Annotated in this window: 51 protein-coding genes, 1 tRNA gene and 2 pseudogenes (1 of these 54 cut by a window edge); 30 read left to right on the forward strand and 24 right to left on the reverse strand. The window is 71.5% G+C overall.

Annotated features, from left to right (window positions below; genetic code table 11):
• Positions 1–93: pseudogene (locus tag ACFW48_RS25020) on the forward strand (hydrolase); the annotation flags it as partial.
• Between the two features lie 126 nt (positions 94–219).
• Positions 220–564, forward strand: a complete 345-nt coding sequence (locus ACFW48_RS25025; RefSeq protein WP_386318383.1) for a hypothetical protein — start codon at positions 220–222, stop codon at positions 562–564.
• Here the strand turns inward: ACFW48_RS25025 and ACFW48_RS25030 are convergent.
• On the reverse strand, positions 561–1,532 hold the full coding sequence (locus tag ACFW48_RS25030; RefSeq protein ID WP_386318040.1) for a formylglycine-generating enzyme family protein: 972 nt from the start codon (positions 1,530–1,532) through the stop codon (positions 561–563). The genes ACFW48_RS25025 and ACFW48_RS25030 overlap by 4 nt on opposite strands.
• 109 nt (positions 1,533–1,641) lie before the next feature.
• On the opposite strand from ACFW48_RS25030, the gene ACFW48_RS25035 reads away from it, so the two are divergent.
• The gene (locus ACFW48_RS25035) at positions 1,642–2,982 is read left to right on the forward strand and encodes a family 43 glycosylhydrolase (RefSeq protein ID WP_386318042.1); all 1,341 of its coding nucleotides are present in this window, start codon (positions 1,642–1,644) and stop codon (positions 2,980–2,982) included.
• A gap of 133 nt (positions 2,983–3,115) precedes the next feature.
• Here ACFW48_RS25035 and ACFW48_RS25040 read toward each other — a convergent pair whose 3' ends face one another.
• Positions 3,116–4,084, reverse strand: a complete 969-nt coding sequence (locus ACFW48_RS25040) for a Ku protein (protein WP_386318044.1) — start codon at positions 4,082–4,084, stop codon at positions 3,116–3,118.
• A 218-nt stretch (positions 4,085–4,302) separates the two neighbouring features.
• Between ACFW48_RS25040 and ACFW48_RS25045 the strand changes: the two genes are divergently transcribed.
• The 3 genes from ACFW48_RS25045 (at position 4,303) to ACFW48_RS25055 (ending at position 7,788) form a co-directional block, all read left to right on the forward strand.
• Complete coding sequence (locus ACFW48_RS25045) at positions 4,303–6,366, forward strand: SpoIIE family protein phosphatase (protein WP_386318046.1); 2,064 nt, start codon at positions 4,303–4,305, stop codon at positions 6,364–6,366.
• A gap of 95 nt (positions 6,367–6,461) precedes the next feature.
• A complete protein-coding gene (locus tag ACFW48_RS25050) occupies positions 6,462–7,133 on the forward strand; it encodes a CBS domain-containing protein (RefSeq protein WP_386318048.1) in 672 nt (223 codons plus the stop codon).
• A complete protein-coding gene (locus ACFW48_RS25055) occupies positions 7,063–7,788 on the forward strand; it encodes a WHG domain-containing protein (protein WP_386318050.1) in 726 nt (241 codons plus the stop codon). Before ACFW48_RS25050 ends, ACFW48_RS25055 begins: the two co-directional genes overlap by 71 nt.
• Positions 7,789–7,844: 56 nt before the next feature.
• Here the strand turns inward: ACFW48_RS25055 and ACFW48_RS25060 are convergent, their stop codons facing one another.
• Entirely contained in the window at positions 7,845–8,774 is a 930-nt protein-coding gene (locus tag ACFW48_RS25060; protein WP_386318052.1) for a LysR substrate-binding domain-containing protein, read from the reverse strand.
• Between the two features lie 96 nt (positions 8,775–8,870).
• On the opposite strand from ACFW48_RS25060, the gene ACFW48_RS25065 reads away from it, so the two are divergent.
• Positions 8,871–10,184 carry an aspartate aminotransferase family protein gene (locus ACFW48_RS25065; protein ID WP_386318054.1) on the forward strand — a complete coding sequence of 438 codons (1,314 nt, stop codon included), beginning with the start codon at positions 8,871–8,873 and terminating at the stop codon, positions 10,182–10,184.
• A gap of 68 nt (positions 10,185–10,252) precedes the next feature.
• On the opposite strand, the gene ACFW48_RS25070 is transcribed toward ACFW48_RS25065, so the two are convergent.
• Positions 10,253–12,472, reverse strand: a complete 2,220-nt coding sequence (locus tag ACFW48_RS25070; protein WP_386318056.1) for an MMPL family transporter — start codon at positions 12,470–12,472, stop codon at positions 10,253–10,255.
• A 379-nt stretch (positions 12,473–12,851) separates the two neighbouring features.
• Here ACFW48_RS25070 and ACFW48_RS25075 point away from each other — a divergent pair, with 379 nt between their 5' ends.
• Positions 12,852–13,928, forward strand: coding sequence for a protein phosphatase 2C domain-containing protein (locus ACFW48_RS25075; RefSeq protein ID WP_386318058.1), 1,077 nt, complete (start codon positions 12,852–12,854; stop codon positions 13,926–13,928).
• Between the two features lie 129 nt (positions 13,929–14,057).
• Here the strand turns inward: ACFW48_RS25075 and ACFW48_RS25080 are convergent, their stop codons facing one another.
• Positions 14,058–15,158, reverse strand: a complete 1,101-nt coding sequence (locus ACFW48_RS25080; RefSeq protein ID WP_386318060.1) for a winged helix DNA-binding domain-containing protein — start codon at positions 15,156–15,158, stop codon at positions 14,058–14,060.
• 158 nt (positions 15,159–15,316) lie between these two features.
• Positions 15,317–15,742, reverse strand: a complete 426-nt coding sequence (locus ACFW48_RS25085) for a VOC family protein (protein WP_386318062.1) — start codon at positions 15,740–15,742, stop codon at positions 15,317–15,319.
• A gap of 139 nt (positions 15,743–15,881) precedes the next feature.
• Between ACFW48_RS25085 and ACFW48_RS25090 the strand changes: the two genes are divergently transcribed.
• Positions 15,882–16,913, forward strand: coding sequence for a helix-turn-helix transcriptional regulator (locus ACFW48_RS25090; RefSeq protein WP_386318064.1), 1,032 nt, complete (start codon positions 15,882–15,884; stop codon positions 16,911–16,913).
• A 16-nt stretch (positions 16,914–16,929) separates the two neighbouring features.
• Here the strand turns inward: ACFW48_RS25090 and ACFW48_RS25095 are convergent, their stop codons facing one another.
• Entirely contained in the window at positions 16,930–17,499 is a 570-nt protein-coding gene (locus ACFW48_RS25095) for a TetR/AcrR family transcriptional regulator (RefSeq protein ID WP_386318066.1), read from the reverse strand.
• A gap of 97 nt (positions 17,500–17,596) precedes the next feature.
• Between ACFW48_RS25095 and ACFW48_RS25100 the strand changes: the two genes are divergently transcribed.
• Positions 17,597–18,463: a hypothetical protein gene (locus ACFW48_RS25100; protein WP_386318068.1), complete on the forward strand. Its 867-nt coding sequence runs from the start codon at positions 17,597–17,599 to the stop codon at positions 18,461–18,463.
• 153 nt (positions 18,464–18,616) lie between these two features.
• Here ACFW48_RS25100 and ACFW48_RS25105 read toward each other — a convergent pair.
• Together ACFW48_RS25105 and ACFW48_RS25110 are read right to left on the reverse strand one after the other, a co-directional pair.
• Positions 18,617–18,691, reverse strand: a tRNA-Leu gene (locus tag ACFW48_RS25105).
• A 43-nt stretch (positions 18,692–18,734) separates the two neighbouring features.
• A complete protein-coding gene (locus ACFW48_RS25110; RefSeq protein ID WP_386318385.1) occupies positions 18,735–19,943 on the reverse strand; it encodes a Cmx/CmrA family chloramphenicol efflux MFS transporter in 1,209 nt (402 codons plus the stop codon).
• 153 nt (positions 19,944–20,096) lie between these two features.
• Here ACFW48_RS25110 and ligA point away from each other — a divergent pair, with 153 nt between their 5' ends.
• From ligA to ACFW48_RS25130, 4 genes are all read left to right on the forward strand, one after another.
• The gene (gene ligA, locus ACFW48_RS25115; RefSeq protein WP_386318069.1) at positions 20,097–22,202 is read left to right on the forward strand and encodes an NAD-dependent DNA ligase LigA; all 2,106 of its coding nucleotides are present in this window, start codon (positions 20,097–20,099) and stop codon (positions 22,200–22,202) included.
• Positions 22,203–22,359: 157 nt separating this feature from the next.
• Positions 22,360–23,706 (forward strand): enolase C-terminal domain-like protein, encoded by a 1,347-nt coding sequence (locus tag ACFW48_RS25120; protein WP_386318070.1) that lies wholly within the window; start codon positions 22,360–22,362, stop codon positions 23,704–23,706.
• Positions 23,703–24,458: an SDR family NAD(P)-dependent oxidoreductase gene (locus ACFW48_RS25125; protein ID WP_386318071.1), complete on the forward strand. Its 756-nt coding sequence runs from the start codon at positions 23,703–23,705 to the stop codon at positions 24,456–24,458. The genes ACFW48_RS25120 and ACFW48_RS25125 overlap by 4 nt, the downstream gene beginning before the upstream one ends.
• Positions 24,459–24,490: 32 nt before the next feature.
• A complete protein-coding gene (locus tag ACFW48_RS25130; RefSeq protein WP_386318387.1) occupies positions 24,491–25,483 on the forward strand; it encodes an aldo/keto reductase in 993 nt (330 codons plus the stop codon).
• A gap of 106 nt (positions 25,484–25,589) precedes the next feature.
• Here the strand turns inward: ACFW48_RS25130 and ACFW48_RS25135 are convergent, their stop codons facing one another.
• Positions 25,590–26,306 carry a GntR family transcriptional regulator gene (locus tag ACFW48_RS25135; RefSeq protein WP_386318073.1) on the reverse strand — a complete coding sequence of 239 codons (717 nt, stop codon included), beginning with the start codon at positions 26,304–26,306 and terminating at the stop codon, positions 25,590–25,592.
• Positions 26,307–26,347: 41 nt separating this feature from the next.
• Positions 26,348–26,989 (reverse strand): CatB-related O-acetyltransferase, encoded by a 642-nt coding sequence (locus ACFW48_RS25140; protein ID WP_386318074.1) that lies wholly within the window; start codon positions 26,987–26,989, stop codon positions 26,348–26,350.
• 121 nt (positions 26,990–27,110) lie between these two features.
• Between ACFW48_RS25140 and ACFW48_RS25145 the strand changes: the two genes are divergently transcribed.
• From ACFW48_RS25145 to ACFW48_RS25155, 3 genes are read left to right on the forward strand one after another with little or no spacing between them, the layout of a single operon-like run.
• Entirely contained in the window at positions 27,111–28,319 is a 1,209-nt protein-coding gene (locus tag ACFW48_RS25145) for an MFS transporter (RefSeq protein WP_386318075.1), read from the forward strand.
• Between the two features lie 36 nt (positions 28,320–28,355).
• On the forward strand, positions 28,356–28,937 hold the full coding sequence (locus tag ACFW48_RS25150; protein WP_386318077.1) for a sugar O-acetyltransferase: 582 nt from the start codon (positions 28,356–28,358) through the stop codon (positions 28,935–28,937).
• A 10-nt stretch (positions 28,938–28,947) separates the two neighbouring features.
• A complete protein-coding gene (locus ACFW48_RS25155) occupies positions 28,948–29,505 on the forward strand; it encodes a TetR/AcrR family transcriptional regulator (RefSeq protein WP_386318079.1) in 558 nt (185 codons plus the stop codon).
• Between the two features lie 234 nt (positions 29,506–29,739).
• Here the strand turns inward: ACFW48_RS25155 and ACFW48_RS25160 are convergent, their stop codons facing one another.
• The 4 genes from ACFW48_RS25160 to ACFW48_RS25175 form a co-directional block, all read right to left on the reverse strand.
• Positions 29,740–31,038, reverse strand: a complete 1,299-nt coding sequence (locus tag ACFW48_RS25160) for a YeeE/YedE family protein (RefSeq protein WP_386318080.1) — start codon at positions 31,036–31,038, stop codon at positions 29,740–29,742.
• 357 nt (positions 31,039–31,395) lie between these two features.
• On the reverse strand, positions 31,396–33,297 hold the full coding sequence (gene htpG, locus ACFW48_RS25165; protein ID WP_386318081.1) for a molecular chaperone HtpG: 1,902 nt from the start codon (positions 33,295–33,297) through the stop codon (positions 31,396–31,398).
• 83 nt (positions 33,298–33,380) lie between these two features.
• On the reverse strand, positions 33,381–33,575 hold the full coding sequence (locus ACFW48_RS25170; protein WP_386318388.1) for a hypothetical protein: 195 nt from the start codon (positions 33,573–33,575) through the stop codon (positions 33,381–33,383).
• Positions 33,576–33,691: 116 nt separating this feature from the next.
• Entirely contained in the window at positions 33,692–34,291 is a 600-nt protein-coding gene (locus ACFW48_RS25175; RefSeq protein WP_386318083.1) for a GNAT family N-acetyltransferase, read from the reverse strand.
• A 440-nt stretch (positions 34,292–34,731) separates the two neighbouring features.
• Here ACFW48_RS25175 and ACFW48_RS25180 point away from each other — a divergent pair, with 440 nt between their 5' ends.
• From ACFW48_RS25180 to ACFW48_RS25210, 7 genes are all read left to right on the forward strand, one after another.
• Complete coding sequence (locus ACFW48_RS25180) at positions 34,732–35,604, forward strand: SGNH/GDSL hydrolase family protein (protein WP_386318085.1); 873 nt, start codon at positions 34,732–34,734, stop codon at positions 35,602–35,604.
• Between the two features lie 27 nt (positions 35,605–35,631).
• Entirely contained in the window at positions 35,632–36,588 is a 957-nt protein-coding gene (locus ACFW48_RS25185; RefSeq protein ID WP_386318087.1) for a GlxA family transcriptional regulator, read from the forward strand.
• Between the two features lie 128 nt (positions 36,589–36,716).
• Entirely contained in the window at positions 36,717–37,715 is a 999-nt protein-coding gene (gene gap, locus ACFW48_RS25190; protein WP_386318089.1) for a type I glyceraldehyde-3-phosphate dehydrogenase, read from the forward strand.
• Between the two features lie 49 nt (positions 37,716–37,764).
• Positions 37,765–38,262 (forward strand): peptidylprolyl isomerase, encoded by a 498-nt coding sequence (locus tag ACFW48_RS25195; protein ID WP_386318091.1) that lies wholly within the window; start codon positions 37,765–37,767, stop codon positions 38,260–38,262.
• 147 nt (positions 38,263–38,409) lie between these two features.
• Positions 38,410–39,888, forward strand: coding sequence for a glutamate-cysteine ligase family protein (locus tag ACFW48_RS25200; protein WP_386318093.1), 1,479 nt, complete (start codon positions 38,410–38,412; stop codon positions 39,886–39,888).
• 50 nt (positions 39,889–39,938) lie between these two features.
• The gene (locus ACFW48_RS25205) at positions 39,939–40,781 is read left to right on the forward strand and encodes a class II glutamine amidotransferase (protein ID WP_386318095.1); all 843 of its coding nucleotides are present in this window, start codon (positions 39,939–39,941) and stop codon (positions 40,779–40,781) included.
• A gap of 302 nt (positions 40,782–41,083) precedes the next feature.
• Positions 41,084–42,022 (forward strand): TauD/TfdA dioxygenase family protein, encoded by a 939-nt coding sequence (locus tag ACFW48_RS25210; protein WP_386318097.1) that lies wholly within the window; start codon positions 41,084–41,086, stop codon positions 42,020–42,022.
• A gap of 56 nt (positions 42,023–42,078) precedes the next feature.
• Here ACFW48_RS25210 and ACFW48_RS25215 read toward each other — a convergent pair whose 3' ends face one another.
• The 4 genes from ACFW48_RS25215 to ACFW48_RS25230 form a co-directional block, all read right to left on the reverse strand.
• Positions 42,079–43,911, reverse strand: a complete 1,833-nt coding sequence (locus ACFW48_RS25215) for a glycoside hydrolase family 2 protein (protein WP_386318099.1) — start codon at positions 43,909–43,911, stop codon at positions 42,079–42,081.
• Between the two features lie 71 nt (positions 43,912–43,982).
• Positions 43,983–44,882 carry a carbohydrate ABC transporter permease gene (locus tag ACFW48_RS25220; RefSeq protein ID WP_386318101.1) on the reverse strand — a complete coding sequence of 300 codons (900 nt, stop codon included), beginning with the start codon at positions 44,880–44,882 and terminating at the stop codon, positions 43,983–43,985.
• Positions 44,883–44,884: 2 nt separating this feature from the next.
• Entirely contained in the window at positions 44,885–45,835 is a 951-nt protein-coding gene (locus tag ACFW48_RS25225; protein ID WP_386318102.1) for a carbohydrate ABC transporter permease, read from the reverse strand.
• A 21-nt stretch (positions 45,836–45,856) separates the two neighbouring features.
• Entirely contained in the window at positions 45,857–47,221 is a 1,365-nt protein-coding gene (locus ACFW48_RS25230; RefSeq protein ID WP_386318104.1) for an extracellular solute-binding protein, read from the reverse strand.
• Between the two features lie 203 nt (positions 47,222–47,424).
• Here ACFW48_RS25230 and ACFW48_RS25235 point away from each other — a divergent pair, with 203 nt between their 5' ends.
• Positions 47,425–48,480: a LacI family DNA-binding transcriptional regulator gene (locus ACFW48_RS25235; protein ID WP_386318106.1), complete on the forward strand. Its 1,056-nt coding sequence runs from the start codon at positions 47,425–47,427 to the stop codon at positions 48,478–48,480.
• 24 nt (positions 48,481–48,504) lie between these two features.
• Here the strand turns inward: ACFW48_RS25235 and ACFW48_RS25240 are convergent.
• Positions 48,505–49,180 (reverse strand): annotated as a pseudogene (locus ACFW48_RS25240) (family 43 glycosylhydrolase); the annotation flags it as partial.
• A gap of 291 nt (positions 49,181–49,471) precedes the next feature.
• Between ACFW48_RS25240 and ACFW48_RS25245 the strand changes: the two are divergent.
• The 4 genes from ACFW48_RS25245 to ACFW48_RS25260 all read left to right on the forward strand — a co-directional run bounded on the left by ACFW48_RS25245 (position 49,472) and on the right by ACFW48_RS25260 (position 53,374).
• Positions 49,472–50,959 (forward strand): NCS1 family nucleobase:cation symporter-1, encoded by a 1,488-nt coding sequence (locus ACFW48_RS25245; RefSeq protein WP_386318108.1) that lies wholly within the window; start codon positions 49,472–49,474, stop codon positions 50,957–50,959.
• Positions 50,960–51,002: 43 nt separating this feature from the next.
• Positions 51,003–51,728 carry an aspartate/glutamate racemase family protein gene (locus tag ACFW48_RS25250; RefSeq protein ID WP_386318110.1) on the forward strand — a complete coding sequence of 242 codons (726 nt, stop codon included), beginning with the start codon at positions 51,003–51,005 and terminating at the stop codon, positions 51,726–51,728.
• 149 nt (positions 51,729–51,877) lie between these two features.
• Complete coding sequence (locus tag ACFW48_RS25255; RefSeq protein ID WP_386318112.1) at positions 51,878–52,546, forward strand: GntR family transcriptional regulator; 669 nt, start codon at positions 51,878–51,880, stop codon at positions 52,544–52,546.
• 387 nt (positions 52,547–52,933) lie between these two features.
• The gene (locus tag ACFW48_RS25260; protein ID WP_386318114.1) at positions 52,934–53,374 is read left to right on the forward strand and encodes a hypothetical protein; all 441 of its coding nucleotides are present in this window, start codon (positions 52,934–52,936) and stop codon (positions 53,372–53,374) included.
• A 4-nt stretch (positions 53,375–53,378) separates the two neighbouring features.
• Here the strand turns inward: ACFW48_RS25260 and ACFW48_RS25265 are convergent, their stop codons facing one another.
• From ACFW48_RS25265 to ACFW48_RS25275, 3 genes are all read right to left on the reverse strand, one after another.
• Positions 53,379–53,741, reverse strand: coding sequence for a hypothetical protein (locus ACFW48_RS25265; RefSeq protein WP_386318116.1), 363 nt, complete (start codon positions 53,739–53,741; stop codon positions 53,379–53,381).
• Positions 53,742–54,042: 301 nt separating this feature from the next.
• Complete coding sequence (locus tag ACFW48_RS25270; protein ID WP_386318390.1) at positions 54,043–54,924, reverse strand: SDR family oxidoreductase; 882 nt, start codon at positions 54,922–54,924, stop codon at positions 54,043–54,045.
• Between the two features lie 151 nt (positions 54,925–55,075).
• Positions 55,076–55,483, reverse strand: a complete 408-nt coding sequence (locus ACFW48_RS25275) for a RidA family protein (RefSeq protein ID WP_386318118.1) — start codon at positions 55,481–55,483, stop codon at positions 55,076–55,078.
• A gap of 127 nt (positions 55,484–55,610) precedes the next feature.
• Between ACFW48_RS25275 and ACFW48_RS25280 the strand changes: the two genes are divergently transcribed.
• Positions 55,611–55,991, forward strand: a complete 381-nt coding sequence (locus ACFW48_RS25280) for a winged helix-turn-helix transcriptional regulator (protein WP_386318120.1) — start codon at positions 55,611–55,613, stop codon at positions 55,989–55,991.
• Between the two features lie 15 nt (positions 55,992–56,006).
• Here the strand turns inward: ACFW48_RS25280 and ACFW48_RS25285 are convergent, their stop codons facing one another.
• Positions 56,007–56,035 carry the 3' portion of a GtrA family protein gene (locus tag ACFW48_RS25285; protein ID WP_386318122.1) on the reverse strand. The gene runs 448 nt beyond the window's last position, so 29 of the gene's 477 nt are visible here — the last part of the coding sequence; the start codon falls outside the window, past its right edge — the gene reads right to left on this strand; its stop codon occupies positions 56,007–56,009.

Genomic DNA, 56,035 nt, shown 5'->3' on the forward strand with positions numbered 1-56,035 from the left:
ACCGTCGACGAACCCGGCGCCATACGCAAAATGACCACCCTCGGCGTCGACGGAATCATCACCGACTACCCCCAAACCCTCACCCAGCGCTGACCGGGGCGTCCGGAAGTCAACGCGTTGACACACACCGCCATCGGGCGTTGACTACCACCACGGCGCAGAGCCAGGCCGCTCCGGGGAACCGGTGATCCAAGCAACCCAGGAAAGCGGCACTCGATGATGTACGACCAGACGCGCGCACAGCAGCCGTCAGACCAGCCCCCGCGCCACCCCGAGCACCGGTCCGCGGCACCGGACGCGCTCCTGCCGTCGGACCAGCGGGACGCGGTCCTTCAGCGCCTCCGCCAGGCCATGAACACCTTCGCCGACACTCCGCTTCAAGCGCTCGAAGAAGCGGAGAGCGCCTTCGACGACGCCGCCGCCCACCTCGCGAACGCCCTCGCGGAACGACGCCGTGCCCTCCATGAGAGCTGGCGGGACCACGACCCCGAGACGCAGGCCGAAGAACTCCGACTCGCGCTGCGGCAGTACCGGGAGATCACTCAACGACTGCTGCGCACCTAGGGCTGTCGCCGAAGCCGGGCGGGGTCGTTGGCGCAGCGGAAGCCGAGGTTTCCGGAGGAGGAGTCCGGGGTGTTGGAGGAGCGGGCGGCGACCCGGTAGCGGTTGCAGTAGGAGTCGTGGCACAGATAGGAGCCGCCGCGCAGGACGCGTGCGGCCCCGGTCTCCGGGCCGCGCGGGTCCGTCCGGGGCGCCTGGGCGTAGTAGGAGGGCGAGAACCAGTCGGAGCACCATTCCCACACGTTGCCGGCGGTGTTCCACAGGCCGAAGCCGTTTGGGCGGTAGGACTTGACCGGTGCGGTGGTCAGGTGTCCGTCCTCGGCCGTGTTGACGTGCGGAAAACGTCCCTGCCAGATGTTGCAGCGCCACCGGCCGTCGGGGGTGAGGTCGTCGCCCCAGGCGTAGCGGCGGCCGGCCAGGCCGCCGCGTGCGGCGTACTCCCACTCGGCCTCGGTGGGCAGGCGCTTGCCGGCCCACCGTGCGTATGCGGTGGCGTCGTTCCAGGAGACGTGGACGACGGGATGGTTCTGCCGGTCGGTGATGTCGGAGCGGGCGCCCTCGGGGCGGCGCCAGTGGGCGCCCCTGACGCTGATCCACCACGGGGCTCCGGCGGCGTTGCCGAGGACGTCGGCGGACGGGGCGGCGACCACGAGGTGGAACACCGCCGAGGAGCCGAAGCGTTCGGCGTCGGTCACGTGGCCGGTGGCCTTGACGAAGGCGGCGAACCGGGCGTTGGTGACGGCGGTCTCGTCGATGTGGAAGGGGGCCAGGCGCACCGGGTGGACGGGCGTCTCGCCGTCGGCCGGATATCCCTCGCCGAAGGCGTCTCCCATCGCGAACTCACCGCCCGGCAGGCGTACCTGGCCTCGGGTGGAGTGCGCGCCGACGCCACGTCCCGCTGTCGGCGGGGGCACCGCGACGGCGGCGGGTGTCGCGGTCGGGGTGCAGCACGGGCGGTGGTCGTGGGTCATGGATCCTCGGAATGTCAGGCCTGTGGAGCACGGACCTGGCAGGTGGACTCGTCGAGCCCGCTCAGGGTCGGGTCGTGGCCCACCTCGCCGACGTCGTACAACGCGACCGATGACCAATGCCGAGAACGGGCCGCACCGACGGTCTCTGCTGGCCGGTGCCGCCGGCCTGGGGGCGGCGTTCGTCCTCCCCCCGGCCGCCGCGCAGGCCGCCCCCGCGACGGCGCAGAGCGCGCCGGGGCGGCGGTATCCGCCCAACTGGCCCGATCCCGCGCCCTACGGGCTCGCGGACACCCGGGCGGACCTGTGGCCGCGCGAGGACAACTCGTTCGTCCTCGCGCTGGAACCGCGCCCCCGTGACGAGGAGCGCGGCACGGTCTGGATGCGGGACACCTACGTCAACTGCTTCGTCGTCGACGGCCGTCCGCTCTACGTCGCCACGGGCACCACCCGGGTCCCGGGACTGGAGGCGGCCGACCCGTGGAACGACGGCATCTTCGTGTGGGTGTCCCCGTCGCTCAAGGGGCCGTGGAGACTGGTCGACACGACCGGCATCCGGCCGGGGGCCGAGAAGGGCAAGGTGTGGTCACCCGAGTTCGTCGGGGAGAACCGGCCCGGGCGCACGGTCGTCGCTCCCTGGCAGGAGTACTGGCACGACGACCGGTTCGGCAAGCGCGGCCAGGCCTGGGCCCCGGAACTGCACTACTTCCGGGACACCTGGTACATCGTCGCGTGCATGGGCGACCACTCCCGCAAGGTCGGCTCGTTCATGCTGGTGAGCGAGGGCGGTGTCGAGGGCCCTTACCGGCTCGTCGAGGGCAATCTGGAGAAGCCCTTCGGTGACTCGTTCATCGGGGGGCCGCGGTTCATCGAGCCCGGCGCCTGCCACCACATCGACGGCAGCCTGTACTCCGAGGGCGACGACGCGTGGCTCGTGCTGCACAACGACCTGTACGCCAGGTTCCGGGACGACATGGAGGACATCGTCCCGACGACGAACCTTCCCGAGTTCCGCCAGACGCCCTACTCCCCCGAGCCGTACCTCGAAGGCGCGTACGTGTTCAAGTACCGCGGCAAGTACTATCTCGTCCACGCCGCGTGGGACCGGACGTCGGTCAACCCGGACGGCAGCACACGGCACGCCTACGACCCGCCCGGTGCGGGCCGTGTGCAGTACCAGTACGACGCGGTCGTGGCCGTCTCCGACCGCTTCGAGGGCCCGTACTCCGAGCGGTGGACCGCCGGGGTCGGCGCCGGCCACAACAACTTCTTCGTGGATCACCGCGGCCAACTGTGGGGCACGTTCTTCCGCAACCCCGACTTCGGTCACTGGGGGGACCCGTCACGCGTCGCCGACGCCGCCGTGCCCGGTGTCGTACGGCTGGAGTGGACCGGCCCCGCAGACAGTCGTCTGTACGTGAAGCGCAGGCGTGGGGGTTCGTCCGGTCATTGACGGGCTCGCGCCGGACGGCCCTCCGCATGAGGGAGGAACATCCCGGCGCCGTCGATGACGTCCTCGGCGTCCTCGGCGCGTCGGCCCTTCGCACACCAGGACTTCTCACACTCCTCGCTTCTCACGGCGAAGGCTAGGCACTCCTCGGTTTGCGGGCCGCCGGTTTGCGGGCCGTCGCCTTCTTCGCGGTCGTCGCCTTCGCGGTCGTCGCCTTCGACGCGGTCTTCTTCGCCCCTGTCTTCCTGGCGGGTGCCTTCCCCGCTGTGGGCTTCTTCTTCGGCCCGGGCAGCTCGTGCACCTCGGCGTGCCCGTCCTCGCCCCGGGACTCCTTCGCCTGGGACACGGACTCCTGCAGGGCGGCCATCAGGTCCAGCACCCGCCCCGGCCGCTCCTCCTCCTCGGGCGCCGCCGGCGGCGCCCTGTGCTCGCGCTTCGCCTCGATCAGGTCCGCGACGGCGTCCGTGTAGGTGTCCCGGAACTCGTCGCCCTCCAGGCCGTCGCGGGTCATCGTGTCCATCAGCGCGAGCGCTCCGTCGATCTCCTCCTCGGACACCTCGACCGGAGGCGGGGTGAGCGAGGAGGGGTCGCGGATCTCGTCGGGCCAGCGCATGGCGTGCAGCACGATCGCCTCGTCCCGCACCCGCAGCAGGCCCAGCCGCTCCCGGCCCGACCACGCGTACTTCGCCACCGCCACCTTCGACGACCGTGCCAGGGCCTGACGCAGCAGCTCGTACGGCTTCGCCGCGACCTGTCCGTCCGGTTGCAGGTAGTAGCCGTCGCCGATCCTGATCGGGTCCACGGACCCCAGCGGTACGAACGCCACGATCTCGATGGCCTTCGCGGTCGGCAGCGGCAGCTCCCGCAGGTCCTCGTCGGTGACCGGAACGATCTGCGTCCTGGTCAGCTCGTACCCCTTGCCGATCTCGTCGGAGCCGACCTCCCGGCCCTCCAGCTCGCAGACCTTCCGGGTCCGGATCCTTCCCTGGTCCGCCAGGTGGTACCGGTGGAAGCGGATGCTGTGGTCCTCGGTCGCGCCGACCACATGGATGGGCACGGTGACCAAGCCGAACGAGATGGCACCGCTCCAGATCGACCGGGGCATGGACAGGCCTCTCCACGAAACGTCCCCGAGCAGCACCAGACTAGGAGGGACCCGGTGGGCCCGCACGTGCGCCACCGGCGCCGACTGCGAGCCCGGCCCTGTCCCTGGCCCTGGCCCGAGGCATCACATGCCATCGCGGCAGGACGGGCGTAGTGTCCTCATATGCGTGATGCTCGGTGTGGTCGGCGTCGAGCAGCCCTGCCGGAGCCGGACTTCTGATGGACACCGCGATGGCCTCCGTGGTGCGGGAGAGCGGCGCGTTCGGAGGGCTGTTGTACGTGCTGCCGCCGGGCGACAACGCCCTGTGGCAGATCCTGGTGGCGGGCGTCCCCCAGGAGATCGCCGCTCCGTGGCGGCGCGTCGCGCTGACCGATCCGATGCCGGTGGCGGACGCCGTCCGCGAGCGGCGCCTGGTGTGGGTCGGCGGCCGGGAGGAGATGGCGCGCCGGTATCCGCGGCCGGCGCTGGTCCTGCCGTACGACTTCGCACTGGCGGCCACCCCGCTCGCTTCGGGCACCATCGTCCGGGGCGGACTGGTGCTGCTGTGGTCCGGGGTCCATCCGGAGCGGCTGAGCCCCGAGGAGCGCGAGGCCATCCAGGAGGGCTGTCGCCACCTGGGCGGGCTCCTGCAGCAGGCGGCGGACCGCAGCGACCCGCTGCTGCCCGCGGATCGGGTACGGACCCTTCCGCCGCCGACCGGGCGCACTCCCTCCCCCGCCGAGGCGACCGCGGTGTCCGCCTTCGTCGACCGCCTGCCGGGCGGGTCCTGCGCACTGGACCTGCACGGACGCATCACCTTCATCACCCCGGCCGGGGCCGACCTGGTCGGTGCCGATCGAGCCGACCTGGTGGGTGCCCTGCCGTGGGAGGCGCTGCCGTGGATGGACGTACCCCATGTCGAGGACCGTTACCGGGCCGCGCTGGTCAGCCGCAGGCCGCAGAACTTCAGCGTCCTGCGTCCCCCGGAGACATGGCTGGCCTTCGAGCTGTACCCGGACGCCACCGGTATCAGCGTCCGCATCACCCCCGGCGGCCCGGCCGAGGACGTTCCCCCGTCGCCGTCCGTGCCGACCGCCGGACCCAGCCGCGCCACCGTTCTGTACCACCTGATGCACCTGGCCTCCACCCTGACCGAGGCCGTCGGTGTGCAGGACGTGGTCGAGCAGACCGCCGACCAGTTGCTGCCCGCTCTGGGTGCGCAGGCCATGGTGCTGATGACCGCCGAGGGCGGCCGCCTCAAGATCCTCGGCTACCGCGGCTACCGCGCCGCGCTCATGGACCGCTTCGACGCCGTTCCCCTGACCTCGGACATCCCCGGCGCCAACGTCCTGGCCCGCGGTGTCCCGGACTTCTTCGCGTCCTTCGCCGAACTGCGGCACGCCTACCCCACCACCGTGCACGAGGACGGTATGGCCGCGTGGGCGGTCCTGCCGTTGATCGCGTCCGGTCGGCCGATCGGCTCCCTCCTCCTCGCCTACAAACGGCCCCACGTCTTCCCGCCCGGCGAACGAGCCGCTCTCACCTCACTGGCCGGCCTGGTCGGGCAGGCCCTGGACCGTGCCCGCCTCTACGACGCCAAGCACCACCTCGCACACCGCCTGCAGTCCGCCCTGCTCCCGCACACCCTCCCCCACGTGCCCGGCCTGCGGGTCGCCGCCCGCTACCTTCCGGCGGCCCGGGGCCTGGGTATCGGCGGTGACTTCTACGACCTCATCCGCCTCGACGAGCACACGGCCAGCGCCACCATCGGCGACGTACAGGGCCACAACGTGGACGCCGCCGCGCTGATGGGGCAGGTCCGCACCGCCGTGCACGCCCACGCCACCGTGGGGGCGACCCCCGACGACGTCCTGGCCCGCACCAATCGCCTGCTCACCGACCTGGACCCCGGCCTGTTCACCAGCTGTGTCTACGTCCACCTCGACCTCGCCACGCACCGCGTCTGTCTGGCCTCCGCCGGCCACCCGCCGCCGCTCGTGCGCCATGCAGACGGACGCATCGAAGTCCTCCAGGTGCCGCCCGGCCTCCTGCTCGGCATCGAGCCGGACGCCCGCTACTCGGTGCTGGAATGCGACCTGCCGCCCGGCAGCGTGCTCGCCCTCTACACCGACGGACTCGTCGAAGCCCCCGGAGTCGACCTCGACGACGCCACCACGGCCCTCGCCGGGCTTCTCGAACAGGCCGATCCCACCGACCTCGACGCGATGGCCGACACCCTCATCCGGCACGCGCCCAGCCCCGGCGACGACATCGCCCTGCTCCTCCTCAGCACCCGTGCATGACGCATGGGGCACTCCCGTGACCGGCAGATCGTTTACCCAGGCAAGTACGACTGACGCCGGTCGACACAGGCCGGCAGCGGAGGAGAAGAACCTCGATGAAGCACCAGAAGGTGTGCGATCTGATGAGCGACGCCGTGGTCCGCGTCCAGCGCGGCACACCGTTCAAGGAGATCGCCCACCTGCTGCAGGAGTACGACATCACAGCGGTGCCCGTCGTGGACGAGGAGAACCGTCCCGTGGGAGTGGTGTCCGAGGCGGACCTCCTGCAGAAGATGTGGGGTGGAGACCACGGCCGTTCCCCGGAGGACGGGGAGCGGTCCCGGTCGGCCGGAGGCAAGGCGTCCGCCACGGACGCCGCCGGGCTCATGACCTCTCCCGCGGTCTGCGCGCGGGAGAGCTGGAGCGTCGTGGACGCCGCCCGGGTCATGGCCCGGCACGGCATCAAGCGTCTCCTGGTCGTCGACGAGGAAGGGCGGCTGATCGGAGTCGTCAGCAGAAGCGACCTGCTGCGGATCTTCCTCCGCGAGGACCGGGCGATCCGCACCGAGATCATCGAGGAGGCACTGGTCGGGACCCTCGGTCTGGCTCCCTCGTCGATGCAGGTGGATGTGACACACGGCCATGTCGTCCTCAGCGGCCGGCTCCCGGGCGACGTGTCCGTCTCCGTGCTGGAAGAGCTCTGCCGGCGCGTCGACGGTGTCGTCGCCGTGGAGTTCAGACCGGCGGGAGAGACCGGCGCCGAGGGCTCGGCCTCCGTCGGCCCCTGACCGGTCGCGCGGCTCCCTCCGCGGCCGCCGACCCGCCCGCCCGTGCCCGACTGCCCGCGGTCTCGGCATGACCGTGCAGGCGCTCTACCACTACTTCCCGAACCGCGACGCCCTCGTCACGGCCCTCATCACCAAGGCCTACGAGGACTTGGCCGACGCGTTGCAGGCAGCCGTCGACACCGCGGTGGACGACCCGTCCACACCGCGCCTGGTGATGGTGGCGGAGGCCTACCGCAGCTGGGGCATCGCACACCCCGAGCGCTTCCAGCTCCTCTACGGCACACCACTGCGGTACTACACGGCGCCCGCCGAGGGCCCGACCACCCAGGCGGTCCGCCGGATGGGCGCGATCTTCCAGCGTGAGCTGTTCCGTGGGTTCACCACGGCGCAACTCGTCGCGGCCGACATACCCGCGCTCTCGTCCCCGCTCCGGGAGCATCTGGAACGCCTGCCCGCGAATGGGCAGGGAGATCTACCGCCGCCCGCGGTCTCCCTCTTCATGAGCGCGTGGGGGCACCTGCACGGCCTCGTCGTCCTTGAAGTGTTCGGGTACACCTCTTTCCTGGGCGACCATCAGGCCGAGATCTTCCGCGCGTCGGTTCAGATCATGCTCGAGGACATCCACCGCCGGGTTTCCGGGCCTGCCGCAGACTGAGACAGCGGACTCCTGGACAGCCCCTTCGACGACCGGTCCGCTCATGCCGACAGGCTTCACGGTTGTCGGGCGTCGTCACGGGGCTCGGCCAGTGCCGGGATCTCCGGGTGCTCGCGCAGCGCGGCGATGACCGCGTTCACCGCGGCGCGCTGCGTGGTGCCGCGCCGTACCACGACGGCGACGTTGCGGTGCACCGGTGGGCTGAGCTCCCGGGTGACGACGGCGTGGTCCGGCGTGACGGCCAGGGCGGGCAGCAGGGCGATCGTCCCGGCCGACTCCACGTGTCGCAGCAGCATCAGGTAGTTGCTGAACCGGCAGGCCACCCGGGGTTCGAATCCCGACTCGCGGCACAGCCGCACGGTCAGGTCCGCCATGTACGACTGCGGTCGATCACAGGCCCAGGTCTCTTCCTTGCAGGCCGTGAGGTTGACCGCCGTGCGGGAGGCGAGCGGATGGCCACGCGGCAGCACCAACACGACCGAGTCGGTCCCCAATGACATGATCTCGAGGTCCGCGCCCCATGAGAGGCCGGAGTAGTCGGTGGTGGTGACGATGACGTCCGCCTCCCCCGAGCGCAGGGCGGGACCGCTCTCGTGCGGCTCCATCTCGACCAGTTCGACGTGCAGGTGCGGGTGGGTGGTGGCCAGGCGCGTCGCCGCCGGGACCGCGAGGGTGTAGATCGCGCTCTGGAACACCCCGAGCCGGACGGTGCCGATGGGCTCGTCGTTCAGCGCGCGCAGTTCGGCCTCGGCCTCGGCCATCCGGTCCAGGATCTCCCGGCCCCGACGGGCCAGCACGAGACCGGCCGGGGTCAGCCGCACCCGCCGTCCGGTCCGCTCGATCAGTCGGGACCGGGTCTCCGTCTCCAGCACCGCCAGTTGCTGGGAGACCGTCGACGCGCTCAGATGCAGCGTTTCGGCGACCGCGCGGACCGTACCGAGAGTGTCCAGCAGGCTGAGCAGTTGCAGCCGTCCCGAGTTGAGCACTCCTCCATGGTAACGATCCCTGTACGGTTTCTCCGAACAGTACCGTCGAAACTGTGCGATGGACACGCGCAGCCGCGCGTCCCTAACGTCGGTCGCATGCCTTCCGAGACAGCCTTCGCCGACCCAGAGCGCCACCTCGTCCGCTACTCCGGCCACGCCCCCTTCTCGCCGGAGGTCGTCGTCCGCGCCGCGGGCACGTCGGTGTTCACCGAGAGCGGCCGTGAGCTGCTCGACTTCACCTCCGGTCAGATGAGCGCGATCCTCGGGCACTCCCACCCGGCGATCGTCTCGACGGTGCGGGAGCAGGTCGCGCACCTCGATCACCTCCACAGCGGCATGCTGAGCCGTCCGGTCGTCGAGCTGGCGCGCCGGCTGTCCGGCACCCTGCCCGACCCTCTGGACAAGGCGCTGCTCCTGACCACCGGGGCGGAGGCGAACGAGGCCGCGGTGAGGATGGCGAAGCTCGTCACCGGCCGCCACGAGATAGTCTCCTTCGCCCGGTCCTGGCACGGCATGACCCAGGCCGCCGCGAACGCCACCTACAGCGCGGGCCGCAAGGGCTACGGCCCCGCCGCGCCGGGCAACTTCGCGCTTCCGGTGCCCGACCGTTTCCGCCCGGCCGTCGTCGACTCCGACGGCGCACTCGACTGGCGTCGCCAGCTGGACATGGGCTTCGAGCTGATCGACGCCCAGTCGGTCGGCAGCCTGGCCGCGTGCCTGGTCGAGCCGATCCTCAGCTCGGGCGGAGTCGTCGAGCTGCCGCCGGGCTATCTCGCGGCCCTGGCGCAGAAGTGCCGGGAGCGCGGCATGCTGCTGATCCTCGACGAGGCCCAGACCGGGTTGTGCCGCACCGGCGACTGGTACGCCTTCCAGCACGAAGGGGTCGTCCCGGACATCCTCACGCTGTCCAAGACGCTCGGCGCGGGGCTGCCGCTGGCCGCCGTACTGACCAGTGCGGAGATCGAGCAGCAGGCCCACGACCGGGGGTTCCTCTTCTTCACCACCCACGTCAACGACCCGCTGCCGGCCGCCGTGGGCAACACCGTCCTCGACGTCCTGGTCCGCGACCGTCTCGACGAGCGTGCGCGCCGGCTCGGCACGGCACTGCGCGCTCACCTGGACAAGCTCGCCACCCGCCACGACGTCGTCGGAGACGTCCGCGGCCGCGGGCTGCTCCTGGGTGTGGAGCTGGTCGGGGACCAGGTCCTGGGTGACGGCGGCGCCGACCGGCTCGGCGCCGCCGTCACCCGGCGCTGCTTCGAGCTCGGGCTGCACATGAACATCGTCCAGCTGCCCGGGATGGGGGGCATCTTCCGCATCGCGCCCCCGCTGACCGCGAGCGACGACGAGATCGCCCGGGGCGCCGCCATCCTCGACGAAGCGCTCACCGACGCGGCTCGGGTCCTCTGAGCCCGTCCCGGCACGCGAAGGCCCCGGTGGTCTGGAGGTCCAGGTCACCGGGGCCGTGCGCGTGGGTGTCAGACTCCGGCCGTCTCCGGCTCGCGGGCAGACTCCGGCGGCGCGGTGGTGTCACCGAGCTCCTTGTGGAGCTTCTCGCCCTCCACGTCGACGTTCGGCAGCAGGCGGTCCAGCCACTTGGGCAGCCACCACGCCTTGGTGCCGAGCAGGGCCAGCACGGCGGGCACGATGGCCATGCGGACCACGAAGGCGTCGAAGAGGACGGCGATCGCGAGGCCGAAGCCCATCATCTTGATCATGTCGTCGTTCTCCATGATGAAGCCGGAGAAGACGCTGATCATGATGATCGCGGCCGCCGCCACGACCCGGCCGCCGTGGGTGAAGCCCGTGGTGACGGACTCGGCGGCGGACGACCCGTGGACGTAGGCCTCACGCATGCGCGTCACGAGGAAGACCTCGTAGTCCATGGCCAGGCCGAAGACCACGCCGATCATGAAGATGGGCATCATCGACATGATCGGGCCCGGCTGGGCCACACCGAAGAGGTCGGCGAGCCAGCCCCACTGGAAGACCGCGACCACCGCGCCGAGCGCCGCGGTCACCGAGAGCAGGAAGCCCAGGGCCGCCTTCAGCGGGACGAGGATCGAGCGGAAGACCAGCATCAGGAGCAGGAAGGCGAGGCCGACGACCAGGGCCAGGTACGGGATGAGCGCGTCGTCCAGGGTCTGCGAGAAGTCGATGGTCATCGCGGTCGCGCCGGTGACCAGCATGGTCGCACCGGTCTCGGCCTCGATGTCGCCGGACAGCGCGCGGATGTCCTTCACCAGCGACTCGGTGTCCGCCTCGCTCGGCCCCGTCTTGGGCACGACCGTGAGGAGGGCGGTGTCGCCCGCCTCGTTGAAGTTGGCCGGGGTGACGGCGGCGGCCTCGCCCAGGCCGGTGATCTCCTTGCCGACGGTGTCGGCGGCGGCCTTCGCGTCGTCCGCGTCCCGGGTGTCGATGGTGACCATCAGCGGGCCGTTGAACCCGGCGCCGAAGGACTCGGACAGCATGTCGTAGGCCTTGCGCTGCGTGGTGTCGGGCGCGGAGCTGCCCTCGTCGGGCAGGCCCAGTTCCATGCTCGCGGCCGGCACGGCGACGGCGCCGAGGCCGAGCACCGCGGTCAGCAGCACGGTCACCGGACGCCGCAGCACGAATTGTGCCCAGCGGGTGCCGAGCTTCGGCTTGGCGGACGCGTTCCGCTGTCCGGCGGGCGCCTTGCGGTCCTTGCGGCTGAGCGCCTTCTTGCCGGCGAAGCCGAGCAGCGCGGGGGTGAGGGTGAGCGCGATCAGCACGGCGACGCCGACCGTGCCGGCGGCGGCCAGGCCCATCTTGGTGAGGATCGGGATGTTGACCACCGCGAGGCCCGCCAGGGCCACGATGACGGTGAGTCCCGCGAAGACGACCGCGGATCCCGCGGTGCCGACCGCGCGTCCGGCGGCGTCCTCGGGGGTGCGTCCCTCGGCGATCTCCGCGCGGTAGCGGGAGACGATGAACAGGGCGTAGTCGATGGCGACCGCGAGGCCGATCATCATGGCGAGGGTGGAGGTCGTGGCGGAGAGTTCGAGCGTGCTGCCGAGCGCCCCGATGGCGGAGATGCCGATGCCGACGCCGATGATCGCCGAGAGCAGCGGCATGCCGGCCGCGACGAGTGAACCGAAGGTCAGCAGGAGGACGATCGCGGCGACACCGATGCCGATCAACTCGGCGGTGCCGCCCATCTCCTGCTCGGCCATGACCGCGTCGCCGCCGGTCTCGACGGTGAAGCCGTCGCTGCGCGCGTCGTCGGTGGCGGCGGTGAGCGAGTCACGGGCCTGGTCGGTCAGCTCCATGGCGTTGACCTTGTACGTCACGGAGGCGTACGCGGTCGTGCCGTCCTCGCTGACGGCGTCCGCCTTGAACGGGTCGGCGACCGAGGCGACCTGCGGGCCGTCACCGAGGGCCGTGACCAGTTCCTCGACCTTGGCCTTGCCGGCCGGGTCGGAGATCTTCCCGCCGTCGGGGGCGCGGATCACGACGCGCGCGGTGGCGCCCTCGGCACTGGCGGCCGGGAAGCGCTCGTCGAGGAGGTCGAATGCCTTCTGGGACTCGGTGCCGGGCATCGAGAAGGAGTCTTCGGGCGGGGCGGGCGCCGTGGACGCGGCGACGCCGGCGCCCACGAGTATGGCCACCCAGAGCAGGGCGACGAGGCCGCGGCGCCGGAACGCGCGTCGGCCGAGTCGGTAGAGGAACGTAGCCACCTGGGACCAATCCGTCGGATTTCGGGCAGGACGAAGACCCGGCACATGGGGGGAAGGCTGACGCGCTGACCGGGGTACCTTTCCATACTCACCCGGCGTCTCCCGCATTTGATCCGACCCTGGGGCTGGACCGGCGTACTGCATTGGGTGTAGTGCGACCTCCTGCTCCTCTCCCCCGGGTGTAGATCGCGGCGATGGGTGTACGCCGCACTTCGTTGCCGCGGGCAGCCGACGCCGCGCGCACCGGGGGAGGGTTCCGTCGATGTCACGCGACTCGTTCGGCCGGCGAGTGACGACGCGGTGGCGTTGACCTTCACCTTGGGGGAGGCCACAACATCGGTGGGGCCGGGCGAAGCGCCCGGCATGAGGAGGAGCGGACATGGGGCTGCTGACCATCGGGGCGTTCGCGAAGGCGTCCAGGCTCTCGCCGAAGGCGTTGCGCCTCTACGACGAGCTGGGCCTGCTGACGCCCGCCCGCGTCGATCCGGTGACCGGCTATCGCCTCTACGCACCGGAACAGACGGACGGGGCCCGCCTCGTGGCCTGGCTCCGGCGCCTGGGGATGCCCCTGGTCCGCATCCAGTACGTCTGCTCGCTGGGGGATGCCGCGGCGGCGCGGGAGATCCGCGCCTTCTGGGCGCAGGCCGAAGCCGACACCGCCGCACGGCGGGACCTGGCCGCCTTCCTCATCGACCACCTCGCCCGAAAGGACCCTGCCATGTCCCCGACCGCGAAGCCCCTGGGCATCCGTTACGCCGCCCGTTCCGACCCGGGCCTGGTCCGCGAGACCAACCAGGTCACCGCCTACGCCGGATCCCGGCTCCTCGCCGTCGCCGACGGATACGGCAGCGGCGGCGCCCCCGCGAGCGCGGCGGCCGTCGACGCGCTCAAGCACCTGGAGAGCGACGGCCTCCCGGCGGGCGGTCTCCTCAACGTCCTGGAGGACGCCGTCGAACAGGCCGGGCGGGCCGTGCGCGACGCGGTCCCGACCGGCTCCGCGCCCTCGGACGCCGGTACGACCCTGACCGCGATGCTCTGGACCGGGTCGCAGCTGGCCCTGGTCCACATCGGCGACTCTCGTGTCTATCTCCTGCGCGGGGAAGATCTGTTCCAGATCACGCACGACCACACCGTGGTCCAGTCGATGGTCGACGAAGGACGCATCACCCCGGAGGAGGCCACCTCCCACCCCCAGCGATCGCTGTTGGTACGGGCCCTGGGCGGAGGAGCCGACGCCACCCCGGACATGCGCCTGCGCGACGCCCAGCGGGAGGACCGGTATCTGCTCTGCTCCGACGGCCTGTCGACCGTTGTGCCGACCGCGGAGATCCGCCGGGTACTCACCGACGCCGGGGAACCCGAGCATGCCGTCCGTGAACTCGTCACCCTCGCCAACGGCTCCGGCGGTCCCGACAACGTCAGCTGCGTGGTCGCCGACGTCACGGGAGGCGAGTGACACCGCTGCGTACGCTGATCCAAGCGGTGCGACGTGCGCCCTCCTGCCCCGCGATCGCGGGGAGAGGAAGGGGCCGGCGCGGTGGCGGTGCGTCCGCCGTCGTGGCCGGGCCGCCGTCCGGTGCGACACTCAGCCGGTCGACGCGGCGACCCGGACCCGGTCGCTGTCCCGGTCGGAGAGGAAGGACGCCAGCGCCCGCCCCTCCTCGGCGACGGCGGTGCGGTCGGCCCGGGAGAGGCGGCGCAGCGGCGTGACGGTCACCGTGCCGGCCTCGACGCTCCAGGTCGCGGCGACCCGGCCGTCGACCAGGACGACACGAGCGCCGGCGACCGACAGGCCCCGGTGGGCGTCGTCGATGATCCGGCTCCGGTCGTGGTAGCCGAGGATCGCGTTGTCGAACGCCGGCAGGAACCGCACCGGGGCGGGGCTGTCGGGATCGGGGCGCGGCGCGTCCGCCAGGTCCAGCAGTTCCCGGCCGCGCTCGTCCCGGAAGGCGACCAGTTCCCCGCGTACCGCGGCGACCGCGGCGGGCAGTCCGGCGAGGCCGCACCAGGCGCGCAGGTCCGCCGAGGCGGCGGGTCCGAACGCGGCGAGATAGCGCCGTACCAGGGCTTCGCCGACCGGATCGGAACCGTGCGGGGCCGGCGGGTCGATCTCGCGGCCCAGCCATGAGGAGAGCGGGGCGTTGCGCACACCGGCCCTGGTGCGCCACAGCCCGCGCGGTGGCAGCTGCACCATCGGGATCAGTGCGGCGACCAGCATCTCCCCCAGCGCGCGCGGTCCCGGCGCCGGCCAGCGATCGGCGAGCGCCCGCGCCAGCTCACTCATCGAGCGGGGCTCGCCGTCGGCCATGACCGCCCGGCCCGCCGCGGCGAGTTCGTCGAGGTCCACTCCTTCGAGTTCGCGGCGGTAGGTGCCGAGGACCCGCCCGCGCAGCATGGCGTCGTGACGGGCCCGCCAGGCCAGGACGTCGTCGGCGGTGACGAGATGGACGGTCCGGCGCATGAGGTGGGTACGCACCACGCGCCGCCCCGTCAGCAGTTCCGAAAGCGCGGACGGCTCGAAGGCACACAGCCGCGACCAGAGGCCGACGAACGGTTCCTGGGGCTCCTGTGCCTGCATGCCGCCGAGGTGCGCGACGGCGTCGAGGACCGGGACGCCGGAGCGGTCGAGCAGCAACTGCCGGGCCAGGGTCGCGCGATTGAGTGCCCGGGCGTCGAGAACGGTCATCGGTCCGAGACCTCGGGGCCGGCCGGCGGGGCGGGGTGATGGTTTCGGTACGGGTGGGTGTGGCCGCTCACTGTGGGTCCTGCCTTCGTTCGGGTGGTGGTCGGTGGCGGGCGGTCGCCGGATGGCGGGCGGTCGCCCGCCACCCGGCGCTTCGACGGTCAGGACGCGTTGTACTCGCTCACGACGTCCAGGACCCAGGTGACGCCGAACCGGTCCCGCAGCATCCCGTAGAGCGGCGCCCACCCCGCGGCCGCCAGCGGCTGCAGGACGGTCGCGCCGTCGGACAGCTTCTCCCAGTACGCGGTGATCTCCTCGGCACTGTCACCGCGGACCGAGACGAAGAACGCGTTCTCGCCCTGGTGCCACGGCATGCGCGAGGGCACGTCGTAGGCCATCACGGACAGACCGCTGCCGGCGGACACCTGGCCCCACGTCACCTGGTCGGACTCGGAGGCGTCCTGGACGTTTCCGGCGTCCTTGTACGTCACCACGGCCACGTCCCCGCCGAACACGGACTGGTAGAACGTGAGTGCCGCGCGGGCGTCTCCGCGGAAGTTCAGGTGGGTCACGGCTTTGACGGACACGATGGGCTCCTCGCCTCTGGAAACGACCGGACCGCCCCGGACGGAAGAGGCCGGCCGCGGGGACCGCTCGGCCCCGCGGTTCCCACGGTGCCCGAGGTAGCGGTCAGGTTGTGGCCGCTTCTCGGGGCAGCATGGGCTCATGCAGAAGACCTCAGCACGCCTGCTGTCGCTGCTCTCGCTGCTCCAGGCACGCCGGGACTGGCCCGGAGGGCTGCTGGCCCAGCGGCTGGACATCAGCCCGCGTACCCTGCGCCGCGATGTCGACCGGCTTCGCGAGCTCGGCTATCCCGTCGTGGCCGTCAAAGGGCCCGACGGCGGATACCGGCTCGACACGGGCACTCGGCTGCCCCCGCTGCTGTTCGACGACGAGCAGGCCGTGGCCCTGGCCGTCGCGCTCCGGACCGCCACCGCCTCCGGCGCGGGCATCGAGGACGGCGCGGCACGCGCGCTGACCACCCTCCGACAGGTCCTGCCCGCCCGTCTGCGCCACCGCGTCGACGCCCTCCAGGTCACCGCCGTCGAGCGGTCCACGTCCCGTGCCGACAGTGGCGTCCTCATGACCCTCAGCGCCGCCGTCCGCGCCCACGAGGTCCTGCGCTTCGGCTACGCCCCGCCGTGTCCGCCGGACACCGGCGAAGACAACGTGCCGCAGCCGCGCCGGGTGCAGCCCCACCACCTCGTCACCCACGGCGGACGCTGGTATCTCGTCGCCTGGGACCTCGACCGGGACGACTGGCGTGTCTTCCGCGCCGACCGGATCACCCCGCGCACCCCCACCGGGCCCCGTTTCACGCCGCGGGAGCTGCCCGGAGGAGATGTGGCCGCCTTCGTGACCGGCAGGTTCCGCGGCTCCGACCGCGCCGCCGAATGGCCCTGCCGCGGGGAGGTCGTCCTCCGCCTGCCCGCCGCCGCCGTGTCCCCCTACGCCCTCGCCGGGACCGTCGAGGAACTCGGCCCGGACCGCTGCCGGCTCACCCTGGGTTCCTGGTCGTGGCCGGCCCTCGCCGCCACCATCGGCGTCTTCGACACCGACATCGAGGTCATCGGCCCGCCCGCGCTCAAGGAGGCCTTCGCCCGCCTGGCCCAGCGTTGCGCCGACGCCGCGAGGAGCACATCCACCGCACCTCCTGCGCCGACGGAGGGCGTTCCGCCCGGCCGTCGAGCGCCGTGAACGGGCGCCGTACGGCTCAGCCCGTCTCCGGGTTCCCGGCCGGCCGGACCATGTCGCCCGCCAGCGCCCGGAAGGTCTCTTCGGGGTCGCTCCCGCTCAGCAGTCCGTCGAGGTTGCGGGAGAGCAGCAACGTCGCGAAGCCGTGGGCCATCGACCAGGCCGCCATGAAACCGAGGGCCGGATCGTCGCCGTGGCCCGCCACGGCCGTGCGAAGCCGGGTCCGCGTCCGCTCGCGCGCGGCGAGGAGTTCCGGGTCGTCCGCGCGCAGCAGTTCCGGCCGGAACATGACCTGGAAGTGCGCCGGGTGCGCGGTGGCGAAGCGCACGTATCGGACGCCCAGGTCACGCAGGTCTTCCGTCTCGCCGAGTGCGGCGGCCAGAAGGCCGTGCCCCTCGGTCGCGATGGCCGTGAGCAGGCCCGCGCGGTCCTTGAAGTGATGTGCGGGCGCGGCATGGGAGACGCCCGCGCGGCGGGCCAGGTCCCGCAGGGACAGGGCGGCCGGTCCTTCGGTGGCGATGACGTCCAGGGCCGCGGTGAGCACGGCCCGTCGCAGGTCTCCGTGATGGTAGGCGCGTTCGGCGGTCATGAGAGCAGGCTAGCGCAATCTAGTCATTGACAAGACAGTGCGCCGAGCATCAATCTAGGCGGCGTCAAGATTTGCGAGGCACGGAAAGAGGGACGACATGGCTGTCGACAACGGACGCGTACGGCAGATGTGGCACCTCCTGGAGCCGCTGCACGCCGTCGTCTATTACGCGCCGCAGGTCTTCGAGGAGACCCGGTCGCTCGGTTACGACACCGACGAGCGCTGGCCGAGTTACTTCCCCTTGCGGGCGGCGCCGCTCGGGGCACCGGAAACCCGTCTGGTGGCATCGGCGTTCTACAGCTTCAGCCCGCGCATGGTGGCCGAGCACATCCCGGCCGCCTGGGACGTCGCCGCACCGGACAAGGTGCTCGCCGCCCGGACGCGCGGCGTCGACCGGGCGTACACCGCGCTCATCGGGGACCGGACGGGCAGTCCCGTTCTCCTCGAGGCCGCCGCGCTCGCCCGCCGGGCGGCGGAGGCCGCGCCCACCGGAGGCCGGCCGCTCGCCGCCGCCAATGCCGGGCTGCCCTGGCCCCGGGAGCCGCATCTCGTGCTGTGGCAGGCCGCGACGATCCTGCGCGAGCACCGCGGCGACGGTCATCTCGCCGCTCTTCTGACCGCGGGCCTCGACCCCGTAGAGGCGCTGGTGTCCTTCGCGGCGATCGGCGCGGCGCCGGCCGGCGTCTTCGCGAGCCGCGGCTGGAGCGAGCACGAGTGGGCGGCGGCCCGCGAACGACTCTCCGTACGAGGCCTGCTGGAGGCGGACGGCACCGCGACCGACGCGGGCCGCGCGCTGCGCGCCGAGGTCGAGCGCCGTACCGACGAGTTGGCCGCCGCTCCCTGGCAGGCGCTCGGTGCCGAGGGCACAGCGCGGCTCGCCGAACTCCTCGGCCCGGTCTGGCTGGACGTGCTGGGCTCCGGCTTGCTGCCCCGCGAGAACACGCTCGGCATCGGAAAGGTCTGACCGGGGCACCGCCGAGGTCGACGGTGCCCGTCAGCAGTCGAGCGTGCGGCGGCCGGTCTGCGGAACCGGGCCGAGGGGAGGAAGGCGGCCCGGCGTCGAACGCGCCCGGCCGAAGGGACCGCGCCCCGAGAAGGGGGCGGAGCGGCGAGAAGGGGCGGGGCGGCCGGATTCGAACCGGCGTCCTCCGAGATGCTGTCGCGGCGCACTACCTCTGTGCTACGACCCCGCCTTGCCGATCATCATAGGGAACGCCTCCGCGCTCCGGTAGGCGTCACACCCGCTGGGTCCGCTCCGCGCCCACGGGCTCGGCGGCCATGCCCCCCATCACGACGCGCGACCGGCTGTGCAACCGCAGCGAGGCGACGACGAAGGCGATCGCGACCAGGGTCATCGCCGCGCCCGCCCAGGCGGTGGCGGCGTAGCCGAGGCCCGCGTCGATCACCGTGCCGCCGAGCCAGGGGCCGCCGGTGTTGCCCAGGTTGAACGCGGCGGTCGTCGTCGCACCCGCGAGGGTGGGCGCGGCGCCGGCGACGTTGAACATGCGGGCGTTGAGCGCCGGCGCCGTGTAGAAGGCGGAGACGCCGAGGAGCAGGGAGAGGGCGATCACGACGGCGGGGCTCGACGCGAACAGCGCCAGCGCGGCCAGCAGCACGGTCGAAGCGATGATGCCGGAGAGCAGCACGCCGAACAGGTGCGCGTCCGCGATGCGGCCGCCGATCGTCGTGCCGATCAGCGCGCCGAGGCCGAACAGGGCCAGCACGGTCGGCACCCAGCCGTCCGCCAGCCCGGCCACGTCGGTGAGCAGCGGCGCGAGATACGAGAAGGCACAGAACACTCCTCCGGCGGCGAGTGCGGTCACCACGATGGACAGCCACACCTGGCGGTCGCGGTAGATCGCCAGCTCACCCTTGAGCCGGGGCCGCTGCTCGGGCAGGGGGATGTGCGGGATCAGGGCCACCACACCCACGAGCGCGACGGCGGACGCCGCGCCCACCGCCCAGAACGCGGACCGCCAGCCCAGGTGCTCGCCGAGGAAGGCGCCCACCGGGACGCCGAGGACGTTGGCGATCGACAGTCCGCCGATCATCACGGCCATCGCCCGGGCGCGTGAGGTCTTCGGCACCATGGCGATGGCGACGGCGGCGCCCACCGCCCAGAATCCGGCGCACGCCAGCGCGCTCACGACACGCGAGACGAAGAGGATCTCGTACGTCGTCGCCAGCGCGCCCGCGACCTGGCCGAGGCCGAACACCGAGATCAGCGCGACCAGCGTGATCTTCCGTGGCAGCCGCAGGGTCGCGACCGCGAGCAGGGGCGCGCCGACCACCATGCCGATCGCGAAGGCCGATATCAGCAGCCCGGCTCGGGGGATCGACACGTCCATGTCGTCGGCGATGGGCGGCAGCAGCCCGGAGAGCATGAACTCGCTGGTGCCGAGGGCGAATACGGACAGGCCGAGGATGTAGACGGCGAGCGGCATGCGGGATGCCGGGGGCCGTGCGGAAGAGTCGGGCATGACAGGTGTCAACGAGGTCCTTGATCCCGCCATTCCCGCACACAGGTTTCGTCTCACGATGCGGCAGGGCTGCCGTGGCCGGGCCCATTGTCAGTGGTGGGAGGCAGGATGCCACGCATGACGACTTCCGCAGCAGTGATCGTGGACGCCGCCGCCTACGCGCAGGCCGTGGAGGACGCCGCGCGTGCGGCCGCCGCCTACTACGCGGGCGGCTCCTCGCCACTGGACGACGACACGTACGACCGGCTGGCGAGAGGAATAGCGGCGTGGGAGGCCGAGCACCCCGACGACGTGCTGCCGGACTCACCCACCGGGAAGGTCGCCGGCGGCGCGGCCGAGGGCGATGTGCCGCACACGGTGCCGATGCTCAGCCTCGACAACGTGTTCTCACCGGAGGAGTTCACCGCCTGGACGGCGTCCTTGGCGCGTCGCCTGGGCCGGGAGGTCACGCGGTTCGGCGTCGGCCCCAAGCTGGACGGGCTCGCGGTCGCCGCCCGCTACAGCGGTGGCCGCCTCACCCGGCTGATCACCCGTGGTGACGGCACGGCCGGCGAGGACGTCTCGCATGCCATCGGCACCGTCGAGGGGCTGCCCGAGACGCTGTCCGAGCCGGTCACCGCGGAGGTGCGCGGCGAGATCCTCATGACGACCGCCCAGTTCGAGCACGCGAACGAGGTGCGCCTGCGTCATGGCGGGCAGCCGTTCGCCAACCCGCGCAACGCGGCCGCGGGCACGCTGAGGGCGAAGGAGCGCGCCTACACGGTCCCCATGACGTTCTTCGGGTACGGCATGCTGCCCCTGCCCGAGACCGAAGCCGTGCTCGCCGGGCGGCTGGTCGAGCTCGCCCACAGCGACCTGATGTCCATGGCGGCCGGGCTCGGCGTGCACACCAGCGCGGGCACCGCGGTCCCGGACGTCGTCGCCGAGACGCCGGAGCAGGTGGTGGCCCGGGTCCAGGAGATCGCCGCGCTGCGCGCCGAACTGCCCTTCGGCATCGACGGGATCGTCGTCCGGGCCGACCTGGCCGCCGACCAGCGGGCCGCCGGATCCGGCTCCCGGGCGCCGCGGTGGGCGATCGCCTACAAGCTGCCGGCCGTGGAGAAGATCACCCGGCTGCTGGAGGTGGAGTGGAACGTGGGCCGCACCGGTGTCATCGCCCCGCGCGGCGTCCTGGAACCGGTCGTCATCGACGGCTCCACGATCACCTACGCCACCCTGCACAACCCGGCCGACATCACCCGCCGCGGCCTGCGCCTGGGCGACCACGTCATGGTCCACCGCGCCGGCGACGTCATTCCCCGCATCGAGGCCCCGGTCGCCCACCTGCGCACCGGAGACGAACAGCCCATCGCCTTTCCCGAGCTGTGTCCGCGCTGCGGGTCGGACATCGACACGAGTGAGGAGCGCTGGCGCTGCGCGCAGGGGCGCGACTGCCATCTGGTCGCCTCCCTCGCCTACGCCGCGGGCCGCGACCAGTTGGACATCGAGGGCCTGGGCACCACCCGCGTCGTCCAGCTCGTCGAGGCCGGTCTCGTCGCCGACCTCGCCGACCTGTTCACCCTCCGGCGCGAGGAGTTGCTCGGCCTCGACCGGATGGGCGACACCAGCACCGACAACCTGCTCGCCGCGATCGCCAAGGCGAAGGAGCAGCCGCTGTCGCGGGTGCTGTGCGCGCTCGGCGTCAGGGGTACCGGCCGGTCCATGTCCCGGCGCATCGCCCGGTACTTCGCCACCATGGACCACATCCGCGCCGCCGATGCCGACGCCATGCAGCAGGTCGAGGGCATCGGGTCGGAGAAGGCCCCTTCGATCGTCGCGGAGGTCGCCGAACTCGCCCCGCTGATCGACAGGCTCGCCGCCGCCGGCGTCGGCATGACCGAGCCCGGCGCCACTCCGCCCGAGACACGTACCGATGCCGATGGCCAAGGCGACGGCCGAGGTGAAGGCGCGGCCGCGTCGCCGGCGGAGGGTGGTCCGCTGGCGGGGATGAGGGTGGTGGTCACCGGCGCGATGACCGGCGACCTGGAGACGCTCTCGCGCAACGAGATGAACGAACTCATCGAGCGGGCCGGCGGGCGCTCCTCCTCCGGTGTCTCCAGGAAGACGTCGCTCGTCGTCGCGGGTGAGGGGGCCGGCTCCAAGCGGGACAAGGCCGAACAGCTCGGCGTCCGCCTCGCCACCCCCGACGAGTTCGCCACCCTCGTCGCCGGTCTCCTGGAGTGAGCCGAGCACGAGCGGTGACCAACGCCATCCGATGGATCCTATGGGATCTGCCAGGCGCCGCAGGCATCTTGACCAGGTGATCGAACCTGCCTCACCATCAGAGGCGACACGATCCTATGTGATTCCGGTCCTCCGGCACTCCAGTGGGGATACGACCATGGCCGCGGCGCGTATCACGGACGTCGATGTGATCGACATCCGTTTCCCCACCTCACGCGAGCTCGACGGCTCCGACGCGATGAACCCCGACCCCGACTACTCGGCCGCGTACGTGATCCTGCGGACCGACGCGGGTGACGGGCTGGAGGGCCATGCCTTCACGTTCACCATCGGGCGCGGCAACGACGTGCAGGCCGCGGCGACAGCCGCCCTGCGCGACCACGTCCTGGGCCTGTCCGCCGAAGCGGTGTGCGCCGACCCCGGGTCGGTGGGCCGGACCCTGAACGGCGACAGCCAACTGCGCTGGCTCGGCCCGGAGAAGGGCGTGATGCACATGGCGATCGGCGCCGTGGTCAACGCGGTGTGGGACCTGGCGGCCAAGCGGGCGGGCAAACCGGTGTGGAAGCTGCTCTCCGACGCCGAACCGGAATGGCTCGCGGACCAGGTGGACTTCCGCTACATCGAGGACGCCCTCACCCGCGAGGAGGCCGTGGCGCTGCTCCGGCGGGGCAAGGCCGGTGCCGCCGAGCGCGAGGCCCGCCTCCTGACGAACGGCTACCCGGCGTACACCACCTCCCCCGGCTGGCTCGGCCACTCCGACGAGAAGCTGGTCCGGCTCGCCGAGCAGGCGGTCGCCGACGGCTTCACGCAGATCAAGCTGAAGGTCGGTGCCGACCTCGCCGACGACGTCCGCAGGCTGCGCGCGGCGCGCGCGGCCGTCGGCCCCGACGTCCGGATCGCCGTCGACGCCAATCAGCGCTGGAACGTCGCGGAGGCCGTCGAGTGGACCAACGCACTGGCCGACCAGGCTCCGTACTGGGTCGAGGAGCCCACCAGCCCCGACGACATCCTCGGGCACGCGGCCGTGCGCAGGGGGGTCGCCCCGGTCAGGGTCGCCACCGGTGAGCACGTCCAGAACCGCATCGTGTTCAAGCAGCTCCTGCAGGCCGAGGCGATCGACGTGCTGCAGATCGACGCGACGCGGGTGGGCGGCGTCAACGAGAACCTGGCGATCCTGCTCCTCGCCGCCAAGTACGGCGTCCCGGTCTGCCCGCACGCCGGCGGCGTCGGCCTGTGCGAGCTGGTGCGCCATCTGTCGATGTTCGACTACGTGGCGTTGAGCGGGTCGACCGAGGACCGCGTGATCGAGTACGTGGACCACCTGCACGAGCACTTCAAGGACCCCGTCGCCGTCGCGAACGGGCACTACTCGGCTCCCACGACACCCGGCTTCTCCTCGGAGATGCACGCCGCGTCGATCGCCGCATATCAGTATCCGGACGGTTCCTTCTGGGTCGACGACGCCACCGATCTCGCCGAACGGCGGAAGGGTACGAACCGATGAGCGAACTCTCCGGCCTCAAAGCCCTGGTGACCGGCGGCGCGTCCGGCATCGGCAGGGCCACCGCCGCCCTGCTGGCCGCCCGCGGCGCCGACGTCGCCGTGCTGGACGTCGACCCGTCGCCCGTCGGCGAACCCCTGCGCGGTTACCTCGCGGACGTGTCCGACGACGCCTCCGTGCGGTCCGCCGTCGCCACCGCCGCCGAAGACCTGGGCGGCCTCGACATCCTGGTCAACAACGCCGGCATCGGCGCGGTGGGAACGGTCGGGGACAACGACGACGCCGAGTGGCACCGGGTCCTCGACGTGAACGTCCTCGGCATGGTCCGCACCACCCGCGCGGCACTGACCCATCTGCGTGCCTCCGCGCATGCCGCCGTCGTCAACACCTGCTCGATCGCGGCCACGGCCGGCCTGCCGCAGCGCGCCCTGTACAGCGCGAGCAAGGGCGCGGTGCTGTCCTTGACGCTGGCCATGGCGGCGGACCACCTCCGGGAGGGCATCCGCGTCAACTGCGTCAACCCCGGTACGGCGGACACCCCCTGGATCGGCCGCCTCCTCGACCGGGCGGCGGACCCGGTCGCCGAGCGGGAGGCGCTCGACGCCCGGCAGCCCATGGGCAGGCTGGTCACGGCCGAGGAGGTCGCGGCGGCCATCGTGTACCTGGCGAGCCCGGCCGCCGCCTCGGTCACGGGCACCGCGCTCGCCGTGGACGGCGGAACGCAGGGGCTGCGGTTGCGGCCGGAGGCACGGTGACGCGGCCGGACCCGAGCGGGGCGTGCCCGCCGCTGCCCAGCCGCGCCCTCGGCCGGAGTGGCGTCCGCGTCACCGCCCTCGGTTTCGGCGCCGCGGCCGTCGCCGGTCTCTACGAGGACGTGGGCGAGGAGGAGGCCGCGGCCGCCGTGGACGCCGCCTGGGCGGTGGGCGTCCGCTACTTCGACACCGCCCCGCACTACGGCCTCGGTCTGTCGGAACGCAGACTGGGCGAGGCTCTCAGGGGCAGGCCCCGGGACGGCTTCACCCTGTCCACCAAGGTGGGCCGGGTACTCGTGCCCCACGACGGCGGCGGGGACGACCTCGCCCACGGCTTCGCCGTACCGGCCACGCACCGGCGGCGGTGGGACTTCAGCGCCGACGGGGTGCACCGCTCGCTGGAGGACAGCCTCACCCGTCTCGGGCTCGACCGCGTCGACCTCGTCCTGCTGCACGATCCCGACGACCACGAGGAGCAGGTGTTCCGGGAGGCCTACCCGGCGTTGGAGGACCTGCGGTCGCAAGGGGTCGTACGGGCGATCGGCGCGGGAATGAACCAGACCCGGATGCTGACGCGCTTCCTGGACGACACGGACGTCGACGCCGTGCTGTGCGCTGGGCGCTACACCCTCCTGGAACAGGGCGCGTTGGCCGCCCTGCTGCCCGCTGCGGAGGCGGCCGGCAAAAGCGTGGTCGTCGGCGGTGTGTTCAACTCCGGGCTGCTGGCCGATCCGTCGCCGGGTGCCACGTACGACTACGCGGCCGCTCCCGCGGACCTCCTGCGCCGGGCCGTGCGGATGCGCGACGTCACCGAGTCGTGGGGAGTGCCGTTGCGCGTGGCCGCGCTGCGCTTCCCCTTCGGGCATCCGGCGGTCGCCTCCGTCCTCGTCGGGGCGCGGTCGGCCGCCCAGGTCCGGGACGCGGCCGAGCAGTTCCACCGGCCCGTCCCCGACGCCGTGTGGGAGGGGCTGCGGGCGCGGGGCCTGCTGCCCGGCGAGGTACCGGTGCCGACCGGGAGCGACTCCTGAGTCTCGTCCGCACGCACCACCACGGAAGCCGTGCCCGAGCCCGCATTCGCCCTCGGCACCCGGGCAGGCCGCCGATCGCGTCGGGGCAACGGGAACCGGTGCGTTGTCAGCCGGATCCGAGCCGGCCGAGCCGGCGTTCCAGGCTGCGGGCGAGGTGGTCCGCCATCGCCTCGGCCGCGCGTTCGGGCCTGCGGCGCAGGATCGCGCGGACCACGCGCTCGTGCTCCGCGAGGGTCGGGGCGCCCTCGCTCCGGAGGCTGCTGAGGCGGAAGATGTGCAGATGGGAGTGGAGCCGCTCCACCGCGTCCGCGAGCAGGGGCCGGCGGGCGGCCTCGGCGATCGCGTCGTGGAAACGCTGGTCCAGGACGGCGAAGTCCCGGTAGGCCGCGTACGGTCCGGCGGGACCGGGGTGGGCCTGCATGTCCTCCAGGATGGCCTCGACGGCGTCGAGCTGGGACTCGTCGGCGTGGCGGGCGGCCAGGGCGGCGGCTCGCGGTTCCAGCAGCAGCCGCATCTCGAAGAGTTCCTCCACTCCCTGCCGGGTCAGCAACTCGGTGGCCCGGTATCCGGACAGGGAGCGCTTGACGACGAGACCGTCGGACTCCAGCCGCGCCAGGGCCTCGCGCACGGGGGTCGGTGAGACGTTGAGCGTGCGGGCCAGGGCCTCGATGCCCACGCGGGCACCGGGAGCGATCTCATGGTCCATGACCATGGCCTTGATGTCCTCGTAGACGCTGTCGGACAGCACCTGCCGGACCGGCGCCGAGGACGGCCCCTTCGCCCCGGCCGCGTCGTCGGAGACGGACGGGTCGTGTGCCGGCATCCGGTCTCCTCAGTGCGCTGTGCGTTACGGCGGGCGCCAGTTTAACGAGGTGGGGCGGCCGCTTCGAGGTCGGCGACGGTGCCCGACATGATCGTCCGCACATGCTCGGTGATGAGGTCCGCCGGCCAGTCCCACCAGGCCAGCGCGAGCAGCCGGGCGACGTCCTCGTCGTCGTAGCGGGTGCGGATGAGCCGGGCGGGGTTGCCACCGACGATCCCGTAGTCGGGCACGTCCTGGGTGACCACGGAGCCCGCGCCGATGATCGCCCCGTGTCCGATCCGTACGCCGGGCAGGACCGTCGCGCCGTGGCCGAACCAGACGTCGTTCCCCACGACCGTGTCGCCCCGGTTCGGCAGGCCGGTGAGCAGGTCGAAGTGCTCGGACCAGGAACCGCCCATGGTGGGGAACGGGAAGGTCGAGGGGCCGTCCATGCGATGGTTGGCGCCGTTCATGATGAACCGCGTGCCCGTCCCCAGCGCGCAGAACCTGCCGATGACGAGCCTCTCCGGCCCGTAGTGGTAGAGCACGTTACGCGTCTCGAACGCCGTCGCGTCGTCCGGGTCGTCGTAGTAGGAGTACTCCCCCACCTCGATCAGCGGGGAGGTCACCAGCGGCTTGAGGAGCACCACCCTCGGCTGCCCGGGCATCGGGTGGAGCACCGTGTGGTCTGCGGGCACGGACATGTCGGACGGCTCCTCGGGGTCGGCGTGCGGTCACTCGGCCCCATGATCGCCGCAACATGGCACGCGGGACACCGAATTTCGGGAGTGTACGTTCGTACACTTTCGGTTGTAGGCTCCGCGCATGACTGTTGACGTACTGCGTCGGCCCGCCCTGGCCGAACGGCGGGCTCGCGTGGCCGTCGCCGTGCTGTTCTTCACCAACGGGGCCCTGTTCGCCAACCTCCTGCCGAGGTATCCGCAGATCAAGGCCGACCTCGGTATCGGCAACGCCGCCTACGGGCTGGCCGTGGCCGCGTTCCCGGCCGGCGCCATCGCGGCCGGACTCGCGGCCGGGATACTCGTCCGCCGGTTCGGCTCGGCGCGGGTGGCGGTCGGCGGCACGCTGCTGACCGGGGTGGGGATCCTCGCCGCCGGTCTGGCGGACACGGTGGTGCTGTTCGCCGGCGCCCTGTTCCTGGCCGGGGCGGCGGACGCGTTCACCGATGTCGCGCAGAACGCCCACGGTCTGCGGGTACAGCGCCGTTACGGACGCTCCATCATCAACTCCTTCCACGCGATCTGGTCGATCGGCGCGGTCACCGGCGGGTCCATGGCCGCCGCCGCGATGGCGCTCGACGTCTCGCGGGGCGGCCATCTGCTGTTCTCCGCCGTGGTGTTCGCGGTCGCGGCGTGCGTCGCCCTGCGGTTCTGCCTGCCCGGCCCCGAGACCGAACCGGACGGGGAACCCGACGCCGACGGCCGTGCGCCGCGGCAGACGCGGCGCACGGCACCGGGGCCGCGTACGACCTACGTACTCGCCGCGCTCGTCCTCATCGCCACGGCCGGCACGCTCGTCGAAGACGCGGGCAGTTCCTGGGCCACGCTCTACCTCTCCGACTCGCTGCACGCGTCGGTGGCGCTGGCCGCCTCCGGCTATGTCGCCCTGGTCGGGGCGCAGTTCGTCGGCCGGCTGATCGGCGACCGGCTCGTGGACCGGTTCGGCCAGCGCGCGGTGGCCCGCTCCGGCGCTCTCGTCGCCGCGGCCGGCATGGGCCTGGCGCTGGCCGTGCCGACGGTATCCGGGACGATCCTCGGATTCGCCGCGGCCGGGTTCGGAGTGGCGACCCTGGTTCCGGCCGCGATGCACGAGGCGGACGAGCTGCCCGGCCTGAAGCCCGGTTCCGGGCTGACCATCGTCTCCTGGCTCATGCGGCTGGGGTTCCTGCTCTCCCCGCCGATCGTGGGGCTGGTCGCCGATGCGTCGAGCCTGCGGGTGGGGCTGCTGGTAGTGCCGTTCGCCGGGCTCCTCGTGCTCCTGCTGGCCGGAGTGCTCCAGCCCCGGCGACGGTGAATGTACGTTCGTACGCTCCAGGGTACGATCGTGCGCATGCCGACGGACCACTTCGCGCACGACCTCCGCACGAACCTCGAACGCATGGAGGCGGGCGACCTCTACATCGCCGACGACCCCGAGATCGCCCGCAGGCAGCAGCAGGCCGTGCGGCTTGCCGCCCGCTACCAGGCCGCGTACGTGGAGGACGCCGAAGCCGCGCGGCCGATCCTCGCGGAACTGCTCGGCTCCGTGGGCGCCGAGGCCCACGTGCGGCCACCGCTGTACGTCGACTACGGCGGCAACATCACGATCGGCGCGCGCACCTTCGTCAACTACAACCTGACCGCGCTGGACGTCGCGGCGATCACCATCGGCGAGGACTGCCAGATCGGGCCGGGCGTCCAGTTGCTCACCCCCACACATCCCCTGGAGGCCGGGCCCCGGCGGGACAAGCTGGAGGCCGCCCGGCCCATCACCATCGGCGACAACGTCTGGCTGGGCGGGGGCGCCGTCGTCCTGCCCGGCGTGACCATCGGCGACGACGCCGTCATCGGCGCCGGAGCGGTCGTCACGAAGGACGTGCCCGCGGGCGTCGTGGCCGTCGGCAACCCCGCCCGGCCGGTGCGGAAGGTGTAGGCCTCTTCCCATGGCAACCGGACACACGGATCCGCAGCGGCGTGAACGCATCATCGCCGCCACGCTCGACCTGATCGCCGAGGAGGGCATCGCGCGCGTCTCCCACCGGAAGATCGCCACGCGCGCCGGGGTCCCCCTGGGTTCGATGACGTACCACTTCAGCGGCATCGAGGAGCTGCTGCGGGAGGCGTTCGGCCGCTTCACCGACCACATCGTCGCCGTGTTCGACGCCCACCTCGGCGCGGCGGCCGACCGCGACCAGGCCCGGGCCGCGGTTGCCGACCTCGTACACGAACTGTCCGAGGGGAGCCAGCGGGACCTGGTGCTCACCCAGGAGCTGTACACCCTCGCCGCGCGGCAGCCGGCCTACCGGGAACTCACCCACGAGTGGATGCGCCGCAGTCGCGTCCACCTGGAGAAGCACTTCGACCCGGGCACGGCCCGCCAGCTCGACGCCCTCATCGAGGGCCTGACACTGCACCGTGCACTGGCCCGTGAGCCCCACGGACGGGCCCTCACCGCGGAGGCCATCGCCCGCGTCACCACCACGGACCGGCGCGATCCCTAGGGCCTGTCGTTTGGATCAGGTCGGCTGAGGGAGACCGCGCCTTTCAGTCCACCCGAGCGGGGCGTGGTGCGTGCAGCCGCAAGGCGGAGGAGGGCGGCAGGGCGGAGCCCAGCGGAGACCTGGCAACCGACGACAACGCCGCAGACGCGCGTGCCACGCCCCGCGACGCCGGCAAGATCCAAACGACAGACGTGCGGCACAGGCCTGACCCCTGTGCCGCACGGGAATCCCCGTTCAGCAGACGCCGTCGCCCGACTTGGGGTTGCCCAGGCCGAACAGGGGACGCAGCTTGAGTCCCACCCACGTGCCGGCCAGTGCGAAGGCGCCCCACAGCCAGCCGCTGAGGCTGCCCGAGGCGATGCCCGCCAGATAGGCGCCGATGTTGCAGCCGCCGGCCAGGCGGGCGCCGATGCCCATCAGCACGCCGCCGAGCACCGCCGCGAGCGCCGTGCGCCAGGGGACGCCCCGGTGCAGGGCCCAGGTGCCACCGACCGACGCGGCGACCGCGGCGCCGATCATGGTGCCGATGTCGGTGAGGCTGGTCTTGTCGGCGAGCACCGGGCCCGCCAGCATCTCGGCGTTGCCGGGCCGCTGCCACCACGTCCAGTTCTCCGGGTGCCCGCCGAGCGCGCCCACGAGTTCGGAGCCCCACAGGCTGAAGGCGCTCGTGACGCCCCAGGCACCGCCGGAGACCCACAGCACACCCGCTCCGAGCACGGCCAGAGCGAGGGCACCGGAGGCGAGCGGCCAGGAGCCGCGGACGGCGCGGACCACCGCACCGCGCGCCGAGGGCACCGCCCCGAGGGGCGGCGGGTTGCGGCGCGCCTGGACGCGCCGCGTGACCAGCACCACCAGCAGCAGCGCGGCGATGGTCACGGCCCAGGAGCCGAACCAGCCGACGTGGTCGGACAGGACGACGGGCTCCCAGGCCGGCAGGTCCCTCCACAGGTCGAACTGCCAGGCGGCGAGCGTGGCGCCCGCGATGAAGCCGCCGAGGGTCAGCACCACCGACCCCTGTCCCGAGCCGACGGCGAAGAGGGTGCCCGAGGCGCAGGCGCCGCCGAGTTGCATGCCGATCGCGAAGAGCGCCGAGCCGGCGAACAGGCCGACCCCGATGGACCCGGCCGACGGGGCCGGCTGGGAGCCGAAGAGTCCGGTGCCCGTGCCGATGAGCAGCGCGAAGAGCGTGGCCGTGGTGCCGAGCAGCAGGGTGTGCGCCCGCAGCCCGACGCCGTTGCCGACGGCGACCAGCTGCCGCCACGCGGAGGTGAAGCCGAACCGGGAGTGGAAGAGGGCGACGCCCAGACCGAGACCGAGCAGCAGCAGTACGCCCGGCCTGGCTCCGTGCGCGGACCACACGTACGCGGTCAGGGCCGCGGCGAGCAGCCCGGACATCGCGAGTGGCGTCCGTCGCACCGGAGGCAGGGGCGGCGCCTCGGGCCGTGCCGAGGAGGTGGGAGAGGGGGCGAACAGAGAGGCGGGCGCGTGCTGCGGCGCGGCCGGGACCGTCCCGGCTGGGGGTGCGGTGGTCACGGACGAACTCCGGTGTGGTGCACGGGGACGGCGGGCGACGGCACTGGCGTACCGGCGGCGCGGTTCACGCGGCCGGTACGGGGCTCAGCGGCGACAGAGGCCGTCGTCGACGCACCACGCCGAGTTCGCGAAGAGCGCGAGGCACAGCAGCGGAGCCGAGGCAGACATGCGCGCGAATATACGGAGCGGGGCGCTCCGGGTGCCAGGCCGTCTCGCCATGCGGATGGCGAAGTGGACGGCAGACAGGCCGAAGCGCCCGGGCTGCGCGGCCCTCCGTGCCCCGCGAGTCACCCCGTGGGGCAGACGTGAGGCCCCGAAGCGGGGGACCGCCTCGGGGTCTCACACCGAACGGCGTGGCTAGAGCGTGCGCTCCAGGCGGTCCGCCACCAGCTTCACGAAGCGGGCCGGCTCCTTCGGCCGGCCTCCCTCACCGAGTACCGCCAGGGCGTGCAGCAGTTCGGCGGTCTCGGTCAGTTCCGTCCGGTCCCGCTGTTCCGTGTGCGCCCGGTTCAGGGCCTTCACCAGCTGGTGCTCCGGGTTGAGTTCGAGGATCCGCTTGGCGTGGGGAACCTCCTGGCCCATGGCCCGGTACATGTTCTCCAGCGCGGGCGTGAGCTCGTTCGCGTCGGAGACGACACAGGCCGGGGAGACCGTGAGGCGGGAGGAGAGGCGGACCTCCTTGACGTCCTCGCCCAGGTGCTCCGTCATCCAGCCGAGCAGCCCGGCGTACTCCTCGCTCTGCGCGTCCTTCTCGGCGTCGCTCTTGTCGTCCTCCGTGCCACCGAGGTCGATCTCGCCCTTGGCCACCGAGCGCAGCGGCTTGCCCTCGTACTCGCCCACCGCGTCGACCCAGACCTCGTCCACGGCGTCGGTCAGCAGCAGCACCTCGACACCCTTGGCCCGGAACGCCTCCATGTGCGGGGAGTCCTCGATGGCCTGCCGGGACTCGCCCGTCATGAAGTAGATGTCGTCCTGTCCGTCCTTCATCCGCTCCACGTAACTCTTCAGCGTGGTCGGCTCGTCGGCGTCGTGCGTGCTCGCGAACGAGCAGGCGGCGAGGATCGCGTCCCGGTTGTCGGAGTCGGTCACCAGGCCTTCCTTCAGGACGGCGCCGAACTCCCGCCAGAAGGTGGCGTAGCGGTCCGGCGCGGACGTCATCAGGTCCTTGACCGTGGCCAGGACCTTCTTGGTCAGGCGGCGCTGGATCATGCGGATGTGGCGGTCCTGCTGGAGGATCTCGCGGGAGACGTTGAGCGAGAGGTCCTGCGCGTCGACGACGCCCTTGACGAAGCGGAGGTACGGCTGGAGCAGTTCCTCGCAGTCGTCCATGATGAACACGCGCTTCACATAGAGCTGTACGCCGCGCTGGTAGCCCTGGGTGAACAGGTCGTGCGGGGCGTGCGAGGGCACGAAGAGCAGCGCCTGGTACTCGAAGGTGCCCTCGGCCTGCAGCCGGATCGTCTCCAGCGGTTCGCGCCAGTCGTGGCCGATGTGCTTGTACAGCTCGTGGTACTCGTCGTCGGACACCTCGTCGCGCGGGCGGGCCCACAGTGCCTTCATCGAGTTGAGCGTCTCGGCCTCGCGCGCCTCGGCGCCGTCCTCGGCCGGCTCCGGCAGCAGGCGGATCGGCCACGTGATGAAGTCCGAGTACCGCTTGACGATCTCCTTGATCTTCCACTCGGAGGTGTAGTCGTGGAGCTGGTTCTCGGCGTCCGCGGGCTTGAGGTGGAGGGTGACGGAGGTCCCCTGCGGCGCCTCGGCGACCGTCTCCAGGGTGTAGGTGCCCTCGCCGCGCGACGTCCAGCGAGTGCCCTCGGTCTCACCGGCGCGCCGGGTCACCAGGGTGACCTCGTCCGCCACCATGAAGCCCGAGTAGAAGCCGACGCCGAACTGGCCGATGAGCCCGTCGGCCCCGGCGGCGTCCTTGGCCTCGCGCAACTCCTCGAGGAACTTGGCCGTGCCCGAGTTGGCGATGGTGCCGATGAGGTGCGTGACCTCTTCGTACGACATCCCGATGCCGTTGTCCCGCACGGTGAGGGTGCGGGCCTCCTTGTCGACGTCCAGCTCGATGTGGAGGTCGGTCACATCGACGTCGGGAGTGTCGTCCCGCAGGGCGGCCAGGCGCAGCTTGTCCAGCGCGTCGGAGGCGTTGGAGACGAGCTCGCGCAGGAAGACATCCTTGTTCGAGTAGACGGAGTGAATCATCAGCTGCAAGAGCTGACGCGCCTCTACCTGGAACTCAAACGTTTCGGTCGTCATGGCTGGTGAGTACCTCACAGGTCCGCGGTCTTCTGCACTGGCGGAAGTCACTCTAGAACAGCCCGGGTTCCCATCGGCGCCGGTCAGCCGACCTCCAGCGGGGCGGCCTCCGCCGGCCAGTCCGTCAGAGCCTCCGACGGGTTCGGCCGCACCGGCTCCAGATGCCGTTCGCCGTAGCCGCAGAACGGGGAGTCGGCGTAGGACGACTTGATGTCCAGCGGCGCGCGGCCCTGGCGTGCCGACTCCTCGGCCAGGGCCTGGACGGACCACGCGGACAGCGCCGGCCCGTAGGCATCGCCGGGGGTGACGAGGGTGCGGTACTAGAAACCGGTGGCCGGAACACTCCCAGGAAGGCGGCGCGGACCCCACGGCGGGAGTTGACGCCTCGGCTCGCTCAGCGGCCGGGCTCTCGGAGCATGCACCAGGTCAGCGGCCCATCGTGCGGAAGGCTCACCTCCGCCGTCACTTCGAAGCCGAGGCGTTCGTAGAACCGTACGTTCCCCGCCTCCGAGGTCTCCAGGAAGGCGGGGAAGCCCGCGCGCTCGGCCGCCTCCAGGCCGGGCCGGAGCACGGCGGTGCCCAGACCGGCGCCCTGGGCCCGCGGGTCCACGCCCACCGTGGCGAGGAACCACACCGGGCCACTCGGGCGGTGCGGCGCCAGCGCGCGCTCGGCGGACTCCAGGGCCACCGCCCGGTCGCCCGCCAGCTCGGCCACCTGGGGGCCGACCTCCGCGAAGGCGGGCCCCGGGTCCCGCTCCGGGGTCGTCCAGGCGGCGACGGCACGGCAGTCGTCGGTGACCCAGGCACGTCCGTAGGCCATCGCGATCCGCGCCAGGAACAGTTCCTGGAAGCGGCGCACCCGCTCCTGGTGATCGTCGGCCGCCACCACGTGCCGGGTGAAGGGGTAGTCCGCGAAGGCGCGGGCCAGCGTCCGTACGGCGGCGGGTACGTCGTCGCGGGTCGCCTGGCGCACCTGGGGCGCGGGGTCGGGCACGGCGTTCCTCCAAGGGCCCCGGGGGGCGGAAACAAGTCTTCGGCGGTGGTGATCTTGCCTTGTCGGCACATCCTCACCACACGTTCCGACGGTGGGCAACGCCTTTTCTGCGGCAGCCCGTCTCCGCCCGGTACACGCGGCCCGGCTCCGGCCCCCGCGCTCGCGGCCGCGGCCAGCGCGCCGAGGACGTGCATGCCGCCGTAGGGGAAAGCATCCACACGGCGACGAGCGCGACCTGGACGCCACGATGCATGTATCGATCTTCGATCGGAATCGATCGAAGATCGATCGACTCCCACAGGCACGCTACAAGAAGTCCCGTCAACAACGTTGACTCAAAGTCAGGGCGCATGCACATTACTTAAAAGTAGAACCGACCGGTAACCAGCGGTCGGGCGCTCGCACAACTCCCGTGCCCACGCCCCGAGAAGAGAGACCACATGCCGAAGCATGCCCTGCGTCGTGTCATGACTGCGTCAGCCGCCCTCGTCGGCACACTGGCTCTCGGCCTCACCGACGCCACCGCGCACGCCACCCCCTCCCTGGACTACGTCGCCCTCGGCGACAGCTACAGCGCCGGCTCGGGCGTCCTGCCCGTCGATCTCACCAACCTGCTCTGCCTGCGCTCCACGGCGAACTACCCCCACGTCATCGCCGCCACCACGGGCGCCCGCCTCAAGGACGTCACCTGCGGCGCCGCCCAGACCGCCCACTTCACACAGGCGCAGTACCCGGGCGTCGCTCCCCAGGTGGACGCGCTCAGCGCCGGCACGGACCTGGTCACGCTGACCATCGGCGGCAACGACAACAACACGTTCATCAACGCCATCACAGCCTGCGGCTCCGCCGGCGTCCTCAGCGGCGGGAAGGGCAGCCCCTGCAAGGACAGACACGGAACGTCCTTCGTGGACCAGATCGAGACCAACACCTACCCCGCGCTCAAGGCCGCGCTGCGCACCGTCCGCGCCAAGGCTCCGGGCGCCCGGGTCGCGGCCCTGGGTTACCCGTGGATCACACCGGCCACCGCCGACCCGTCCTGCTTCGCGAAGCTGCCGGTCGCCGCCGGTGACGTGCCCTACCTGCGGGACATCCAGACGCGCCTCAACGCCGCCGTCGAGCGGGCCGCCGAGGAGACCGGTGCCACGTATGTGGACTTCTCCCGGGTGTCCGAGGGCCACGACGCCTGCCAGGCCCCCGGAACCCGGTGGATCGAACCGCTGCTCTTCGGGCACAGCCTGGTCCCCGTACACCCCAACGCCCTCGGGGAGCGGCGCATGGCCGAGCACACCATGAGCGCGCTGGGCCTGAGCTGACCCCCACTCCCCACGTACGCTGGCTCCGTGCCGTCCTCCCGCCTGCGTCGTGTCGCCGTCCTTGTGCTCGAGGGTGCGAAGCCTCTCGACGTAGGCATTCCGGCGCAGGTGTTCACGACGCGCGCGAGCATGCCGTACGAGGTGCGGGTGTGCGGCGCGGCGCCCGGCCTCGTGACCGGCGGTGACGGCCTGTCGTACCACGTCGCCCACGGCCTCGACGCGCTGGCGTGGGCCGACGTGGTCTTCCTGCCCGGTTACCGGTCCCCGGACCTCGACGATCCGCCGCGGACCGTCGTCGACGCGCTGACGGCGGCCCATGAACGGGGCGCGCGGCTCGCCGCCATCTCCACGGGCGCCTTCGCGCTCGCCGCCACGGGCCTGCTCGACGGCAGGCGCGCCACGACGCACTGGCACTACACGCGGGCGCTCGCGGCGAAGCACCCTCTCGTGCGGGTCGACGAGAACGTGCTGTTCGTGGACGAGGGCAGCGTACTGACGTCCGCCGGCGCCGCCTCGGGCATCGACCTGTGCCTGCACATCCTGCGCGGCGACCTCGGGGTGGCCGCGTCGAACCACGCCGCCCGGCGCCTCGTCGCCGCCCCCTACCGCAGCGGCGGCCAGGCCCAGTACGTGCCGCGCAGCGTGCCGGAGCCGCTGGGCGAGCGGTTCGCCGCCACCCGCGAGTGGGCGCTGCGCCGGCTCGGCGAACCACTGACTCTGGAGGCCCTGGCCCGGCATGCGGCGGTGTCGGCGCGCACGTTCTCACGCCGCTTCGTCGACGACACGGGGTACACGCCGATGCAGTGGGTCATGCGCGCCCGTATCGACATGTCCCGTGAGCTGCTCGAACGCTCGGAGCGCAGCGTCGAGCAGATCGCCGCCGACGTCGGCCTCGGCACCGGCGCGAATCTGCGGCTGCACTTCCAGCGCATCCTCGGCACCACACCGAGCGAGTACCGGCGCACCTTCGCCCAGGGCGACTAGCGCCGCCACCGCCGCCTCCCGAGCTTGGCGCGATCCTTGCGAACCATGGCACTCACGCCGCTGCCGTCGGCGGACGCCGCGCGGGAGTCTGGTGGCGCACCGCATGGCGAACCGAAGGGGCACCACTCATGACTCGCATCGGCATCAACGGTTTCGGCCGCATCGGACGCAACGTACTGCGCGCCCTGCTCGAACGCGACAGCAAGCTCGAGGTCGTCGCTGTGAACGACCTCACGGAGCCCGCGACCCTCGCACGGCTGCTGGCCTACGACTCGACGGCAGGCCGGCTCGGCCGCCCGGTGACCGTCGACGGCGACACCCTCGTCGTCGACGGCCACCGCATCAAGGTGCTCGCCGAGCGCGAGCCGGCGCGGCTGCCCTGGGCCGAGCTCGGCGTCGAGCTCGTGCTGGAGGCCACCGGCCGCTTCACCTCGGCCGGCGCCGCCCGCGCCCACCTCACCGCGGGCGCGCGGAAGGTCCTGGTCAGCGCGCCGTCGGACGGCGCCGACGTCACCCTCGCGTACGGCGTGAACACCGGCGCGTACGACCCGGCCGCGCACACGATCGTCTCGAACGCGTCCTGCACGACCAACGCGCTCGCGCCGCTGGCCGCGGTCCTCGACGAGCTGGCCGGTATCGAACACGGCTTCATGACGACGGTGCACGCCTACACGCAGGAGCAGAACCTCCAGGACGGTCCGCACCGCGACCCCCGCCGCGCCCGCGCCGCCGGGGTCAACATCGTGCCGACCACGACGGGCGCCGCCAAGGCGATCGGCCTCGTGCTGCCGAACCTCGACGGCAAGCTGTCGGGCGACTCGATCCGGGTGCCGGTACCGGTGGGTTCGATCGTCGAACTGAACACGACCGTCGCCCGCGACGTGACGCGGGACGACGTACTGGCGGCCTACCGCGCCGCCGCCGAGGGGCCCCTCGCGGGCGTGCTGGAGTACTCGGACGACCCGCTGGTCTCCTCGGACATCACGGGCAACCCGGCCTCGTCGATCTTCGACTCGGCCCTGACCCGAGTCGACGGCCGCCACGTCAAGGTGGTCGCCTGGTACGACAACGAATGGGGCTTCTCGAACCGGGTGATCGACACGCTCGGACTGCTCGCCACACGCTGAAAGGACGGCCGGTGCGACATCACGGGGGCTCGCACGTCACAATGGTGCGATGAGCAATTCCAAGGTTTACTTCGACATCGACATCGACGGCCAGGATGCGGGCCGCATCGTCTTCGAGCTCTTCGAGGACGTCACCCCCAAGACCGCCAAGAACTTCCTCGAGCTGGCCACCGGCGAGCACGGCTTCGGCTACACGGGTTCTCCGTTCCACCGCGTGATCCCGCAGTTCATGCTCCAGGGCGGTGACTTCACCCGGGGCGACGGCACCGGCGGCAAGAGCATCTACGGCGAGAAGTTCGCGGACGAGAACTTCCAGCTGAAGCACACCGAGCCCTACCTGCTCTCCATGGCGAACGCGGGTCCGAACACCAACGGCTCGCAGTTCTTCGTCACCACCGTCCCCACCCCCTGGCTGGACGGCAAGCACGTCGTCTTCGGCAAGGTCGTCGAGGGCACGGACGTGGTCGACAAGGTCGAGGGCTACGGCTCCTCCCCGGCCGGCCGCACCTCCGCGGAGATCACGGTGCGGGCGTCCGGCAAGCTCTGAGGGTGCTCGGCCGCACGACAGCCTGAAATCGACGGGGCTCATCGCACACGGTGCGGTGGGCCCCGTCCCGTCCCGTCTGGTGAGGGGCGCCAGGTGGTGCGACGCTGGGGTGGAGAGGCATCCGAGCGAGGCAACCCGGGAGGGCCGATGGGACGGGACGTCCCGGCGCTGGTCTTCACCCGCGAGGACCGCCGCCGGTACCGGAGCAAGATGCAGGAGTGCCTCGAGGCCTTCGCGCAGATGCTGCGCGAGTCACGGTTCGAGACCGAGCGGCCCCAGGTGGGGCTGGAGATCGAGCTGAACCTGGTCGACGACGAGGCCGAGCCGGCGATGTGCAACAGCGACGCGCTCGAAGCGATCGCGGACCCCGCCTGGGCCACCGAGCTGGGCCGGTTCAACCTGGAGATCAACATCCCGCCCCGCGCCCTGACGGCGGGCGGCCCCGACTCCTGGGAGACCGAGATCCGCGCCGCACTGAACCACGCGGAGGACCGCGCCAAGTCGATCGGCACGCATCTGATCATGGTCGGCACCCTGCCCACACTGCGCGAGGCGGACGTGGGCGAGGCGGCCCTGTCGGAGAACCCGCGCTACCGGCTGCTCAACGACCAGGTGTTCGCCGCCCGGGGCGAGGACCTGCACATCGAGGTGGACGGCGTCGACCGGCTGCGGACCTACGCGGACACGATCATGCCGGAGGCGGCCTGCACCAGCACGCAGTTCCACCTCCAGGTGTCCCCGGACGAGTTCGCCGACTACTGGAACGCGGCCCAGGCGATCGCCGGGGTCCAGGTGGCCCTCGCCGCCAACTCGCCCTTCCTGCTCGGCAAGGAACTCTGGCACGAGAGCCGTATCCCCCTCTTCGAGCAGGCCACCGACACCCGGCCGCAGGAGATCAAGGCCCAGGGCGTGCGGCCCCGGGTGTGGTTCGGGGAGCGGTGGATCAACAGCGTCTTCGACCTCTTCGAGGAGAACCTGCGCTATTTCCCGGCGCTGCTGCCCCTGTGCGACGAGCAGAACCCGGTGGAGACGCTGGACCGGGGTGACATTCCGGACCTGGGCGAGCTCACCCTCCACAACGGCACCATCTACCGGTGGAACCGGCCCGTCTACGCCGTCGCCCACGACAAACCGCATGTCCGGGTGGAGAACCGCGTGCTGCCCGCCGGCCCGACCGTCGCCGACACCCTCGCCAACGGCGCCTTCTACTACGGGCTCACCCGCGCCCTGGTGGAGGAGGAGCGGCCGGTGTGGTCGCGGATGTCCTTCTCGGTCGCCGAGGACAACCTGCACACCGCGGCCCGGCACGGCATCGAGGCACGGCTGTACTGGCCCGGCGTGGGCGAGGTGACCGTGCCCGAACTCGTCCTGCGGCGGCTGCTGCCGCTGGCGCACCGGGGACTGGAGCTCTCCGGCATGGACGCGGCCTGGCGGGAGCCGCTGCTCGGCATCATCGAGCAGCGGTGCGTCACCGGGCGCAATGGCGCGGTCTGGCAGAAGGAGATGTTCCACCACATCGACGCCTCCGTCCATCCGGGCCGCCACGAGGCGCTGCGCCGGATGACCCAGCAGTACATGGACTACATGCATCTCAACGCCCCGGTCCACACCTGGCCGGTCGACTGAGGGCCGGCGCCCCGCGCGGCACGCGCCCAGGACCAGGGAGGCGGCAGACGATGTGCCGATGGCTTGCCTACTCGGGAACGCCCGTGCTGCTGGAGACCATCCTCTACCAGCCGCAGCACTCACTGATCGACCAGAGCCTGCACGCCCGGATGGGCGTGGAGACGACGAACGGGGACGGGTTCGGCGTCGGCTGGTTCGGACCGGAGATGACGACGCCCGCGATCGTCCGGGAGATCGGTCCGGCGTGGAGCAACCGCAATCTGCGGGAGATCGCGAGCCACGTCCGCTCACCCCTGTTCTTCGCGCACATCCGGGCCTCGACGGGCAGTGCGGTGCAGCAGACCAACTGCCACCCGTTCCGCCACGGCCGCTGGATGTGGATGCACAACGGCGCGATCGCCGAGTTCCACCGCGTCCGGCGCGACCTCGCCCTGGCCGTCGATCCGCGGCTCTTCACGCACATCGAGGGTTCGACGGACTCGGAGATGATGTTCTTCCTGGCCCTCACGTTCGGCCTGGAGGACGATCCTCCGACGGCCGTGGCACGGATGGCGGGACTGGTGGAGGAGATCGGACACCGGCACGACGTGGAGTACCCGCTGCAGATGACGGTCGCCGTGACCGACGGGCTACGGCTGTGGGCCTTCCGCTACTCCAGCCAGGGGGAGTCACGGTCGCTCTACTACAGCTCACGTGTGGAGAGCCTGCGTGCCCTCCAGCCCGACCTCCCGTTCCTCCGGGAGGCGTCCGACGAGACCCGCCTGATCGTCTCGGAACCCCTGGGCGATCTGCCCGGCGTCTGGAACAAGGTGCCCGAGAGCAGTTACGGCGTCGTCCAGCCGGAGGGCGATGCCATGCTGCCCTTCGCCCCGCAGCCCGCCCGGCCCCATTGACACGGGTTGACACGGGCGCGAGGAGATCACACAATCGGTGCTATGACCACATACCGGTTCGGCACCACGGCGGAGTGTCCCCGCGTGCCCGAGCGGACCGGCTGTGAGCGCTCCGGCCGATAACGGCCGTCTTCGAACCGAGGGCCCGACGCGTACCGCGTCGTGAGCCGATCGGTGTTCCTTCCGGCGAACAGTCCGGAACACCTTTATTTCGAACACCTTCATTTCCCGGGCCGTCCGGCGAGGACGTCGTACCGCCATGGCCCGGCCCACCCGTACCGCCACACAAGGGGAGGACTCCCATGACAGTCACTGCTGCCGGCCCGATCACCGGCCTGCGAGAAGCACGCATTCCACAGGACGGGATGTACGAGGGCCGGCGTGTGCTGCGCCGACTGCCCGCGGGGTGGGAGGAACGGCCCTACGAACTCTTCGAGGTCGTTCCGCAGGCGCGCACGATCGGCGCCGAGATCAGAGGCGTCGACCTCTCGCGCCCGCTCGGTTCCGCACTGCGCGAGGAGTTGAACCGCGCCCTTCTGGAGTGGAAGGTGCTGTTCTTCCGCGCCCAGCACCTCACCTCCGACCGGCAGCGCCACTTCGCCGGCCACTGGGGCGAGTTGGAGACCAACCCCCTGCTCGCCGCCGGGTCCAGCGAGGACGTCGTCCGCTTCGACAAGGCCGACGGGACCACCCCGACGTACGAGAACGTCTGGCACACCGACGTCACGTTCCGCGAGCGGCCGGCGCTCGGCGCCGTCCTCCAGCTGCGCGAGGTGCCGCCGTTCGGCGGGGACACCATGTGGGCGGACATGGCGGCTGCCTACGACAACCTGCCGCAGGAGGTGAAGGACCGCATCGACGGTGCCCGCGCCGTGCACGACTTCATCCCCGGCTTCGCGAGGTTCTACGGTCCCGAGCGGCTGATCCCCCACCAGGACCTCTTCCCGCCCGTGGAGCACCCCGTCGTGCGTACCCACCCCGAGACCGGGCGGCGCATGCTGTTCGTCAACACCTCCTTCACCACCCACATCACCGGCATGGACCGGGACGAGAGCGACCGGCTGCTGCGCTTCCTCTTCCAGCAGGCGCACGTTCCCGAGTACCAGGTGCGCTTCCGCTGGCAGCCCGGCGACGTCGCCTTCTGGGACAACCGCGCCACGCAGCACTACGCCGTGGGCGACTACGGCTCCGACCGCCGCGTCGCCGAACGCGTCGCCATCGAGGGCGACCGTCCCTTCTGATCCCGCGCGCACCTGGGCCGGAGGTGGCGGTCCGCCGCCTCCGGCCCGGGGTCCCGCTATGCCGGGTCCCGCTCCTCGATCTCCTCGATCGCGGCCGGGCGCAGTTGCGCGGCACGGATGCGTCCGACGTCGAGTTTCAGGCCGCGGTCGAACCGGTAGACGCCGTTCTGCTCCTGGAAGACGTCGGTCAACTGGGTGTAGCAGTAGCCGAACATGTCACGGTTCCCCAGCAGTACCTCGGTCAGGCCGCTGAACCGTTCGTGGAACTCGTCCTCGTTGCGGACCCGTTCCCCGTAGCCCCAGGACACGGTGCGGTCCTCGCCGGAGCGGTCGGCGGCCGCCTCCGGGTCCCACCAGATGCCGCCGAACTCGCTGACGAAGTACGGCTGACCGCGGTAGGGCTGCGAGTAGGGGGCGCCGTTGTCGTAGGCGTTGACGAAGGGGGCGTCCTTGGCGAGGCCCGACATGAGCTGGCGGAAGGCCGCCGGGTCCTGCTCGTAGTTGTGGGAGTCGTAGATGTCGGTCTCGGCGACCCGGTGGGCGTAGCCGGAGGCGTCGATGACCGGTCGGGTGGTGTCCATGGCCTTGGTGGCCAGGAACATCGCCCGGGTGACGGCGTCGAGCTGGGTGATGCGGTCGTGCAGCTTCTGGTACGTCTCGTTGAGCGGGCACCAGCCGATGATGGAGGGGTGCGAGTAGTCGCGTTCGAGGGCCTCCAGCCACTGGCCGACGTAGGAGGCGTCGGGCTGCTGGTTGTCGCCGGAGGAGCCGCCGGTCTCGCAGCCCCAGTCACCGAACTCGCCCCAGACCAGGTAGCCCAGGCGGTCGGCGTGGTACAGGAAGCGCTCCTCGAAGACCTTCTGGTGCAGCCGGGCGCCGTTGAAGCCGGCCGCCATGGCCAGCTCGATGTCCCGCACCAGCGCCTCGTCGGTGGGGGCGGTCATCAACCCGTCCGGGTACCAGCCCTGGTCGAGGACGAGGCGCTGGAAGAGCGGGCGTCCGTTGAGGGTGACGGCCTTGCCGCGCAGGCCCACGGCGCGCAGCCCGGCGTAGCTCTCCGCGCTGTCGACGACCTGTCCGGTGGCGTCGAGGAGTTCGAGGCGCAGGTCGTACAGGTGCGGATCGTCGGGGCTCCACTCCCGTCGCCGGTCCTCCGGCACCGGCAGGTGGAGGCGCGGGGCGAGGTCCAGGTCGGCGCGTGCCTCGGCGCGGCTCACCTCGCCGTCGGCGTCGCCGAGGACGGCGCGTACCCGGTGGCCGGGCCGGTTGCCGGACAGGGGCAGTTCGAGGTGGAAGGCCGAGCCTGCCAGGTCCGGAGTGATCCGGGGGCGGCGCAGGTGGAGGTCGGGGACGGGCTCCAGCCAGACGGTCTGCCAGATGCCGGTCACCCGGGTGTAGTTGCAGTCGTGGTTGGCGTACTGCACGGCCTGCTTGCCGCGCGCCTGCGGTCCGGACCTCGGGTCGCGGGCCCGGACGGTGACGACGACCTCGTCGCCCGCCCCGGCGATGTCGCCGAGGTCGGCGGTGAAGGGGGTGAAGCCGCCGCGGTGCCGGGCGACCTCCTTGCCGTCCGCCCACACGGTGGTGTCGTAGTCGACGGCGCCGAAGTGCAGCAGTACGCGGCGCCCGGCCCAGGCCGCCGGCAGGGTGAGGGCGCGCCGGTACCAGACGGCCTCCAGGAAGTCGGTGTCCCCGATGCCGGACAGCTCGGACTCGGGCGGGAAGGGGACGAGGATCTCGCCGTGCAGCTCGCGGTCGAGGAGGCCTCGTTCGAGTCCGCTGTCGCCTCGGTCGGTCTCGAACTGCCAGGCGCCGTTCAGGTTGAGCCAGTCGCGGCGCACGAACTGCGGTCGCGGGTACTCCGGGCGCGGTGCGGAGTGAGTGGGCACACATGCTCCAGTCGATCGGTGGGCCGGCGTGGGAGTGCCGGGCCCGTGTGTACAGCGGGTCGGAACGAGGGTCAGGAACCGCCGAGGCCGGTGGTGGCGACGGAGTTGACGATGCGGCGCTGGAAGAGGAGGAAGACCGCGATCAGCGGCAGGGCCGCCAGCAGGGCGGAGGCCATGGACTGCGCGTACTGGATGCCGTAGGCGTCCTTCACGGTGGCCAGGCCCACCGGGAGGGTCATCAGGTCCGGGTCGTTGGTGACGATGAACGGCCACATGAAGTTGTTCCACGCCCCGATGAAGACGAAGATCGCCACCGCGGCCACGATCGGCCGCGAGAGCGGCAGCACGATCGACCGGAAGACCCGGAACTCGGAGGCACCGTCGATCCGGGCCGCCTCCTCCAGCTCTTTGGGGATGCCGTCGAAGAACCGCTTGAGGATGAACACCATCATCGGTGCGACGACCTGGGGCAGGATGACCGCCGCGTAGGTGTCGACCAGGTCGAAGAGCAGCATCTGCTCGAACAGCGGCACGACGAGCAGTTGCGGCGGGATCATGATGGCGGCGACGGTGACGGCGAGCAGCGCCCGGCGGCCACGGAACGTGCCGCGCGAGAAGCCGTACGCCGCGAGGGTGGAGACCACCACCGTGATCAGCGTGACGAGTGCGGCGATCAGGAAGCTGTTGAACGCCCAGACGGTGACGTTCCCGCGTTCCAGGATCTGCTGGTAGGCGTCGATGGTGAAGGCGCCCTTGAACGGCGAGAGGCCGGGGGCGGCGACGTCCTTCTCGCTCTGCACCGAGGTGACGATCGCCCACAGGAACGGCACCAGCCAGACGACCGCCAGGACGGCCAGCGCCGTCCTGGCCAGGACGCGGGGCAGCCGGCCGTGGCCGAGGAGCAGTGGGGAGCCGGACGCTTCACGAGGTGGACGGCGCCGTGTGCGGACGGTGGTGGCGGTTGCGGACACGGTCAGTCCTCCTGGCGGAAGAGGCGGAGCTGCACGAGCGAGACGACGATGACGAGCGCGAAGAAGAGGTAGGAGATGGCGGAGGCGTAGCCGAGCCGGTAGCCGGTGAAGCCGACGTCGTAGACGTACTCGAGGACGGGGCGGGTGGAGCCGCCCGGGCCGCCCTTGGTGAGGATGTAGATCTGGTCGAAAACCTTGAGCGACGCGAGGATCTGGAGCATGGCCACCAGTGCGGTGGTCCTGCGCAGTTGCGGCAGGGTGATCGACCACAGGCGCCGCCACGCCCCGGCGCCGTCGAGTGCCGCCGCCTCGTCGAAGGTCGAGGGCAGGGACTGGAGCGCGGCGAGGTAGAGCAGGAAGTTGAAGCCGACCGTCCACCAGACGGTGAGGGCGGCCACGGACCACATGGCGACGGACTCGTCGGACAGCCAGCCGACGGAGTCGAAGCCGAGTGTGGTGAGGAGCTGGTTGCCGAGGCCCAGCTCGGGCTGGTAGAGCCAGGTCCAGATGAGGGTCACCACGGTCACGGGCAGCAGGTAGGGGGCGAAGAACGCCAGTCGCCACGCCCACTGCCCGGCGAGCCCGCTGTGCACCAGCAGTGCCATCGCCAGCGCGACGAGCACCAGCGGCACGCTGGAGATGACGGTGAAGAAGACCGTGTTGCCGAGGCTGCTCCAGACGTCCGGGTCACCGAACGCCTCGGCGTAGTTGTCGAAGCCGACGAAGCTCGTGTCGCGCACAGCGAGCGAGGTGTCGGTGAAGCTCATCCACAGCCCTTGCACGATGGGCCACACCATGAAGAGGCCGAAGACGAGCAGGAACGGCAGGACGAAGACGAACCCGGTGCTCGGGGTGGTGCGCATGCGGCGCAGGACGGCTCGGCCGCGGCCGCCGGTGCGCACAGCGGGCGGATCGGTCTGCGCCTCGGCGCCGAGAGGTGCGGTGGTGGTCACGTCGGTCACTCCTTCTGCTGGTCAGGCCACCGGGTTGGGCTGCCGCAGCAGCGCGTCCGCTTCGCGGACCATCTGACGCACCGCCTTCTCGGCGGACGTGTTGCCCAGCAGTGCCGACTGGAGCGGCTGACACATCCGGTTCTGGAAGTTCGAACCGGCGCCGACGAACCAGTTGGGCGGGTCGAGCACCGCCACCTTCGCGGCGTCCGCGTAGGAGGACTGCGGGTCGAGGGCCGCGTACTCCGGTTCCGCTAGCACGGGCTGATAGGCGGGGATGTGGCCGGCGCTCGCCCAGGTGAGGCTCTGCTTGAGGATCTCCGCGACATACCGGTGGGCCTCGCGTCGCCGCGCCGGGTCGGGGTCCTCCTGGTGCGGGAGGACGAAGCTGTGACTGTCGGTGTAGACGGCCGGCCTGTCGAAGACCTGGGGGAAGGGGGCGGCTCCCAGGGGTATGCCGGACTGCTTCAGCGTCGGCAGCTCCCACTCCCCGAGCATGGCCATGCCGCCGCGGCCGCCCGTGAAGGCGGCCACCGAGCCGTAGTAGTCCAGGTTGTTGGGGTTGGTCCGGCCGTCGAAGAGCTGCTTCATGAACGTCACGACGCGTACGGCGGCGTCGATGTCGATCTCCGGGGGTCCCCCGTCCGGCAGGGCGAACTCGGCACCGGTCTGCGCGTAGAGGCCGGCGAACAGCCGCCAGTTCTGTGCCGTGTCGGTGACGTGGCCGAAGAGGATGCCCGACTCCCCGGTGGCCTCGGCCAGGGCCTTGCCCGCGTCCAGCAGCGCCTCGGGCGAGCCCATCGGAGCCAGCTCCCCCGAGGAGTCCAGGAGACCGGCGGTGTCCGCGGCCTCCTTGTCGTAGAAGACGATGAACGGGTGGACGTCGAGCGGGATCGCGTAGACCGTTCCGTCGTGCTGCGTACGCGCCCAGACGGCCGGTGTGAAGTCGTTCCGCGTGACGCCGAACTCGGCCAGCAGATCCAGGTCGAAGGCGTCCACCAGGCCGCCGGGCGCGTAGCCCGCCAGCCGGGACAGGTGCATGGCGGCCACGTCCGAGGCCCGGCCGCCGGCGGCGGACATGGCGAGTTTGGTGTAGTAGGACGGGCCCCAGTCCAGGATCGTGCGGTCGACCTCGAAGCCCTCGGCCCCCTTGGAGACGGCCTGGATCATGTCGTCCATCAGCATGCCGTCGCCGCCCTGGAACAGGTCCCAGACGCTCAGCGCGGACGCGCCCGAGGCGGAGGCCGGTGAGGCGCAGCCGGAGAGCGGGCCGGCGGCGAGCAGGGCTCCCGTTCCGGCCATGGTGTGGCGCAGGAGCCGACGGCGGCTGAGGCGGCGTACCGGGTCGGAGGCGGCCGGCACCCCCTGGGCAGGCAAACGGGAACTCATCGCGGACCTTTCGACGGCCGGACGCTGATGCGGTGGCTAGTTTTTACATCGATGTACATTGGCTGTAAAGAGCTGAGGCCCGGAGACGGGCGGCGGCGACGGTGCACGGGGAGTCATGCCGGGGAGTTACTCCGACCTGCGCTCGGGCCGGTGCGGTGCCGGGACATAGACTCGGCTCTCGCGTGAGAGGCAGGGAGGTCTCGGTGGCACGGCCCAGGATCAAGGACGTCGCACGTCGTGCGGGCGTGTCGGAGAAGACGGTGTCCAATGTCATCAACGACTACGCCCATGTCTCCGACCGGACCAGGCAGGTGGTGCGCGAGGCCATCGAGCAGCTCGGCTACCGGGTGAACCTGGCCGGGCGTCACCTGCGCAAGGGCCGCACCGGCATCATCGCCCTGGTCGTTCCCGAACTGGACATCCCGTACTTCGCCGAGCTGGCGCGGCATGTGATCCGCGAGGCCGAGCAGTGCTCCCTGACGGTGCTGATCCACCAGTCCGGGGCGGATCGCGACCACGAGCTGGCGGCGCTGGCCGGCTTCGGCTCCGCCTTCGTTGACGGGATCATCCTGAGCCCGCTCGCCCTGACCGCCGACGACCTGCGTGATCGTGCGGGCGCCCCGCCCACCGTGCTGCTCGGGGAGCTGCTGGAGGAGGGCGCCGACCACGTGGCCATCGACAACGAGAGTGCCGCGCGCGAGGCGACGAACCACCTGATCGGTCTCGGGCGGCGCCGCGTCCTCGCCGTCGGCGGGCGCGACGACTCGGGTCTGGGGACGGCCGAGGCCCGCACCCGCGGCTACCGTGCCGCCCTGTCGGAGGCGGGCATCGCCTACGATCCGGCGGCCCTGCTGCCGGTCGAATCCTTCCGGATGCCCGACGGCGCCGAGGCCGTGGCGCGGGCGCTGCGTGGCGGCGCGCGGCCGGACGCGCTGCTCTGCCTCAACGACCAGCTGGCGCTGGGCGCGTTGCGTGCCCTGCACGAGCACGGCGTCAGGGTGCCGGAGGACGTCGCCGTCATCGGCTTCGACGACGTGGAGGGCGGGCGTTTCAGCGTACCGACGCTGAGCACGGTGGCCCCCGACAAGGCGGCGGTGGCCAAGGTCGCCGTGCAACTGCTCCAGCGCCGCATCGAGGAGGCGACGGGACCGGACGGCGTGAGTGACGGCGCCGACTCGGGTGTGCTGTCGCCCCAGGACCGCATCGTGGCCCACCGGCTCGTCCTGAGAGAGAGCACGGAGGGCCACGAGCGGCACTGAGGGGGCGGCCGGCCGGGCGCGTCGGTTCACGTAGACCTCTGCGCGGTCGACGCTCACGAAGGATGCCTCGGACTGGGAGTTGTGCTCTCCCGTGAGCCGCCGTCGACGCTGACGGCCGCGTAGCCGTTGCCCGTGTCCTTGACGGAGAGCAGGGCGATGCGGGTGCCGGTGAAGGAGAAGGTGGCCGTGGCACCGGCGCGGTCGCTCCAGTGGTCGTCGCCCCAGAAGCACTGCGTGGCGCATCCCGTGCCGGAGTTCCAGGCACCGCCGTAGGTGACGCCGCCGGGGCCACTGGAGCGGCCGTCGTCGTTGATCCAGCAGTTGCCGGATCCGGGACCGCCGGCGGGCAGGTCCTGGGTGGCGCCCATCCCGAGCGGGCGCCCGAAGTCGGGGCTGCCGTCGGCCCGCCAGGTGAACTTCCGCGCCCGGGTCGTGCGGTTGCTGTAGGTGTTACGGACGTGGTCTTGGCGTGGTGGACGATCCAGGCCTCCTTTCCGCCCGGAGACTTGAAGAAGGCGTGGTGGCCCGGGCCGAACACGCCGCGGTCGTCCGCGCGCGAGAAGACCGCGCCCTGGTGCTGCTGCCAGTTGCCCGGCACGAGCGGGTCGGCGTTCAGCGGCATCGACATCATCCAGACCTGGTAGTCCGGCTTACCCGTGTCGCAGGTGGAGTACGTCATCCAGACCCGGCCGCCCCGGTGGCGGCGCGCGGTGCGGGTGAAGGTGAAGGCGACGCCGCGGCGGCCGGTGCGGTGAGCGCGGGCAACAGGCCCACGACAAGCCCGAGGAGGGCGGTGACGAGCGGGCCGTGGCGCGCCCGGGGATGGTGTGAGGGCTGTGGCCGGGAAGCGCGGGGGTTCAAAAATGGTATTCCATTTGCCGCAGGCCTCTTGACGGTGCCGTTTGGCGAAAACTACGTTCTGTTCATCGGAACGCCGCTTCCGCTTTGTGGAACTCTCCAATTCCCCCGCACCTGATCCCAGGAGTCCCGTATGACTGCCCTGGAAGACCGCCGCTCGCCCGCGGAGACCAGCGACGCCACCCCCAGCTCGGGTCTCTACACGTACGACCTGGCCCCGACGAAGAGGGAAGGGCGCCGCTGGGGCGCCTACAACGTCTTCACGCTGTGGGCCAACGACGTTCACAGCCTTGGGAATTACGCCTTCGCCATCGGACTGTTCGCCCTGGGACTGAACGTGTGGGGCATCCTCGCCGCCTTCGCGCTCGCGTCGGTCCTGCTCTTCCTGCTGCTGACGCTGTCCGGATTCATGGGACACAAGACCGGCGTCCCTTTCCCCGTGATGAGCCGCATCGCGTTCGGCATCAAGGGAGCGAAGCTCCCGGCCGCCGTTCGAGGTGCCGTCGCCATCGCCTGGTTTGGTATCCAGACTTACCTCGCCTCCGCGGTGTTGAGCACCCTGCTGGTGGCGATGTTCCCCGGCCTGGCCCGCCTGGACAGGAACTCCCTGCTCGGCCAGTCGACGCTCGGCTGGATCACCTTCCTGGTCCTGTGGGCCCTGCAAGTGGTCATCGTGAGCTACGGGATGCAGATGATCCGCCGGTACATGGCCTTCGCGGCGCCCACCACGCTGCTCACCATGTGCGCCCTCGCGGTGTGGATGTTCGTCCGGGCGGACGGCTCGATCAGCCTGTCCAACGGCGAGCCGCTCACCGGCGGCGCGATGTGGCTCCAGGTCCTGCAGGCCGCCGCCCTGTGGGTCGTGATCTACGGGACGTTCGTCCTGAACTTCTGCGACTTCACCCGGTCCGCGAGGAGCCGCGGCTCCATCGTCCGCGGGAACGTGATCGGCATCCCCGTCAACATGCTCTTCTTCGCCGTCATCGTGGCGATCCTCAGCGGAGCCCAGTTCACTCTCGACGGGCACGTCATCACCAGCCCGACGGACATCGTCAGGACCGTCCCCAACATGTTCCTGCTGGCCGTGGCCTCACTCGCCCTCATCGCCCTGACCGTGGCGGTGAACCTGCTGGCCAACTTCGTGGCACCGATCTACGCCCTGGTCGACCTCTTCCCGCACCGGCTCGACTTCCGCCGGGCCGGCCTCGTGAGCGCGATCCTGGGCCTGGTGATCACACCCTGGAACCTCTACAACAGCCCGGTCGTCGTCAACTACTTCCTCGGCGGGCTGGGCGCCCTGCTCGGCCCCCTGTTCGGCGTGATCATGGCGGACTACTGGCTGCTGCGGAAGTCCCGGGTGAACGTGCCGGCCCTCTACACCGAGCAGGCGGGCGCCGAGTACCACTACCGCCGCGGCTACAACCCGCGGGCCGTCGCCGCCTTCGTGCCGAGCGCCGCCATCGCCGTCGTCGTGGCCCTGGTGCCCTACTTCCAGGCCGCGGCCGGATTCTCCTGGTTCGTCGGCGCGATCATCGCCGCGGCGCTGTACGCGCTCATCGCCGACCGTGCCTCGCCGATCCGCGACGTGGACGGCGAAGCCATCGCCGTCGCCGCGGAATAGCTCCGCCGCCGCGCCACACCCCACTCGAGCAGAAGGCCCGCCCATGCGCATTCTCGTGGTCAACGTCAACACCACGCAGTCCATCACCGACGCGATCGGCAAGCAGGCGGCCGGCGCGGCCTCCCCCGGCACCGAGATCGTTCCCCTGACCCCCGCCTTCGGCGCGGAGTCCGTCGAGGGGAACTACGAGAGCTACCTCGCCGCGATCGCCGTCATGGAGACCGTCCGCGCACACCCGGAGCCGTTCGACGCGGTGATCCAGGCGGGATACGGCGAACACGGCCGGGAGGGCCTTCAGGAACTGCTCGACGTCCCCGTCGTCGACATCACCGAGGCCGCGGCGAGCACCGCCCAGTTCCTGGGCCGCCGCTACTCCGTCGTCACCACCCTCGACCGCACGGTCCCCCTGATCGAGGAGCGGCTGGAGGTGGCCGGACTGAGCGCCAGATGCGCCTCCGTGCGCGCCAGCGGACTCGCCGTACTGGAACTGGAACGGGACGAACAGGCCGCCGTGGACGCCATCACCGCGCAGGCCGCCCGCGCGGTCGAGGAGGACCGGGCGGAAGTGGTCTGCCTGGGCTGCGGGGGCATGGCCGGCCTCGCCGAACGCGTGGTGGAACGCACCGGTGTGCCCGTGGTCGACGGGATCGCCGCCGCCGTGACGATCGCCGAGTCACTGGTCCGGCTCGGCCTGTCCACGTCCAAGGTGCGCACCTACGCGCGACCGCGTCCCAAGCAGATCGTCAACTGGCCCCCGAGGGCAGGCTGAAACCGCCGAGTCCCGTCCCTCTCCCGCCCCGGTGGGCGGCCGCACACCGGCCACACCGGCAGCGGGGTATTCTGACGGGCCGCCCGACCGACGCTCCGCACCGGCGCGGTCGGCGCGCCTCGGAACGGGAAGACAGACGAAGGACGGCGATGGCTGCGTCAGAGGGCTTCACGCCCGAGTCCGAGCGGGTCACGCGGCAGTTGCGCGACGAGATCGTCGACGGTGCGCGGCGGCCGGGCAGCCGCCTGGTGGAACGGGAGCTTGCCGAGGCGCTCGGCGTGAGCCGGCTGCCCGTCCGGGAGGCCCTCAAGACCCTGGTGTCCGAGGGCCTGGTGACGCCTCGACCGCGGTCCTGGGCGGTGGTACGGGAGTTCACCACGAGCGACATCGCCGATCTCGACGAGGTCCGTTCGGGCCTGGAGACCCTGGCGTTCCGGCTCGCCGCCCAGCGGCACACGCGTTCCGGGCTGGAGAGACTCCGCGCGACGGTGGACGCCGAACTGGAGGCGGCCCGCGCGGACGACGCGGTGCGGGCCCGCCGGGCAGCCGCCGACTTCCACCAGACGGTCATCTCCCTGGCCGCCAACGAACTCCTCAACGAACTCGAGCGCGTCCTGCGCAGCCGGCTGCGGTGGCTCATGGGCCAGCACGACGACCTGCTGGCCGTGGCGCTGGAACACGAGGCTCTCTACCAGGCGATCGCGGAGCGCGACGTCGAGCGCGTACAGGCGCTCGTCCTCCATCACCTCGCGACGAGCCGCAGCGCCGCCCTGGGCCACCACGCACGGGAACGGGCGCAGGAGAACGAACAGCCTTAGCCCGGCTTTCGGTGACTCGCCGTGAAGCGGGACGGCGGTGCGCCGAAGACGCGTCGGCCCGGGCTGCATCGGTGACACCGGCGTCCGGGGCGGCCAGGGACGCGCGGCAGAGACCCTCCCGCCCGGGCAGAGCGTGGTCGGCCTCGAACTCGTCCGCCGTCAGGAGCGGTTCACGCAACAGGGGCGGGACGTCCACTGCGGGTGCTTCAGGCCAACTTCGACGGTGCGCCGGTCGGTCTCGGGCCGGTCGCAGGACAGCAAGGGTCCCGGTGTGCGCGTGCCGCCCAGTTCGCGATGCCGACGGCGATTTCTGGCACGTACGACGGCGAACAGCGGGCATACGGATGTCCCGAGGCCCTCTCCGTCGCCGACCAACGGGAGTTCCCTGTGACGCCGAGCCTGCGCACCGCCCGCGCGTGCCGTGCCGCCGCCGCCCTCCTTCTCGCGGCGGCCGGATACGCGGCCGCCCACCACCCGTGGCTCGCCCTGCCCGGCCTGTACGCCGCCGCCGTGTTCGCCTGGTGTGCCGCCCGCGCCCGGACGGAGCACCGGCTGCGGGTCGCACGGGCACAGCGTGCCGAGCGGCTGGCACGCCCCCGCCGGCAGCAGCCGCTCGCCGCCGCGCTGAAACCCTGCTGCGCATTCTGGCAGCACTCCGACGGGACCGTGCACGGCCCGAGGTGCACCCGCCCCGCTGCCGCCCGCGTCCCCCTCCGCGACGACTGCTGCGAGCGGTGGTGGACCTCTCTGGGCGCACAGCACGACGCGGGCTGCCGCCATCACGTCGGCACGTCGGAGCACGACCGGGCCCGCACGACCCCGCAGTAGTACGTCACCGCTCCCGGGGATCGCCGACGACGCCGTGCCGGTCGGCCGGATGCCACGACCTCCCGGGCCCCGCAGGAGGCGACGACGGCGTTTCACTGCCGGGCCGTTCCCGCCGCGCCTGCTCCAGTGCCGTTCGCAGGGCCAGTGGGGTGGCGACCGCCCATGCCTGGGAGAGCAGGAGTGGGTACGGGCCGCCGCCGTGGTCGTGGGGTACCTCTACTCCCCCGCCGGTGCCGACGCCCGCCTCGGCCGCCTCGCGCCGTGAGCGCACCGCCGCTTTCTCCCCGCGCACCCACCAAGAGACCACGAAGAGCACCAGGAGGACAGGAACCGTGACCGCTGCCCCCGCCCCCTGGGCCCGCACCATGCACGCCCGGGTACTGGCCGCCGGGCCCGAGACGCGGCTGGCCGCCGTCTGGGCCCGCCGTCCAGGCCGAGCTGGCACCGCCGGCGGCGAAGCGGGGCAAGGCCCTGCTGCTGGAGAAGCCGCTCGGGCCCGATCTGGCCGCGGCCGCCGCGTAGCCGCCGCGGTCGCGGCCCCGCGCACCCGCTGGTCTACGACACGGCCGACATCGACCACGAGGAGTGCTGGCCCGTCCTGCGCCACGACTTCGCGACGACCGTCCGCACCGGTACACGGCTGACCGACGGGCGCGACGGCACCGAGTTCAGCGGGTGTCCGTCAGACCGCCCGTGACGGCGATGACCTCGCCGACGGTGAAGCTGGAGTCCGCGTCGGAGGCCAGGTACACGTACGCGGGGGCCACCTCCTCCGGTTGGGCGACCCGTCCCATGGGGGACGAACTGCCCAGGTTGGTCAGATAGTCGTCGGGGAACCGCTGCCCCGCCAGGTTGAGCACCGTCCAGGTGGGGCCCGGGGAGACGATGTTGGCGCGGATGCCGCGCTCGGCGAGGTGGGGGGCGATGGACTTGGTGAAGACGACCTGCGCCGCCTTCGAGGCGGCGTAGTCCATCATCATCTCGCTGCCCTTGAGCGCCTCCTCGGACGCGGTGGCGATGACGGCGTCACCGTGGGAGAGGTGCGGCAGGGCCGCCATCACCAGGTGGAAGTAGGCGTAGACGTTCGTCTTGAAGACCCGGTCGAAGTCCTCGGCGGTCAGGTCGGACAGGCTGTTCTGGCTGTTGAGGTAGGCGGCGTTGCTGACCAGGACGTTCAGGGCGCCCAGCTCCGCGACGGTGCGTTCGACGGCATCCGCGCAGAAGGCCGGGTCGCACAGGTCGCCCGGCAACAGCAGGCAGGTGCGGCCCTCCTTCTCGACCGCCTCCCTGGTCTCGTCGGCGTCGCTCTGCTCCTCGGGCAGGTGGACGATGGCGACGTCGGCCCCCTCGCGCGCGTAGAGCACAGCCACCGAACGGCCGATTCCGGAGTCGCCCCCGGTGATCAGCGCGATCTTCCCGGCGAGCTTCCCGGAGCCCCGGTAGTGGGGGGCGAGGTAGCGCGGGCGCACTTCCATCCGCTCTTCCAGACCGGGGCGCTGCTGACGCTGGAAACGGTACGGCGGAGAGAGCTCCGCCTCCTCCTGGGGCATCGCCGGACGGTCGAGCGGTCCGCCGCCCGTTCCGTTCCTCTCCACCATTTACTGGCCTCCACACGATCACGTTCGCGGTCGGCGCCCGCCGGACGGCGGCGCCCAGCAATCGCGTGTCCGGAGCTCGGATCCTCAAACGGCTCCGTCGGGTTCAGTCGACGACCGCGGTGGCCTCGACCTCGATCAGGTGCTCGGGCACGTCCAGCGCCGCGACACCCAGCAGGGTGGCCGGCGGTGCCGCGGTGACCCCCAGCTTCGCGGTCGCCCGGGCGATGCCCTCCAGCAGCAGGGGCATCTTGTCGGGGGTCCAGTCGACGACATGCACGTTCAGTTTCGCCACGTCGTCGAAGGAGGCACCGGCGGCGGCCAGGGCGGTGGCGACGTTGAGGTAGCACCGCTCGGCCTGCGCGGCGAGATCGTCACCGCCGACCGTGGTCCCGTCGGCATCCCACGCGACCTGCCCGGCGATGAAGACCAGCTTCGATCCGGACGCGATCGACACCTGCCGGTAGACGTCGATCTCCGGCAGTCCGCCGGGGTTCACCAGGGTGATGGCCATGACTTCTCTCTCCTCGCCACTTGCTCTTGTGGTCGGTTTCTTGGTCGGTTTCTTGTGGTTACTCGGAAACCGTAGGAGAGTGACCGCTGACATGGAAGAACGCACTTTTCAGTGACTGGGGAACCTGATGGTGACCAAGCAGTTCGCAGGCTCGCCCGACGACGCGGACCTGACGCGCGCGGACTCCCTGGCACGGGAGATCTTCTCGGACATCGCCAACAAGTGGGCGCTTCTGCTCATCGAGGCGCTGGGTGATCGCACCCTGCGGTTCGGCGAGTTGCGAGACGAGATCGAGGGCATCAGCCACAAGATGCTCACGCAGAACCTGCGCATGCTGGAGCGCAACGGGCTGGTGGAGCGGTGCGTGCACCCCACGGTGCCGCCGCGGGTCGAGTACACCCTCACGGAGCCGGGGCGGGGACTGCTGAAGACGACTCATCACATGTGCGACTGGACCCACCAGTACCTGGGCCACATCGAGGCTTCCCGTCGCAGCTTCGGGGCATGACGGGCGCCGCCCGGTTCAGCGTCGTCGGCGAACGGGGCCGCGGA

Origin of the sequence: Streptomyces sp. NPDC058812 (assembly GCF_042744565.1) — a bacterium.
GTDB lineage: Bacteria > Actinomycetota > Actinomycetes > Streptomycetales > Streptomycetaceae > Streptomyces > Streptomyces thinghirensis.

Excerpts from the sequence above, each read along its gene's own strand:
- ACFW48_RS25025 (WP_386318383.1), top strand. The coding sequence starts at position 220 with ATGTACGACCAGACGCGCGCACAGCAGCCGTCAGACCAGCCCCCGCGC.
- ACFW48_RS25030 (WP_386318040.1), bottom strand. The coding sequence starts at position 1,532 with ATGACCCACGACCACCGCCCGTGCTGCACCCCGACCGCGACACCCGCC.
- ACFW48_RS25035 (WP_386318042.1), top strand. The coding sequence starts at position 1,642 with ATGACCAATGCCGAGAACGGGCCGCACCGACGGTCTCTGCTGGCCGGT.
- ACFW48_RS25040 (WP_386318044.1), bottom strand. The coding sequence starts at position 4,084 with ATGCCCCGGTCGATCTGGAGCGGTGCCATCTCGTTCGGCTTGGTCACC.
- ACFW48_RS25045 (WP_386318046.1), top strand. The coding sequence starts at position 4,303 with ATGGACACCGCGATGGCCTCCGTGGTGCGGGAGAGCGGCGCGTTCGGA.
- ACFW48_RS25050 (WP_386318048.1), top strand. The coding sequence starts at position 6,462 with ATGAAGCACCAGAAGGTGTGCGATCTGATGAGCGACGCCGTGGTCCGC.
- ACFW48_RS25065 (WP_386318054.1), top strand. The coding sequence starts at position 8,871 with ATGCCTTCCGAGACAGCCTTCGCCGACCCAGAGCGCCACCTCGTCCGC.
- ACFW48_RS25075 (WP_386318058.1), top strand. The coding sequence starts at position 12,852 with ATGGGGCTGCTGACCATCGGGGCGTTCGCGAAGGCGTCCAGGCTCTCG.
- ACFW48_RS25080 (WP_386318060.1), bottom strand. The coding sequence starts at position 15,158 with ATGACCGTTCTCGACGCCCGGGCACTCAATCGCGCGACCCTGGCCCGG.
- ACFW48_RS25090 (WP_386318064.1), top strand. The coding sequence starts at position 15,882 with ATGCAGAAGACCTCAGCACGCCTGCTGTCGCTGCTCTCGCTGCTCCAG.
- ACFW48_RS25095 (WP_386318066.1), bottom strand. The coding sequence starts at position 17,499 with ATGACCGCCGAACGCGCCTACCATCACGGAGACCTGCGACGGGCCGTG.
- ACFW48_RS25100 (WP_386318068.1), top strand. The coding sequence starts at position 17,597 with ATGGCTGTCGACAACGGACGCGTACGGCAGATGTGGCACCTCCTGGAG.
- ACFW48_RS25110 (WP_386318385.1), bottom strand. The coding sequence starts at position 19,943 with ATGCCGCTCGCCGTCTACATCCTCGGCCTGTCCGTATTCGCCCTCGGC.
- ligA (WP_386318069.1), top strand. The coding sequence starts at position 20,097 with ATGACGACTTCCGCAGCAGTGATCGTGGACGCCGCCGCCTACGCGCAG.
- ACFW48_RS25120 (WP_386318070.1), top strand. The coding sequence starts at position 22,360 with ATGGCCGCGGCGCGTATCACGGACGTCGATGTGATCGACATCCGTTTC.
- ACFW48_RS25125 (WP_386318071.1), top strand. The coding sequence starts at position 23,703 with ATGAGCGAACTCTCCGGCCTCAAAGCCCTGGTGACCGGCGGCGCGTCC.
- ACFW48_RS25135 (WP_386318073.1), bottom strand. The coding sequence starts at position 26,306 with ATGCCGGCACACGACCCGTCCGTCTCCGACGACGCGGCCGGGGCGAAG.
- ACFW48_RS25140 (WP_386318074.1), bottom strand. The coding sequence starts at position 26,989 with ATGTCCGTGCCCGCAGACCACACGGTGCTCCACCCGATGCCCGGGCAG.
- ACFW48_RS25145 (WP_386318075.1), top strand. The coding sequence starts at position 27,111 with ATGACTGTTGACGTACTGCGTCGGCCCGCCCTGGCCGAACGGCGGGCT.
- ACFW48_RS25150 (WP_386318077.1), top strand. The coding sequence starts at position 28,356 with ATGCCGACGGACCACTTCGCGCACGACCTCCGCACGAACCTCGAACGC.
- ACFW48_RS25155 (WP_386318079.1), top strand. The coding sequence starts at position 28,948 with ATGGCAACCGGACACACGGATCCGCAGCGGCGTGAACGCATCATCGCC.
- htpG (WP_386318081.1), bottom strand. The coding sequence starts at position 33,297 with ATGACGACCGAAACGTTTGAGTTCCAGGTAGAGGCGCGTCAGCTCTTG.
- ACFW48_RS25180 (WP_386318085.1), top strand. The coding sequence starts at position 34,732 with ATGCCGAAGCATGCCCTGCGTCGTGTCATGACTGCGTCAGCCGCCCTC.
- gap (WP_386318089.1), top strand. The coding sequence starts at position 36,717 with ATGACTCGCATCGGCATCAACGGTTTCGGCCGCATCGGACGCAACGTA.
- ACFW48_RS25195 (WP_386318091.1), top strand. The coding sequence starts at position 37,765 with ATGAGCAATTCCAAGGTTTACTTCGACATCGACATCGACGGCCAGGAT.
- ACFW48_RS25200 (WP_386318093.1), top strand. The coding sequence starts at position 38,410 with ATGGGACGGGACGTCCCGGCGCTGGTCTTCACCCGCGAGGACCGCCGC.
- ACFW48_RS25205 (WP_386318095.1), top strand. The coding sequence starts at position 39,939 with ATGTGCCGATGGCTTGCCTACTCGGGAACGCCCGTGCTGCTGGAGACC.
- ACFW48_RS25210 (WP_386318097.1), top strand. The coding sequence starts at position 41,084 with ATGACAGTCACTGCTGCCGGCCCGATCACCGGCCTGCGAGAAGCACGC.
- ACFW48_RS25230 (WP_386318104.1), bottom strand. The coding sequence starts at position 47,221 with ATGAGTTCCCGTTTGCCTGCCCAGGGGGTGCCGGCCGCCTCCGACCCG.
- ACFW48_RS25245 (WP_386318108.1), top strand. The coding sequence starts at position 49,472 with ATGACTGCCCTGGAAGACCGCCGCTCGCCCGCGGAGACCAGCGACGCC.
- ACFW48_RS25250 (WP_386318110.1), top strand. The coding sequence starts at position 51,003 with ATGCGCATTCTCGTGGTCAACGTCAACACCACGCAGTCCATCACCGAC.
- ACFW48_RS25255 (WP_386318112.1), top strand. The coding sequence starts at position 51,878 with ATGGCTGCGTCAGAGGGCTTCACGCCCGAGTCCGAGCGGGTCACGCGG.
- ACFW48_RS25265 (WP_386318116.1), bottom strand. The coding sequence starts at position 53,741 with ATGGTGCGGGCCCAGGGGGCGGGGGCAGCGGTCACGGTTCCTGTCCTC.
- ACFW48_RS25270 (WP_386318390.1), bottom strand. The coding sequence starts at position 54,924 with ATGCCCCAGGAGGAGGCGGAGCTCTCTCCGCCGTACCGTTTCCAGCGT.
- ACFW48_RS25275 (WP_386318118.1), bottom strand. The coding sequence starts at position 55,483 with ATGGCCATCACCCTGGTGAACCCCGGCGGACTGCCGGAGATCGACGTC.
- ACFW48_RS25280 (WP_386318120.1), top strand. The coding sequence starts at position 55,611 with ATGGTGACCAAGCAGTTCGCAGGCTCGCCCGACGACGCGGACCTGACG.